The organism is Saccharothrix sp. NRRL B-16314 (assembly GCF_000716595.1).
Taxonomy (GTDB): Bacteria; Actinomycetota; Actinomycetes; order Mycobacteriales; family Pseudonocardiaceae; genus Actinosynnema.
In genome coordinates this window covers 1-57,671 of the sequence record NZ_JNXC01000025.1, presented here as the reverse complement: position 1 = coordinate 57,671, position 57,671 = coordinate 1, and the positions used below count along the sequence as shown (strand labels likewise).

Genomic DNA, 57,671 nt, shown 5'->3' with positions numbered 1-57,671 from the left:
CTTGCGGGCGATGGCCGTTACCTCGACTACGTCCCGCCCGTGTTCAACCGACCGTTCGCGGGCTGACGAACACCCGTCGACCACGTCGACGAACATCGGATCGCGTGGTGGTGCCGCGTTCTCGAGGTCCATCGCGGTGATCCCGTCGGGGAGCCGGGTCGGCAGGTCGTGGGTGCCGTACCTTCGGTGGTGGGTGTCGGGGCACGGCTGCGGCGGACCTGCCGCAATGGGAGGTGTTGGCATGATCGCTGCCGTCGCGGGTGTGTGCGTTTTCCTGTTCCTGGCGGTCGCCGTTCTCGTCCGCCTGCGTGGCCGGTGGGCGGTTCCCGGGACGATCGGCCGGGCGCTGCGATGGACCGGGGTCGCGGCGACGGTCGGGGTCGGCGTCGCGTTGCTTCCGGGGTTGTCCGCCGAGGGAGGGAGCGCCGCGGCGTACCTGCTCGGGGTGCCGCTGGTCGCCGCGGCGGCAGTGGTGGTCTCGGACCTCGCCGGCCGTGCCGTCGCGTTCGTCACGACGGTCGTGGCACTGGTGATGGGGGCGTGGGGGCTGGTGCTCGGCCTCGGGCTCGGTTTCTACTTCGTGGTGCCCGCCCTGGTGTTCGGGATCGCGGCGCTGACCTCGGTGCGACCGCGCGGCCTGACAACGCCGAGCGCCTGATCCCCGGGTTCTCGCCGGTCGTGCCCGGGTGGGGGCCGACCAAGTGGGTCCCAGCCGCTGACTGCGCCACGGAGGTTGGTCCGGTCGGCGGCGACCGCGGGGTTCGCGGTCGCCGCCGAGGGGATCAGGTGCGGGTCCACCTCTGGTTGGTGCCGCCGTGGCAGTCCCAGATGATGACCTTCGTCCCGTTGGCGGTGGCGCCGCCGTTGACGTCCAGGCACTTGCCCGACGCCACCGCCGTCACGCTGCCGTCGGAGTTGAGGCGGAACTGCTGGTTGGTCTGGCCGTTGCAGTCCCACAACGTCACGGCGGTGCCGTTGGCGGTGCCCAGGTTGTAGACGTCCAGGCACTTCGTGCCGTCGTAGGCGCGCAGCTCACCGGCCGCGGTCGTGGTGAAGCGCTGGTTGGTCTGGCTGTTGCAGTCCCAGATCTGGGCCAGGGCGCCGTTGGTCGGCGTGCTGCCGGGGATGTCCAGGCAACGGCCGGAGCTCTGGCTCACCAACGAGAACGACGTGGGCGCGGGGCCCCCGCCGCCGCTGACGACGTACACCGTCGTGCCGTGCGCCGGGACGCTGGCCGAGATGGTGCCGGACGTGGTGGTCGTGCCGTTGGTCCACGCGTCGCGCAGCGTGAACGAGCTGCCCGACAGGCCGATCGCGCTCGCCGTGGTCGAGACGGTGGTCGTGCCGCCGCCCTGGTTGAACAGGGCGACCGCGACGTTGCCGTTGGACAGGCGCTTGGCCAGGACGCGTCGGGTGCCGTCGTTGGAGATCTGCACGGCCTGCACCCCGAGCGGGTCCTGGTTGATGGCGATGAGGTTGGCGTTCTTCAGGATCGCCTGCGTGGCGGCGTCCATGTTGCGCAGGTCGTTGCCCGCGATGAGGGGCGAGGCCATGACGGCCCACAGGGCGAAGTGGCTGCGCATCTCGGTGTCGTTCATGCCGCCGCGGCCGACTTCCATCATGTCCGGGTCGTTGAACCCGCCGGGCTTGGCGTAGGACGCCAGGGGCACGGTGACGTTGACGATGTTCTGGACGCCCATCGGGTAGCCGTTGGTCTGCCCGGTGTCCCACTTGTTGGTGATGTCCTCGGTGGTGCGCCACATGTTCGCCACGTCGCCCCAGTTGCGCCGGGGCCCGGTCTTGTCGTGGATGCTGTTGGAGTTGATGCTGTAGACGATCGGGCGGTTGGTGGCGCGCAGCGCGTCGCGCATCTTGGCGAACGTGCGCACCTGGTCGTCGATCGTGCCGCTGGGCGAGCACCAGTCGTACTTGAGGAAGTCCACGCCCCACGCGGCGAACTGGCGGGCGTCCTGCTCCTCGTGGCCCAGCGCCCCGGTCGAACCGGGGTAGGAGTTGAAGTACTGGGCGCACGTCTCGGCCAGCGGCGCCTGGTAGATGCCGAACTTCAACCCCCGGGCGTGGATGTAGTCGCCGAGCGCCTTCATGCCGCTGGGGAACCGGCCCGGGTCGCCTTGGAGGTTGCCCGCCGAGTCCCGGTTCGGGTTCATCCAGCAGTCGTCCACCACGACGTACTCGTAGCCCGCGTCACGCATGCCGGAGTTGACCATCGCATCGGTCATCTGCCTGATCAACGTCTCGTTGATGTTGCAGCCGAACGTGTTCCACGAGTTCCACCCCATCGGTGGTGTCCGTGCCACACCGTTCTCCAACGCCTGCGCGGACGACGTGTGCAGTATCGCCGTCAACGCGGACAGCAGCAGCACGCCTGCCGCTAACAGCGTTGCGGCCCTGCGAGGACGGGGAAGTCGTGTTGCGGTCACCCTGATCTCACTCCTCGGTGCGTACGACGTTCCGGCTGCCATCCGTGCTGCCGCACGGCCGGGCACAGCGCTACCCGTTGCTCCGGAATTCCGGGTTCGACACATCCGCCGGCGGGCTTGACGTGGCGGCTTCCGTCAGCGGCGCAGGCTTCGATGGAGACAGTGTGGCATCCATTGTTCACGCTCACAAGACAGTCTCTGCGGAGGAGGTGTACGGCAATGCGGGTGAATCGCCGTTCGGGATGGAGGCGTCTTGAGGACCGCGACATCGCTGTCAGGTGAGCTTTGGTTAGCGCTAACATTTAGCACGACGCTGGTGCCGGTCGGCCGTGGAACGCCCGTCGGCCGGCAACGGTCGGTGCGTCCGCCGCCGGGATGTCACCGGGGGAGTCGGCCGTGCGGTTGTCGAGCAGGTGGAATCTCCGCCAGAGGCTCCGACCGTAAAGATCACTGCGCGGATCAAAAGTGATTCCTTGGGCTTCTGTTTGCGCAGAACTTCGCCCGGGCGTCGGCCGAAGTGCTCATGGAAGGCGGCGTGCCCGCCGCCGCCGTGCGGTTGCTCAGTGGAGGATGACCTGGTGGACGACGCGGCGCTCGCGGACGTAGTCGAGCGGCTGACCGTGCCGCTGCGGATGGGTGACGGCCTCGACGAAACCGCGCTCGCTGAGTTGAGCACACTGTTGACCGGGCTGGCCGACTCATGGCGGGGGAGGGCGGACGTGCCGAAGCGGGCGGCTGCTCTGCTCACGGAGCTGTACCCCGCTCTGGTCGGTACCGCCGGCCTCTACTCCGACGACGAGGCACACCGGACCGAGGGGGCGGCTGAGCACCTCCTCGACCTGACCTTGACCTGCCTCGGCTCAGACGCGGACTGACGACCGCACACCCTGCGGCTGGACCGCCGGTGAACGACGATGTTCTTGCCGAAATGCCATTTAGGTCCCGCTGTCCTCAAGCTGGTTGCGGCCCCCACGGCGTTGCCGACACGTTCGTCTCGCTCGACCCGCTTGCGCGACACGCGGATGCCTCGACGCTGCAGGACCTGGTGCACCCGCGGGCTGCCGTAGGTGCCGCCGGAGGCGGTGTGGATGTCGGTGATCTCGCCGGTGATCGCCCGGTCGTCGCGCTCACGGCGGGACGGGTCGGCCTGCCGGAGTAGGTGGACGAGGCGACACCGAGGACCTGGAGGACGAACTCGACCCTGAAGCGGTCGCGAAGCTGCTCGACGAGCTTCACGACCGTCGCCGGGTCGGGTCGGGTTCCGCCGCGAAAAACGCGGACGCGGTCTTGAGGATCTCGTTGGCCCGCTTGAGTTCCGCGTTCTCCCTGCGAAGGCGGCGCAGCTCCTCCGACTCGGTCGCAGTGGGCCTGTCACCACATTTCCCGCGGCCGGCCTCGTCCTGCCGGATCCAGTTCCGCAACGCCTCGCGATGCACGCCCAGCTGCTCGGCCAGACGCCGGATCACCGGCTTGGGGTCCGACTCCCGGTACAAGCGGACAGCGCGAGCCCGCAACTCGTCGGGGTACTTCTTCGGTGGTGCCACGGACGACTCCTTCAGGCCCTACCGGACCATGTCTGGAAAGTCCCCGGGCTACAGGGGGAAGCTCAAGTAGACTTCCTCACCGGAGGGGTGCTTCTCGAACGCGTGAATTCCGACCTCGGCGATCAGAATTCGCCCCGGGTCATGAGAGCGCCTTCCCATTCGTGACACGAGTCAGCCACCACGCCCGCACGAAAGCCTCGGGCTGGACCTGCCAAGGCCATCAGTGAAGTAGGTCCGGCCGGACTCTGGCTATCTCCTGGGTCAGCTGCCGGACCGTGGCGGTGTTCGGCAGTCTCAGTTCCGCTTCCGGATCGGAGGCCGGCGAGGGCTTCACCAGCGCGCTGTGGCGAGTCGCGAAACGGCCGTCCGCAGGGGTGAACACCAGGGCCGGCAGCACGGGCTTCGAGTTCGGGTCGCCCTTGACCGGCGGGCGCGGTTCCCGTCCGCGCACGGCACGCAACTCCTCCCACGCGATCAGGTCGGATCTGCGACCGGCTCGCCACCACAGTCCACGTTGATCGACGACGAAGCGATGCATGCGGGGGACCGAGCCGATCATGACCATTAGGCCGCCCAGCGCGAGCGCGCCGAAGAGGAACGACGCGGCGGCCGGAGGAATGTCCTTCGCTCTCGACGAAGCTGACGCATGCCCGACGTCCGGGAAGACGGCGATCAACCCGAAGACGACGAACATGGCCAGCCCGCCGATGAACACCCACCGGCCGGGCCGGTATTCGATGACGGGCCTCGCAGGATCGGGGGACCATGTCTGATCGTGCACGAACGGCAGCGTAGTCGAGGCCTGCTCCAGCAGCGAGGATTTCGCGACCAAGCCGGAGCCGGGGTGCGGGCGGATCGACAGCGGCCCGAACTGGTCGGAGGCGAAACACCGCTGCGGGAACCGGGTCAGGATTTCGTCGATGCGGTCGAGTCTGGCGTCGAAGTCGGGATCGTTCGAGGTCTTCCAGGTCGGGGTGCGCAGAAAACTGATCCCGTGACGGTGCAGGAGTTTTCGCAGTCGTTCCCGGCCGACGCGGAACCGCCGGTGTGGGTTGCGGTTCAGGTGCAGGTCGCCACGCCGTCGCCGAACGCGTGCCGGGTGATCGCGGGCCTGCCAGTTCGGCCCGGCTACTCCACGGGAGGTCTCCTCCCGATCGGCCAAGACCAACATCCGACGCGCGGTGGGCAATCCTAGTGTTCCGTTTCCGGTGGGCCGCACTCAGAGTTCCAGGCGCTCCGCGGTGTCGGTGAGCAGGGGGAGGAGCCAGCGCCAGGTGTCCGGGTCGGTGGTGGAAAGCGGGTCGGGGGAGAAGAAGTACAGGCGATTCTCGACGAGTTCGATGTGGACCGGGTGTTCGGCGAACCGGGCCAGGAGGTCGGGGGAGAAGAGACTGCGGTCCAGCAGGGCCTGGATTTCCTGGGCCCTGCCCAGTGGCCCGGAGACGCTGAAGGCTTCGGTGCCGGGGCCGCGAAGGTCGGGGTTACCGGAGGGGACTTTGCCGGACTTCAACCCGGTGCCCATGCGTTTCGCCCGCGATCTCAGCAACAGGTGGGGGAGGTCGAGGTCGGCGTCGAGAGGTGTGGTTGCGTAGGCCAAGCGGAACGGTTCGCCATCGCGGTAGCCGGCGGTGTAGCCGTACTGGCCGATTTCCATCGGACGTGGGCCTTCGATGCTGACGACGTCGACGGCGCAGCGGTTGGTGCCGATGTCGAAGACCCCGGAGGGATGCTCCGGGTCCTTGACCTTCATCCGGTAACCCATGCCGTTCCGGACGGCGAACTGCATGATCCGATAGCGGTTGATCCGTTCCTGCCGGCCGCTCTTGCGGCTCAGGACGACGACCGGGACGACCAGCCCGAGACCGATCGCCAGCGGCAACAGCCCGAGGAGCCGGATGCCGACGCCGCCGTCCGGGTAGGTGTCGGCGAGGTACATGCTGAGCGGGAAGCTCAAGAAGCCGGAGAAGACGGCGGCGATCAGGGCTGACAAGAACGAGCAGCAAGCCAGATCGAGGGCCGGGCGGTCGCCGTTCGCTCTCGCGTACGCCAACGCCGCGGCCGGGTCGACCGGGGCGGCGAGCGGGGAGTAGTCCAGGTCGTCGAGCACGGTTCACGCTATCCCGTCGAGTGGGAGGAGCGTTCCCGTTCGAATGACTTCGGGTGCGTCGCCGACCGACATCGTCGCGCGGCCTGCCGTTCCAGGGTCAGGTCAGGGTGACCGCTCCCGACTGGGGCGGGCACCGGCACCATCCGGCGTCGTCGCCGGGTGGTGGGGGAAAAAGCCACACCACCACGACGTACTTGCAGTGTGTTCCGACCCGCGTGTTCGGGACGGCACCGCTGCCCTGGTCTCCTGTCCCGCCGTGGTGGACCGGCCGCAATCCCCTAAGCCGGACGACTCACCGCCGCCGCGATCGCTGTTCAGCCCTCTGGGACCAATCAGCAGATCTGCCGCCTACGCATTGAGCCGGAAGTATTCGTTTGCCTACATGATCGTCCTCCGCGCCTGGGACGCAGGCGACCTGGCGATGGACCTTAACGAACAGACCGACAACTCCCACCCGGTCCGCGATCGATTTGGTCGGCTCACCACTTCGTTCGACGTCGTCCTTGCCGACGCCGGCATCCAGGGCGCGAAGATCCAGCCACGCTGTCGGAAAGCGAACTGCTACGCCGAACGGCTCGTCGGCCCTGATGTGCGGCACCCGCCTCGGCGAGGTGGCAACTGGGCGAATGCCTGCCGGAGCGTCGGCCGATACGCTGGAAGAGCACCGCCACCGTTCACCCGACAAGGGGGATTTCATTGGCGCGCCTACGTTTTCTCGCTCACGCCACCGGTGTCGTAGCTTTGACGGCCGTCTTGTCCGCCGCCGTGCTCACCGGTACCGCCAGTGCGTGCAGTTGTCAGCCCTATGACACCGAACCACAGCGCTACGCACGGGCCGATCACGTGTTCAGCGGCTCCGTGTCCGCGTCCACCATCCTGGAGCGCGGCACGCCCAACTACGTCTGGGACGACCTGCGCGCGTACACCGTGCAGGTCGGCCAGGAGTACAAGGGCGACGTGCCGGCGACCGTGACCGTGACGACCAACTACGCCGGGTCGATGTGCGGGCTCTCGCTCTACGTCGGCGAGTCGTACCTGGTGTTCGCGTTCGGCGACTCCACAGACGGCGAGGTGTCGTCCCACTACTGCTCCGGTACCCGCTCGGCGAACGCCGGCCCACCCGTGACGACCACGGCGATGGCCGTCTCAGCCGCAGCACCCACCTGCGCCGCCGTTGCCTGACCCCGGAACCGGATGCGGGTGGCCGCCACCACCCACATCCGAACATCGTGTTGCAGCGCATCGGTGACAGCCGTTCACAGCTGACGGTGACCTCGGATCCGTAGTCGAGCGCGGAGCACCGCGTGCCGGGTCTTGGTGCCCAGCTGTCGCTCCCGTCGGGCTCGCACGCCGCCTTGCCGGGCGGCGTGGCGGCTGCGGTTCGACCGCAACGCGTGGATGACCTGACCGGGCCGCCCCCGGGCCATGAGCGCCCAGGGGCGGCCGGCGGGCGTCAGTGGGACACGGCCGTGGCGACCGGGGTCCAGCGGACGCCCTTCCAGGTGCCGTCGGCGGTGGTGCTGCGACCGACCACGACGCCGTGGTTGTTGATCGCGACCGGCGTGCTGTAGGCGCCGCCCAACGAGTCGAGGTAGGTGACCTGCCCGTCGCGCCAGATGAACACGCGGGTCGACGAGTGGTCCGGCGACGAGGTGTGCCCGAGGACGTCGCCGCGCTCGTTGATCGCGGTCGCCACGGAGTTGCCGGGGACGCCGAGGTCGACCTGCTTGCCGCCGGCCGGCCACAGCACCGCGCGGGACATGCCGTTGTCCAGCACCCAGCCGACCGCGTCACCGCGCTCGTTGAGGGACTGCTCGCCGTGGGCGAGCCGGCCGCTCTCCGACAGGACGGTCAGCTCCTCGCCGTCCCAGCGCAGCGACACCATGCCCCGGTTGGCGACGACCACACCGGCCTCGTTGATCGCCTCTGGGTCGTACGTGCCGTAGCCCGGACCGGGTGCCAGCTTCGTGCACACGCCGTCGGTGCAGCGGAGCGCGGCGAACTCCTGGAAGGAGGCGTAGGCGTAGCTCGTCGCGACGACGCCGGCGTTGTTGATCGCGTACGTCGACACGTGATCACCGGCCACCGGCAGCTCCACGTGCCGCTCCCCGTCCCACACGGTGGCGTGCTGCTCGCCCCGGGCCGACGTGGCGTACGACATCGGCACGGTGCCGTCGTCGTTGATCACGTGCGCCAGCGCCCACGCGGCTCCAGGCGGCGAGATGGCCTGCCGCTGACCCGCGAACCAGACCCACGGCTTCTGCGTGTTCGGCACGCCGTCGGAGGTCAGCCCGAGCACCTGGCCGCCCTGGTTGATCGCGCCGGCCAGACCGGGGCCGAGGTCGGTCGCACCGCCGCGCGGGGACCACAGGACCGCGCGCGTCGGCGCGTCGCCCTGCGCGCTGCCGACGATCTGGCCGAGGTCGTTGACACCGGTGGGGTAGTAGCCGGGGTTGCCGGGCAGGCCCGCGACGCCCGGCAGTTCGGCGATGACGTGCGTGGCCGACGCGACTGCCGCGGGAGTGGTGGCCAGTGGCAAGGCTGTCGCGAGCGCCAACACGGCCAGCGACGTGCGTAAGTCGGGCATGATCGCTCCGTTGCGAGTATGTCCTGAGGTCATTCTGGATCGATCAACGATAACTTCCGCGCGCCCGCGACGGTGACGGCCGGACAGCGCAACGGTCCGCGAAACCTTTGCGCCGTACGGAGCTTCGTGGATCGCCGAGTCCTGCCGCGCCGCTTGGACGGGCGACAGCGCGGGGACCGTCGGATCGATGCCGGTCGGGCGTGCTGGTTTGTGCGGCCGACTCCTGCTGCGCGTGACTACCTGGCCGATCCGGATTCACGTCGCCCGAGGGCCGCGGCCGGTGTCGGATCTGGCCGCGGTGCACGCCCGGCGGCGCTGGGGCCCGTCAAACCGGAGGCCATCGACCGGGCGGCGCCCATGGTCGGGATGCCGGGCGGGAGGATGGCGGTGATCCACTCGGCGTGCGTGGAGGGGCGTGGCGGGGCGGACACCCTCATGAGGCGGTCCTTGACGTCGGAACGGGGGTTTGGACGTCGAGGTGACGGTGGTTCCCTCGCCGCGATGACAGGGAACTCCGATAATACGCCCGGTTGGAGCAGTCCTGGCCGCCTTGCTCGTCGAAATCGTTGCGCGGCGGACGTGACAGCTCTGTCGTCCCTATCGTTTGGGTTGTCCGGCCTCATGGGGTTCGGATGCCCAGGAGGGGTGGGTGTGACTTTCAGTCGTCTGCCTCTGATTAACCGGTCCTGACGAAATCGTCGGACGTGTCGGTATGCAGATGATGCGGGTGGCGAGCCGAGGAGGGCTCGTGGATGTCGTCGCGGCGTTCCCATCGGATGCGGAGGCGTTCGGGCTCGGCCCGCCTTCGGGCCGCCCGCCCGTGAGAGGTGTCGACGACGGCGCGGTCCCAGTCCACTGCCCGCCTCGTGCAGCGCCTCGTGCAGCCGTGACCACACGCCGGCCTCGTTCCAGTCGCGCAATCGTGTCCAGCAGGTCATCCCGGAGCCGAAGCCCAGCTCCTGAGGCAGGAACTCCCACTGGCTCCCTGTGTGCAGCACGAACAGGATCCCGCACAACACCTGCCGATCGGGCACCCGCTTCCGGCCGGGTTTGCGGGGCTGCACGGCACCACCGGCGACAACGGCCCGATCCGCTCCCACAGATCATCCGAGACGATCCACGGTGGGGGCTCACCACTCCTCACACCCCAACATGATCCACATCGGACATGTCCGACTCCAGCAGGATTCCCCGGTGCTCGGGGAGAGCCGTCTCTATCGCCGGGGAAATGCGGGTCCCTAGTGTCGCCAATGCGCTCGGCACGCAGCACGCGGGCGACCTATTCCGGACGAACGGGGTGGTATCTGTGGCTGAAACGCACGTGGGGTTGCTCGCGATCGGGGCGGGACCGGCAAACCTGGCGCTGGCCGTCGCCATCGAGGAATCCGGGAGCGCGGAGCTGGCCGAGCACACGTTGCTGCTGGAACAGAGTCCGGAAGTCAAGTGGCAGCGCGATCTGCTGATGCCGTGGGCGCGCAGCCAGGTCTCCTTCCTCAAGGACCTGGTGACCCTGCGCAACCCGCGCAGCAAGTTCTCATTCCTCAACTTCCTGCACGACCAGAACCGGCTCGACGAGTTCATCAACCTGGGCACGTTCCACCCGTTCCGCTGGGAGGTCTCGGACTACCTGCAGTGGGTCGCGACGTCGCTGGAGCAGGTCCGCATCCGGTACGACTCCAGGGTCGCGAGCATCGAGCCCGTGCGCAGGTCGGGCGGGGCGATCGAGGGTTGGACGGCCACCCTCACCGACGGTGACGTGATCCACTGTCGTGACCTGGTCGTCGGTGGCGGCCGGGATCCGTACCTGCCGAAGGTCTTCGCCGACCTGCCGCCGGACCGGATCGTCCACAGTGCACACTACCAGCGGCGGATTCGGCAACTGCCCGCGGACGCGCCGCTGCGGGCCGTCGTGGTGGGCGGGGCGCAGAGCGCGGCCGAGATGTTCATGGCGCTGCACGACAACCTGCCCAACAGCACCCGGACCATGGTCGTCCGGTCGGTGGGCCCGCAGAACTACCAGACCAGCAAGTTCGTCAACGAGCTGTTCTACCCGTCGTTCGTGGACCGCTTCTACGACAGCCCGCCGGAGGTCCGGCGGCAACTGCTGGACGAGATGCGCCTGACCAACTACGCCGGGGCGGCCCCGCCGTTCCTGGACAACATGTACAGCATGCTCTACCAGCAGCGCGGCATCGGCGGGCAGCGGTCGCAGGTGCGGACCCTCACCGAGGTGGTGGGTGCCAGGGTCGCCGACGACGAGGTCGTGCTCGACCTGCGCGACCGCACCAGCGGCAAGGTGGAACCGCTGCACTGCGACCTGGTGCTGCTCGGCACCGGGTTCGACCAGCGGATGCCCGCAATGGTTCGCGACCTCGTCGACCAGGTGGGGCTGTCCGAGATCTCGGTCAGCCGCTGCTACCGGGTCGACCTCGGGGATTCCGCCTGGGGCGCGGTGTACCTGCAAGGCGTCAACGAGGCCACGCACGGCATCGCCGACTCGCTGATCAGCGTGCTGGCCCACCGCTCTCGCGACATCGTGGCCGATCTGCTCGCCCGCCGCGGCGTTCGCGAGTCGGAAGCCGTCTGATGGACCGCCTGGTGGTGATCTCACCGGCCCCGACAGCCAACGGCGACCTGCACTTGGGCCACCTCGCGGGCCCGTTCCTGGCCGCGGACGTGTGCACCCGGTACGCCCGTGCGACCGGCAGGGAAGCCCTGTACGGCACCGGAATGCACTTCACCCAGAACTACGTCGTCACCGCGGCCAAGCGGATGGGCGTGGCTGCGGAGGACCTGCGGGAGCGCTCCGCCGTGCAGGTACGGCAGACCTTGGCCGAGATGGGCATCGAAGTCGACGGTTTCGGCTGCATCGGCGACCGGTTCACCGAGCTGGTCAACGGATTCCACTGCCGCCTGCACGAGCTGGGCCTGCTGGAGCTGCGGACCGTGCGGTTCCCGTACCTGCCGAGCACCGGCGAGTACCTGATGGACGCCTACGTCGCGGGTGGCTGTCCGTCCTGCCTGGCCGAGGGGTGCGCCGGGATCTGCGAGAGCTGCGGACTGCCGATCGCCCCGGGCGACCTGCTCGACCCGCGGTCGACGCTGCACCCGGACGAGCCGTTGGAGTATCGCGACGCGGACATCCTCGTCTTCCCGGTCGAGCGGCACCGCGCGGAACTGGAGGCGTACTTCGCCCGCACCCCCATGCGCCCGCGCATGGCTCGACTCATCGAGACCGCGATGGCCCGGCCACTGCCGGACTTCCCGATCACGCAGCCGACGTCGTGGGGCATCCCGGCGCCCTTCCCGGAGGTGGCCGGGCAGGTGATCAGCCCGCACATGGAGGGCATGCCGTGGAGCATGTTCACCACCGCCCTGGCCGCCGAGCAGCGCGCGATGCCGATCACGGCCGACGAGCTGTGGCACGAGGACTCCGGCACCACCGTGGTGTACTTCCTCGGCTTGGACGCGACCTACCCGTTCGCGGTGGTGGGCACGGCGATGCTCGCCGCGGTCGGCGGCTACGTGCTACCCGCGCAGTTCGTCACCAACGAGTTCTACGAGCTCGCCAACGAGAAGTTCTCCACCAGTCGCGGGCACGTCGTGTCCGGCCGCGAGCTCGCCGCCGAGGTCCCGCGCGACCTCATCCGCTTCCACCTCTGCGCGACCAGCCCCGAGTACCAGCGCACCGACTTCACCCGTGATGCCCTGTTCCGGGTGTGCGAGTCGCGGCTGACCGGGCCGTGGAACCGGGTGGCGGCGGCGGTGGACGAGTGGGTCGGCCGCGGTCCGCTCCCGGTCTCCGAGGACGCCCGGCAAATGGCGCTGCGGATGGTCGGGCTGTTCGCCGACGGGTACGAGCTGCCGGGGTTCAGCCTGACCGCAGTGGCATCGACCCTCGCCGGACAGCTGTCCAGACTGGACCGGCTGGCCGCCGAGGTGACCCCGGCGACCGCGGGCGACCTCTGCCACCAAGTGGACGTGTTCCTGCGGTGCGCTGCGCCGATCCTCGTCGATCTCGCCGCGGGAGCGCTGTCGGACACGACGCTGCCCGGACACGTGGACGCCGATGCGGTCACGCCCGAACGCCTGCCCCGACTGGCCGGGACAGCGCCGGTCGGGACAGTGGGCTGATGGCCTCGATCGCCGTCGTCGGCGCGGGCGTCACCGGCCTGGTGACCGCGATCGGCTGCGCGCGTGCCGGTCATCGCGTGACCGTGCTCGACCGCGGTCGCATCCCGAACCCCGCGTCGACGTCCTACGACCAGCACCGGGCACTGCGGGTGCTGCACCCGGGCGATCCCGACGCCAGTCGGCGGTCGGCCGAGTCCCGCCGCCGCTGGCTGGAGCTGGAGTCGCTGCTGCGGACCAGGATCTTCCGGCCGGTCGGCGTCGTCACCGCGTGCACACCGGACGAGCTCGACCTGACCCTGGACACCGCTGCCGCGGTGGGGCTGCCCGTGGCCGCCGTCCCGTCGCGTGACCTGCCGCCTGTGGTGTTCCCGGCCGGGACGAGCGGGGCGCTCGACCCGCTCGCGGGCGCGCTGCTGGCCGATCGGTTCCTGCGCGCGGCCTCCGCGTGGCTGGCCGAACACCCCATGGTCGAGCTGCGGCCGGGATGTCCTGTCGCGGGCGTGGACGACAACCGGGTGGTGCTGGCCGACGGCACCGCGCACGCCGTGGACGTCGTGATGGTCGCGGCGGGACCGTGGAGCACCGACCTGGTGGGCCCGCCCGTCGTGCTGCACCGCCAGACCATGATCTACCTGCGCCCTCCGGAGCGCCTGGCGCGCTGGTGGGCGTCGGCACCCGGGGTGGGCCGGATCGGCGCCGACCGTCGGGCCTGGCTGCTGCCACCGGGGGACGGCACGCTGCTCAAGATCAGCTCGGACGTGGTGTGCCGGGAGGTCGCGACGACCGGGGACCCGGACACCGCACCGTGGGTCGACCGGCTGCTCGCCGAGCCGATCCTCGCCGACCTCGCGGAGTACACCGTGGTGGCGGTGCGGGACTGCCACTACGCGTCCGATCCCGTCACCGCGGGCCCGGTGCTCGCCAGGGTCCGCCCGTCGGTCTGGTCCCGCCCCGCCTGCGGCGGCAGCGGGTTCAGCTCCGCACCGCTTGTCGCGGAGGAAGTCCTCGGCGCTGTCATGAAGGTCGATGCGTGAACGACGAGTCGATGGCTGGGAGTCCATGATGGAGATAACTGTTGTGGGTGCGGGTATGGCGGGAGCGTTCCTGGCGCTCTCCCTGGGCAGGCAGGGCCATGCGGTGACGGTGTTCGACCGCAGACCGGACCCGAGGGCGACCGACAGCACGGCCTCGTCGATGAACCTGGGGCTGTCGAGGCGGGGTCTGTCGGCACTGGGCCGCCTGGGGCTGTCGGAAGAGGTGATGCGGTTCGTCGTGCCGATGCGTGGTCGACTGCTGCACAACACCGATGGTGGTCTGCGGTTCTCGGCCTACGGTGACGGCGGCATTCTGGCCATCCAGCGGCAGGACCTGAGTGCGCTGCTGGTCGACGCGGCCTGCCGGGAGCCGACCGTCCGGTTCGTGTTCGACACGCGCTGCACGAGCGTGGACCGCGATCTGCCTTCGGCGTCCTTCATCGACCCGAACGGGCAGTCGCTCGTGGTGAAGTCGGATGTCGTAGTGGGTGCGGACGGCGCGTTCTCGGTGGTGCGCAGGCACATGCACCACGACCGTCGCGCGGAGTTCTCCCAGAGCTACCTGGAGTGGGGCTGGCGGGAACTGCACATCCCGGCGGCCGAGGACGGCACCCACCGGATGGCCGACGACGTGTTCCACCTCTGGCCCCGCGGCGACATCATGATGTTCGCCCACCCGAACCTCGACGGCTCCTTCACCTGCTCCTGCGTCCTGCCGTTCCACGGAGAGCACGGCTTCGACTCGCTGCGGACGGCCGAGGACGTGGAGTCCCTGTTCCGCACCCACTTCCCCGACGTCGTGCCCTTGGTCCCGGACCTGGGCGAGACCTTCCTGCGGCGGCCCACGTTCAACCTCGTCACCATCAGCACCGCCCCGTGGAGCCACGAGGGCAAGGTGGTGCTGATCGGCGACGCCTGCCACGCGGTCTACCCGTTCCTGGCCCAGGGCATGAACTCGGCCTTGGAGGACGCGCTGGAGCTGGCGGACAGCCTGGCCCACCACCCCACCGACACCTCGGCGGCTCTGACGAGGTACAGCGAGCGCCGCAAGCCGAACACCGACGCCCTGGCCACCATGTCCCACCGCAACTTCGCCGAGCTGCGCGACACGGTGCGCTCCCCGGCGGTCCGCCTGGAGCGGGCCTGCGACGCCCTGCTGGGAAGGCTCCTGAACGACCGCTGGGTGTCGCTGCACGCCATGATCACCAACACCACCATCCCGTACGCCCGTGCCCTGCACCGGGCGACCCGGCAACGCCGTGTCCTCCAGGGCCTCGCCGCCACCGCGGCCGTGGCGGCCGTCGCGGGCGTCGTCCGCGCGTTCCGGCGCTGACGTGGTGGCGGCCGGGGATCAGCGTTGTGCGGGCCAGAGGAACTCGGCGACGTCGGTGATCGCCTGGCCGAGGACCGCGGCACCGGGGCGCGGGTGGGCGGTCCCCGCGTCGTGGCGGACAGCTCCGGCACGGGAGAGGTAGGCGTCCAGCAGTGCCCGGCCGCCCGTCGCCCGAACCGGGTCCGCGTCGGCGGCGAAGCGCTGGGCCACTTCCGACAGCACGGCGCGCAGGGCGGACACCGTGGGAGTGGCCGGGTGTGCCAGCAGGGGGCTGGTCGACAGCAGTGAGGGAGTGTGCCAATGCTCGTAGGCGTGGCGGAGTTGGTCGACCAGCCGGGCGCGCCTGCCGAGGTCGCCGAGCGGCGTCCTCCGGCGCGACAGGCGGCTGACCCACTGGGCGATCTCGTCGGGCACGAGGCGCAGCGTGTGGACCTGGACCTGCCGACCGCAGCGGAACACGTCCGCCCGCGTCGTGCCGAGGTAGGTGAAGTGGAGCCGGCGCACCAGCCGCTGGTAGGCGGGCCACTGGGTGGCCACGACCACCAGACCCGCGCGGACGCCGCGCACGAGCACGTCGCGCATGAGCGCGGCCTGGGCCGCGTTGTCGCGGGCGATGGACATGCCGACCAGCAGGCCGCCCTGGTCGGTCACACCCGGCGTGTGGCCCTCCAGCAGCGGCTCGACGAGGTGGTGGTTGCGGGAGGCGATCGGGATGGACGTGATGGCGCCGAGGATTCGACCGTCCTGGTCGGTCGCGATGCGGAAGCCGTCCGGCGTGTCCGCGAGCAGGGGGTTCAGCACGCGCTCGCTGCTGCGGACGTCCATCTCGCCTCGACGCGCCCAGCGGTGCACCAGGCGGCCAATGTCGTCGGCGTCGGAGTCCGCGGACGAGCGGACCACGACCGGCTGCTCCCCACTCGGGAACAGCGTCTCGCGGATCGTCGGGTTGCCGGTGAGCCACAGGGCCTGTTCCGTGCGCCGAGAGCACTGGTCGGGGTCGACGGAGTCGGTGCGGACCGCGCGGTGGTGGGCCATCGCGCGGGCCACTGAACGGCGGTGGCTGAGTGGTCTGCGCCAGCGGTGCACGCTGTCGAACAGCGTTCGGTACGGCTCGCGGAGCCTGAGGCCCTCCGTGTCCGCGCACACGAGGCTGATCTCGGCGAGGTCGGCGAACCCCGCCGGGGTGAGCAGTTCCTCGTCGGCCTGCCCGCAACTGGCCAGCGTGGTCAGCGAGGTGAGGTCGTCGGCGTGCGGTCGCTCGCGGCGCAGTCTGGCGATCACTTCCTCGACGGCGAGATCGGCCAGCGCCCCGGGAGTGTCGAGCTGCACTCCTCGGTGGATGGCGCGGCACAGCCGGTCGGCGAGCAGCGGCACGCCGACCGCCATGCGCACGACAGCAGCGCGCTGGTGCTGCCCGTCGAGCCCGGCCCAGTAGGCCAACGCGTCGACTTCGGTGTCCTCCCAAGGGGGCACCGGCACGACCGCGAGTTCGTTCAGCAGCGCGATCGGCGTCTGCGGTCGTCCGGACAGCGGTCTTCGGGTGGCCACGACGAACCGGACATCGTGGTGGCGCTCCACGGCGGCGCACACGGCGTCCAGCGCGGCCGGTGCATCGGCGTTGTCGACGAGGACGAACTCGCGCGCGTCGAGCACGGCGGTGTCGAGTGCGGCCTCCGAGTCGGCCAGGTCGACCATCACCGCTTCGACGGGCAGTGCGGAGAGCACCCGCGACTTGCCGATGCCCACCGGTCCGACCACGTTGACCACTCGCCGACCGCTGGTGCCGATCGCGGTGAGCAGTGCGGCGACCGCGCGGGCTTGGGAATCCGGCCGGATGTCCGCGACTGCGACCGGGGTCGGTCTCGGGCCGGAGGCGACGCGGTGCGCGCGGCGCCACCGCGCCTGGCCGGTGCCGTCGACGCCGAGCGCGGCAACGATATCGACGAGCAGTTCGACATCGATGCGCTTGCGGCCGAGTTGGAAGCACTCGTAGACCGTCACCCGGCCGGGCCGCCGGTTCTCGACGGGCACGCCCCGTGCTGCCCGGACGGCGGCGATCTCGGCGACCATCCGGGTGAACGACGGATTGCCCGCCCACGCTCTCAGGTCCCGCAGCCGACTGCTCAATTCGTTCAGCGTCGATACGGCATCCGGAGCAGGTGGGAGATCCGATCGGGTCAGCTCGGGGCGGATCAGTAAGTGATCCAACGTGCGGCCTCCTCACGTTCACAATTGGAAGTGACGGTCAAGCGCGCACCGTATCAATCGACAGCGTGCGGACGGCTCCGCCATTTGCTGCCGGCTTCCGCAAGGGTGCCGGTGGCTGCCCACCGCCGCGCCGAAGGGGGACGGCCGAGTCCGAACGATCCCGAACACCTGGCCGATGCGTTCGGGATCGTTCGGGGTAGTGGCGTCGGGTCTGGGCCGACGCGCATCGTACCGGCAGCGGGTTTCCCGGAGTTCCGGAGAGGATGCAATCCGGTTTCTCGACAGGGCATCGTGTGCGACACACCGGAAAACAGGGGCGGCTTCGCCGTGCCAGGAATACAGGAGGACAAGGTGAACGGTTCCACGCTTCAATGGCAGCCCGAGTATAGCGACCGGCGACGTGCGGCGAACCCGCCGCCAGGGCTCGACGCAGGCGAGAAAAGCGGGGAGCCCGCCGTCCTGACCGTGTTGCTCGCCGACACCCAGTCGGCGGTCCGCCACTGGGTCCGGTCCGCGCTCGAATCCGCCGACGGGATCACCGTGGTCGGTGAGACGGCCACCGCGAACACGACCATCGCCGAAGTCGCGCGGCGTGCGCCGGACGTGCTGGTCATAGATCCGCAACTCGGCAGAACCTCACCCGTGGACGTGATAAGCAGCGTGCTCCGGGTCGCGCCGGAAACCGGGATACTCGTGCTGAGCGCGGTCGACGACGACGCGGTGATCACGGCCGCGATCCAGGCCGGTGTGCGCGGATATCTGGTCAGGGACACCGATCAGGCTCAGATCGTTCGCGGCGTGCGGGTCGTCGCGGCAGGCGAGATGATCGTCGGCAAATCGATCGCCCGTCGGTTCGGCTCCCTCGTGCGGCAGAACTCGGAGCAGGAGCCGTACCCGTTCCCCGAGCTGACGGCCAGGGAGCGCGATGTGCTCGACGGCATCGCGGCCGGCAGGTCCAACGCGGTCATCGCCGCTGATCTCGGGCTGTCCCCCAAGACCGTCAGCAACCGCGTTTCCTCGATCTTCGGCAAACTCGGAGTGGCCGACCGTGCGCAGGCGATAGTCCTGGCCCGGGACGTGGGCCTCGGGCGCGGCTGATTCACCGCTGGTCGGGAATCGTTCCCCTACCGCCGGGAAGTGTGCCGCGGATAGCCTCGACCCGAACGTCAGACGGGAAAGCACGCGGATCGGAGTGCGATGTGACTGACGAAGGTCATGCTGTTGTGGATACCGCGGCCGTGGATTTCCGAAGGCTCGAACACGAGAACCTGGTACGGGCCTACGGACTGGACATGAAGCTGCTCTACCCGTGGGACGGGCTGACGGCGCCGTTTCGAGGGGCGTGGTGCGTGTTGCGTCCCGGTGACCAGTCGGCGCAGCACGCCCACCACGAGCACGAAATCTTCATCGGAATGGCCGGAAACGCCGAAGTGGTCGCCGAGGGCAAGGCGCACGAGTTCGCGGCGGGGGACCTGGTGTTCCTGAAGCCGGGGATCGAGCACTACCTCGTCAACAATCACGACAAGGATTTCTCCTACTACGCGATCTGGTGGGACCGCGCGATGTCGGACGAGTTCGTCGCGCACGAGACCGGTCGGGCCGAGTCCCATGACTGACCACAAGACGATCGACTACAACGGGCGGAAGTTCCGCAAGGCCGGCGCCGACGTCGAAGAGATCGCCGTGTACCGGCAGGACGGCGACGTCGTGTGGGCCGAGTTCGCCGGCGGCGAGGTGCGGCGGGGGACCGTCGCGGGCACCCGGATGGAGGACGGCGTCCTCCATCTGGGGTACACGCTGGTGCTCGCCACCGGCGAGGTGGTCTGCGGGCACACCGTGAACACGCCGGAGGTGGCCGCCGACGGCCGCCTCCGGCTGCGTGAGGTGTGGGAGCGCTACGGTCCGCACGCCGCCACCGGCGTGTCCTACCTCGATGAGGTGAACTAGTGGCGCGGCCCCCGTCCGAGGCAGACTGGCAGCGCCTCGACCGTGTGGTGGCAGGCCGCGTGCGCCGCCCGGGCGAACCCGGGTTCCGCGGTGCGACCATGCCGTTCAACAAGCGGTTCGCCGCGACCACCCCTGCCGGAGTCGTGTCCGTGGCGAACGCCGAGGACGTGCGACGCGCCATCGAGTGGGCACGCGATCTGGGTGTCGTCGCCGTTGCACGCAGCGGTGGACACAGCTACGCGGGACACTCCGTCAACACCGGCCTTGTCATCGACCTCAGCGCGATGAACACCGTGTCCGCCAACGGGTCCACCGGGTTGGTGACGACCGCGGGCGGGGCGCGGATGGCGGACGTCTATGCCGCCGTCCAGCCCCACGAGATGGCGTTCGCGTTGGGCAACAGCGCCACGGTCGGCATCGCGGGCCTCGTGCTCGGCGGTGGCTGCGGTGCCACCTCGCGCGTGTTCGGGCTCACCGCGGACGCGCTCGTGTCGACCACGGTCGTGACCGCGGACGGACGGCTGCTGCACTGCGACGCGAACGAGAACGCCGACCTGTTCTGGGCGTGCCGCGGTGGCGGCGGCGGCAACTTCGGGATCAACGTCTCCTTCACCTTCCAGGCCAGGCCGGTGGCCGACTGCTCGACCTACGTGCTGGTGTGGGACCGCGCGGACGCGCCGAAGGTCTTCTCCGCGTTGCAGGAGGTCGTGCGGCGCGGGCCGGACGAGTTCGCGACCAGGATCGGCGTCGCCAAGGCGGGCGGCTCGGAGGCCGTCGTGTCGGCTGTCGGGCAGCACCTCGGATCGGCGAGCGAGCTGCGGGAGATCCTCGACCCGGTCCTGGCCGTCGCCCAGCCGGTCCACACCCGCATCGCGGACCGGACCTTCTGGCAGGCCAAGGACGATCTGCTGCACGAGACCTCCGAGGACGCGTTCGCGGTGCGGACCAACATCGTCACCGAGCCGCTGCCCGACGAGGCGGTCGCCACGATGCTGTCGTTCGTCGACCGCCTGCCCGGCAGCGGCAACCCGGACGGTGGCGGCGCGGCTCTGTTCTCCTGGGGCGGTGCGATCAACCGGGTCGGCCGGACGGACACCGCGTTCGCCCACCGCGACGCGATGTTCCTGCTGTCCATGGACACCTCGTGGGCCGAGACCGACGAGCCCGCCGTGGTCGCGGCCAACCTCCGCTGGCTGTCGGAGCTGGGGGACGCGATGTCGCCGTACGTCTCCGACGGCGCGTTCCAGAACTTCATGGACCCGGACCTCGCGGACTGGCGCACGGCCTACTACGGCGTCAACTACCCGAGACTGAGGCAGATCAAGGACCGGGTGGACCCGGACGGCTTCTTCACCTTCGCGCAGAGCATCTGATCATGATCGGCGACAACGCGGTTTCGATCTGGACGGCGGCCGAAGTGGACGACGGCGCCGTGCCCGCACACCAGCTGCCGCATCTGCGGGAGATCCTTGCCTGGGCCGGAGAATACCTGGTGTCCCCGCACTCGGGACTCGGCCGGAAGGGCCCGGTGTGCCCCTACACCCTGGCATCGCTGCAAAGGGGGCTGTTCCACCTCGCGTCCCCTGCCGACGGCAGCGACGTCACCGACGTCCTCGGCGCGGTCGAGAGCCTGCGCTCGTGGTACGGGAAGATCTCGAGCGGGATCGCGCCCGACGACCAGGAGCTGCTGACGATCCTGCTCGTGCTGCCCCGGCTGGACCACCGCGATCCGACCACACTGGACGACCTGCAGCGGGAGGCGAAGGACAACTTCGTCGCCGATGGTCTGATGATCGGCCAGTTCCACCCGGTCTGCGACCAGCCCGGTCTGTGGAACGCCGATTTCAAGGCACTGCGTGCTCCGGTGCCGCTGCTGGCCATCCGCAGGCTGGTCGTGTTCGACCTGCCGTTCCTGGTGGACAGCACGGCGCACGCCGGCAGCTATCTGCGGCGATTCGCCCCGGACATCCCGCCCCGCGTCCGCGATCTGCTGGCCGAGCGGGTGGTGGGCAGCGGGAATTCCCCGCGGTCGGCCTGAACACGAGATTCCCCGGCCGACGGGAAAGGCTGCCCTGTCTGCCGGGAACGATCCGAAACTAGCCTCAGCGTGCCGGTCGGCGCGAACACGGACAACGGAGGTGGATGTATGACTGGCCAACAGATCGGCGTCCGACCGCGGACGGATGTGACGGCGTGACCGGAGACAAGCCGACGGGCGTTCTCGCGGTGCTGCGGCAGACACCGGCCCCGGTCCGCTACCTGCTCGGCGGCATGCTCATCAACCAGGTGGGCGCATTCATCCAGACCTTCCTGATCCTGTACCTGACCTTCCGGGGCAGCTCGGTCGCCTTCGCCGGGATCAGTCTCGCCGCCTACAGCGTCGGGTCGATCTTCGGTGCCATGCTCGGCGGCGAGCTGGCCCACCGCTTCGGCGGCCGGGCCACGATCGTGGCGGCCATGACGTGCGCGGCACCGCTCGTCGCATCGGTCCCGATGGCCGCGGAAACGCCCGCGGTGCTGCTCGCGGTGGTCGCGCTGTCCGGGCTGTCGATCCAGGCCTACCGGCCCGCCGCCGCCGTGCTGCTCGCCGAGTTCATGCCGGAGCAGCACAAGGTCATGGGCTTCTCGATGATGCGCATCGCGCTGAACATCGGCGCCGCCGTCGCCCCGCTGCTGGCGGCCGTGCTCATCCAGATCGACTGGGACCTGCTGTTCTGGCTGGACGGCGGCACCGCCGCACTCTGGGCACTGCTCGCGTTCATGCGGCTGCCGAAGCCGACCGCGACCGCGCACCGCACCGAACCCGGCGGCACGGCCGTGCCCACCATGACCGCCCGTGCGGTCTACGGGACACTGGTGCGGGACACCAGGTTCTTGTGCTACCTCGTGGCAGGCATGTTCGGCATGATCGTCTACGCCGGGTCGGTCGCCGTGCTGCCGCTGAACATCGTCGCCGCCGACTACCCGGTCAGCTTGTACAGCACGGTGCTGGTGACGTCCTCGGTCGTCCTGATCACCTGCGAACTCAAGATCACCACCTACATCGTCCGGATTCCGAAGTACCTGGCGGGCCTGTTCGGAAACCTGGTCACCGGGCTCGGGTTCGTGTGCTACGGGCTGCTCTCGACCCACTCGTTCTTCGTGATCGCGGGCGCACTCCTGACCGTCTCCGGGCTCATGATCCACGGGCCGAGCACGGCCGCCCACCCGGCCACGTTCCCGGTCGAGCTCCGGAGTCGCTACATCGCGACGAAGGAGACCCTGTCCGGCCTGGCCGCGACGATCGGCCCGGTGCTGGGGCTCTACATCTGGAGCGAGCACGGCGGTTCGGCCTTCTGGACCATGTGTGCGCTGCTGTCCGTCATCGCGGGCACGATGCACATCTACGGCCTCCGGCAGCCTTCGTCCACACCGGATCCCGCGCCCGTGCCGGAGTCCGGGACGACGGTTGACACCGAGTCGGAGTTTCAGCCGGAAACCTTGGGAGAGCGCCGATGAGGGAATCCGATGGTGTGCTGCTGGTCATCGGGAGCGGGCTGCGGCTGTACCGCGAGTACCTGGTCGCGTCCATCCACCGATGCGCCCGGACGGCCGGGCTCGGCATGGTGCTGCTGAACAACCTCAAGCCCACCTGGCAGCACGCGTACTTCGACCGGATCATCCACACGGACGTGTTCGACCCGGACGAGATGCGCGCCGCGGCCCGGGAGGTCGCCCGGGAGCACCGGATCGTCGGCCTGATGTGCTGGGACGAGCCGGTCGTGCTCGCCGCGGGCGAACTCGCCGCCGAGCTGGGCGTCCCCGGCCTCGGCGTGGACGGTGTCCGGGGCTGCCGCGACAAGAGCCGGACCCGGGCCGTGCTGACCGCGGAAGGACTGCCGCAACCGGGTTACGCCCTGACCACCAACCTCGACGAAGCGCGTGCCGCGGCTGCCCGGATCGGCTATCCGCTCGTGCTCAAGCCAAGGGCTATGGGCGCCAGCATCGGGGTGGTGTTCGCGGCCGACGAGTCCGAACTGGATGCCGCGTTCGGTGTCGCCATGGGCGCGGCCACGGTCGACCGGAGTCGCTACGGCGGGGGCGCGATCGTGGAGGGCTACGCCGGCGGCGAGGAGATCAGCATCGATGCGGCCGTGCACAAGGGCGAGTACCTGCCGATGTTCGTGGCCCGCAAGCAGACCGGCGACCAGCCGTACTTCGAGGAGACCGGGCACATCGTCGACGCGGACGACCCGCTGCTGCGTGACGCCGAGCTGATGGACGTCCTGGCGCGGGCGCACCGCGCACTCGGCGTCGAAGACGGCATCACCCACTCCGAGGTCCGACTGACCGAGCGGGGCCCGCTGATCATCGAGGTGAACGGCAGGCTCGGCGGCGACCTGATCCCGTTCCTCGGCCGGACCGCGACCGGCATCGACCCCGGTGAGGTCCTGTTCTCCGTCGCCACCGGGCACCGTCCCACGATCACCCCCACCCGGAACGCGGTCGCGGGCATCCGGTTCGGATACCCCGACCACGACTGCCTCGTCCACGGTGTCAGCGTCCCGGCCGAGGCTCCTGGACTGGTCCTCGCGTCGCCGATGATCGACCCGGGTACCACCCTGAGGCTGCCCCCCGGGGGCTATCTGGCCCGGCACTCGTTCGTGGTGTGCGAGGCCGACGACCGCGAGACCTGCGCGACGCGACTGGACGAGGCCGCCGACATGGTGCGCATCGACGCCGATCCGGTGGACCCGCCGGCACCCGGAACCGCGTTCGAGATGCCTGCGGGCCTGCTCGACGTCGACGAACAAGAGGGAGTCATCGAATGACCATGACAGAGCCGACCCGCACCGACACGCCGATGACGGGCGCGCAGATCCTCGCCAACGCCAAGGCGCTCGCGCCGGTCCTGCGTGCGCGGGCCGCGGAGATCGAAGCGAACCGGAGCCTGCCCGCGGACGTGGTGCAGATGCTGCGCGACGCAGGCGTGTTCCGGATCGGCTTCAGCCGGGCCTGGGGCGGTCCTGAGATGACCTCGATGGAGCAGACCGAGGTGATCGAGGCACTCGCCTACGGCGACGCGTCCGTGGGCTGGTGCGCCAAGCTGGGCTCGGACATCGGGCTGCACGCCAACTTCCTCGACCAGGACGAGGCGCGCAGGATGTTCCCCAGCATCGACATGCACTCCGCGGGCGTGCTCCCGGTCACCGGGCACGCGGAGCGGGTGCCCGGCGGTTACCGGCTCACCGGCCGGTGGTCCTTCGGCAGCGGCTCGACCCATGCCGACTGGGTGGCCTCCGGGGCGATGGTGTTCGAGAACGGCGAGCCCTACGCCAGCCCGGACGGCAGCAACCCGCACGAGTCGAGGCTGTTCATGGTGCCGGGCGAGCAGATCGAGCCCATCGACAACTGGCACACCCTCGGCCTGTGCGGCAGCGGCAGCTCCGACTACACGATCACCGACGTGTTCGTGCCGGAGAACCACACCCTGACCTTCGACAACCCGAAAGTCCCCAACGGGCCACTGGTGCAGCCGGACGTGATCCAGCGCAGCATGTGCGGCGTCCCGCTCGGCACGGCGCGGGCCGCGCTGGACTACGTGCGCGGGCTCGCCATCGAGCGGGTCGACATGCTCAAGGGCTCGCCGTGGCGGATGAGCGGCCTCGCCTGGAAGGACAACGAACACATCCAGATCACGCTGGCCGAGTGCGAGGCCGACTACAGCACCACCCGCGCCGGGGTGTACCGGGCGCTGGAGCGGCAGTGGGAGGTCACCGCGGACGGCATCGGCACCCTGGACGACCTCACCCCCGACGAGCGGGTCGCCCCCGCCCTGACCGGGTGGCAGGCCTTCCAGATGGCCAAGCGGGTCGTGATGCGGCTCTGCGACCTGCTCGGCACCGCCGCGATCCGCTCGGGCGACCCCATGAACCGGTGGCTGCGCGACACGACGACGATGGCCATGCACCCGACCGCGCGGGACCGGGTGACCCAGACGGTCGGCGCGCACCTGGTCGGCGCCAAGCCATCCATGCGGTTCATGCTCGGCATCGTGGACAAGCCCAAGACCGAGTCCAAGCCCAAGACCAAGTCCGGCCCGGACAGCGGACAGGCAGATGACTGAGCGGCCGGTACTGGTCGTCGGGTTCGTGACCCCGGTGCTCGCCGCGCTGGGCGAGACCGAACCCGACGGCTCGGTCATCCTGCTCGAGGAGCCGGATGTCATCCGCAAGCGGTCCCTTCACCGGCGACTGGCCGAGACCGCCCTGGTCCGGGAGCTGATCGAGTGGGAGTACGCCGCGCTGGGCGCGGCCGACACCTTCTACGCGACCCACCGCGACCTGAACCCGGTCGCGGTGGTCCCGCTGATCGAGTACGCCACCCCGTTCGCCGCCCGGCTCGCCGAGCGCTACGGTCTGCCGGGCGCGAGCCTCGGCGCCGCGCAGATCCTGCGGGACAAGGCCCTGCTGCGGAAGGTCAGCGCGGCTGCCGGAGTGCGCAACCCGGAGAGCACCGCGGTGTCCTGCGCCGAGGACGTGCTGACGTTCATGCGCGCCCACCCCGGCCCGGTGGTGCTCAAACCGGTGAACCGGCAGGCCTCGGTGGGGACGCAGATCATCCACGACCCCGCCGAGGCAGGCGGGGCCTGGGCGAGTTGTGCCGAGCAGGACGAGGGCATCTTCGTCCCCGACCGGCCGATGGAACTGCGCATGCTGGTCGAACGGTACGTGTCCGGGCCCGAGTACAGCGTCGAGATGCTTGTCCGCGGCGGACGGCCGTTGTTCGTCAACGTCACGGGCAAGCAGCTCTACCCGGGTCCGCGGCCGGTGGAGCTGGCCCACGTCGTGCCCGCCGACATCCCCGACGATCTCGCCGGGGAGCTGGGGGAGCAGACCCGCCGGGTGGTCGAGGCGGTCGGGTTCGCCGACGGCATCGTGCACTGCGAGTGGATCGTCGCCGACGGCGTGCCACACCTGGTCGAGTGCGCGGGCAGGATTCCGGGGGACGGCATCCTGGAGATCATCCACCGGGCCTACCCGATGGACTTGCTCCGCGCGTACTTCACCGTGATGCGCGGCGAGTCGCCCCCCGAGCCTCCGCGCCGCGCCGCGCGCGGGGCGGCCGTCCGGTTCGTTCCGATGGAGCCCGGTGTGATCGACGCCGTGCTGGGCGTCGAGCAGGCTCGCGAGGTCGAAGGCGTGTTCCTGGTGGACATCCAGGTCGGGGCCGGGCACCGGTTCACCGGGCTGCGCAGCTCGTGGGACCGCTCGGGCCTGGTGATGGCGACCGCGGACAGCCCGACCGAGGCCCTGCGGCGGGCCGAGAAGGCGGCAGACCTCGTGCGCATCGAGGTCCGGCCGGATCCATGAGGGTCACCTGCCGGTGTTCTCCGCCGGCTCGTCATCGCCATGGTGACGCCCCCGAGGTCGTGGCGGTCGTGTCCGGTGTGGACGAGGTGTGCGCGGAGCCCCCACACACGGTCTTCGTGGCCGAGGGGGCTCACCGCCGGCGTTGGAGGATGACGCCGTGCGCGCCGCCTTCTGTAATGTCCACTTGAGACGTGAGGGTCCAGGCCGTCAGCCGGGCACCCAGGCGGGCCGCCATCACTGCGGCGACCGAGGCCAACGCATCGCGCAGCGGCGGCGTGTACCGGGTGTGCGGGTTGGTCGGTCCCGCCACCTGCTCCGCGAACGTCCGTGCCCGGCGGACGGGCCGGACCGGGGTCTGGCGCGGCGCGGGAACGCCGGATACACCGTGGGCATGACGTGGTTCAGGCACCGCTAGGGTTTCCGGCATGGTGAGACTGGGAGTCGTCGCCCTGTTGTTGGCAACTGGTGTCTCGGCCTGTTCGTCGGCAGGTGGTGAGCAGGCCGACGACGGCGAGTACGGCGTGCTCGTCGAGGCGTGTGATCTCGTGGACCCGGTGACGATCGCGGCGCTCGCCGGCGGCCTCGCTGAGACGGCGTCGCGTCTGCGTCAACAGTCGGGCCGAGAGTTGACCGACCGGGTCGACAAGACCACGTGCCACCACCAGTTCGGCGGGTCCGACAGCGTGCCGATTGCGCCGTACGACGAGTTTGCGCCGGACACTCCGGGCACGCCCGCCTACCGCTATGTCCTGGTCACGGCTATGCGCCACCACGCGGGCGACGGTCAGTCGGGCACCGACCTCGCCCGGGACTGGCTCGCGTCGGACCCGCAGGCCCGGGTGCCGGACATCACGGCGCTTGGCCTCGATGACGGCGACATCATGCAGCGCCCCAACGGTGTCGAGAGCTACACCCGGATCCGGGCCGTCGACGCGAACCTGACGCTGTTGATCGAGTACGGCGGGGCCGACATCGGCGCCAAGCCGGCAGGCATGCCGTCCGGCGAGGGCCGCGACGGCGCTCTGCGACTGCTCACCGACGCGGCGGCCCGGCGTCCATGCCCCACCTCGGACTGCTGAGAGAAGGGCTCACCCGAGCCACGTCACGTTGACCGACACCTCGATCGCCGACACCGCACCGCCCGCGTAATCCCCGCCGACCCGGCCGACATCCGGTCACGCCGTGCGGACTGCGCGGTGCACTCAGGCTTGCCGCTACGGCCGAACTCGACGTCGGCCTACACCTGGCCTACACCACTACCGGGCCGCCGCTGTGCACGTACTCCCGTTACCTACCTGTGCACACCAGGACGTACACCAACACCAGGACGAGGACCACCCCTCGCTCGCGCCGGGAAGACGCGCTGGACCTGCCTGCCGGTCTACCAGCGCGGCGGATCACCTTCGCTGACGCGGCCGGTCGTGTTTCGGCACTCACCAAGCCGGGCGGCGTGAGCATCACCAACACTTACGACTCGCTGGGCAACCTGGTGCAGCAGACCGGGTCGGGCGCGTCGGTGGCGACACCGGACCGGGCATTCGGCTACGACCTGACGGGCAGGATGACCTCGGCCAGCGCTGCCAGCGGGATGAACGCCTACGGCTACGACGACCGCGGCAACATCATCGCCGCCACCGGGCCCTCAGGCGGCTCGTCGTTCGGCTATGACGGCCAGAACCGGCTGGTCACGGTCTCGACCTCTGTCGGCACCACGACCTAGGTGCGTTTGACTTCGACCAGCCGGTTCACGCCGTACAGCGTCACGCGCCTGTAGTCACCGATGATCCGACCGCGCCCGTAGGCATCCGGCAGGCCGGTGATGACGCCCGTACGACGGGCGCGCTTGATCTGCTCGGTGGAGGCGTCGAACACGCCGTCGTTGTGCGTCTTGCGGTACTTGGTGAAGACCGTTCGACTGCGGGGTCGAGCTCGTAGCCGTAAGCCGCCATGTTCGTCTCCACCATCCGCAGTCCACCGTTGAGCATGATGGCCCGCTTGAGCGGCGTCTCGGTCTGCAACCCGACGATCAGCTCCTGCGCCCGGTCGAGGTAGCCGGGACGGTGGGAGGTGATGGTGGACGGCGTGTGCACGTCCACGTCAGGATGCCGCGCCTGCGTTTCTCGGCGAACAGACCGGCCATGTCCCTGGATGAACCCCGCACGTCGATGTCGTGCCGCCAGTGATCGCCGCGGAACCCGGTCCACTCGTCGAGGCGCTCCTCCACCGAGGTCATCGCGCCAGCACCACCTTCAGCGCGCCGGTCTCGCCGGCCCGTGCGAACACGTCGTACGCGAGGTCCATCTCGTCCAGCGCGAAGTGGTGGGTGGCGAACCGCTCGGCGTCGAGCCGGCCGTTCGCCAGCATCGTCAGCAGCGTGGGCGTGGTCACCGTGTCCACCAGGCCGGTGGTGATGGTGACGTTGCGAATCCACAGCTGCTCCAGGTGCAGCGTCACGGGCTTGCCGTGCACGCCGACGTTCGCGACCCGCCCGCCGGGGCGGACCAGCCGCGCGCACAGCTCGAAGGTCTCCGGCACACCCACCGCCTCGACCGCTAGGTCAGCGCCCATACCGCCGGTCAGCTCCGCGACCACCCGCTCGACGTCGTCGGCCGCGTTGACGGTGATGTCCGCGCCGAACAGCTTGGCCGCCTCCAGGCGCGACTCGGCCACGTCCACCGCCACGACGTGGCCGGGGCTGTACAGGCGAGCGGTCTCGATCGCGGCCAGACCGATCGGTCCGGCGCCCACGATGACGACCGTCTGCCCCGGCTCGACCTTGCCGTTGAGCACGCCGACCTCGAATGCGGTGGGCAGGATGTCCGACAACATCACCGCGGCGGCGTCGGTGACGCCGTCGGGCAGCAGGTAGGTGGAGGTGTCCGCGAACGGCACCCTCACGTACTCCGCGTGCGTGCCGTCCACCGTGTGGCCGAGGACCCAGCCACCACCGCCCAAGCACTGCCCGTACACACCTGCGCGGCAGTACGAGCAGCGCCCGCACGCACTGATGCACGACAGCAGCACCCGGTCACCCGGCTCGATCCCGGTGACCGCCGCACCGACCCGCTCCACCACGCCCACGCCCTCGTGGCCCAGGATCCGACCGGGCTCCACCTCCGGCACGTCGCCCTTGAGGATGTGCAGGTCCGTGCCGCAGATCGTCGCCGCGGTGATCCGCACGATCGCGTCGGTCGGGTCGACCAGTTCCGGGTCCGGCACGTCCTCCCAGGCCCTCCGGCCGGGACCGCGATAAACGAGAGCCTTCATGGCTTCCTCCTCGAACTCCATCTGCTTCGAGCGTCCTCCCGTAGGTGGAGGGGGAGGCAGAGCCGTCGGTCCAGGGCGGCTGCGGTGAAGGTCCCGGTGCGCACAGGACCGTTCGACGCTGTGGGGCCACCGGGCGGGGGCGCACCGTGGAAGGTGACAGGAAGGTGGTCAGTCATGGCCAGGTCACTCGTTGTCTACGAATCCATGTTCGGCAACACCAGAGCCGTCGCCGAGGCGATCGGGGAGGCGCTGGCCGCCGAGGTCGTGGAGGTCTCCGACGCTCCCGACGTGCTGCCCGACGACGTCGAAGTGCTGGTCGTCGGCGCGCCCACGCACGCGTTCAGCCTCAGCCGGCCCGCCACCCGCAAGTCCGCCGCCGACCAGGCGACCGGCGCGCTGGTGTCCACCGGCCGCGGCGTGCGCGAGTGGCTGGACACCCTGGCGCCCATCGGCCACCACGTCACCGCTCACGCCTTCGACACCAGGGTCAAGGCCGGCTGGCTGCCCGGCTCGGCCGCCAAGGCCATCGCCAAACGCCTGCGCGCCCTGCACTGCACCGTGCCGGGCCGGCCGACATCCTTCCACGTCGGTGGCACGCTCGGCCCACTCGTCGTCGGCGAACCCGCCCGAGCGGCCGAGTGGGCGCGTTCCCTTCCGGCCCGCAGCCGAACCTGACCCGGCGGCGACGGGCTGCGGGGCCGGTGGAACCGTTCAGGGCCGAGGTCACTGGGTAGCGCCCGTCGTGGCCGGCGACCGCCTGGTCGGGGTCGTGATCCGACGCGACCTGCTGCGCACCATCGCCCGCGACTCCTCGTTGTGGGGGAGGGGTTTCTCGACCACAACACTCGGCGAGACCGTCTCGGCGGCCAGGGATCATGGGGTCACGTCGGTCGGGACCTGGGACTCGGCCGGTACCGCCGGTGCGGCACGTGGCCGCAGGGGTCCCGAGGACACGGACTGGACGTGCCGGCTGCCATCGGCCGCCGCCTACTCGTGCTCGCCGTGCCCGCGGGTGTGGCGCGCTCACCGTCGACAGCCGCTGCGCTGGTCGTCCGGGTCCTCTCGGCCACCACTGCCGCTGTTACCGGGTGCGCCCTGTGCCACACGCTACGCGCGTCATCATGGTCCGATGGACGTCAACGAGGTGCTGTTGCCCGGTGTGGGGTTGCGCTACGAGTTCACCAACGCCGACGGCGAGCGGATCGGCGTGATCGCCCGCCGCGAGGGCGGGTTCGAGCTGGTCTCCTACTCGCAGGAGGACCCGGACCAGGGCAGGCCGCTGTTGCGGTTGACCAGGGAGGAAGCCGACGCGGTGGCCGAGATTCTCGGTGCCCCGCGCATCGCCGAGCGGTTCGCCGACCTGTCCAGGGAGGTGCCCGGGCTGATCTCCGGCCGGGTGGACGTGCCTGCCGGCTCACCACACGCCGACCGGCCGCTGGGGTCCACCCGGGCACGCACCCGGACCGGCGCGTCGGTGGTCGCGATCGTGCGCGGTGAGGACGTCCTCGCCTCGCCCCTGCCGTCCGAGGTGCTGCGCCCGGGTGACGTGCTGGTCGTGATCGGCTCGGCCGAGGCTATTGAGGACGTCCGCCGGATCATCGAAGGCTGAACCGCGTGCACACGTCGCTGGCACTGTTGCTGGAACTGGGCTTCATCCTGGTCGCGCTCAGCGCGCTCGGCACGGCCGCCCGCCGGTTCGGCCTGCCCGCGATCCCGCTGTACCTGGTGGCGGGCTTGGCTCTCGGCGAAGGCGGTGTCGCGCCGGTGCCCGCGGCCGAAGAGTTCGTCTCGACGGGCGCCTCGATCGGTGTCGTGCTGCTGCTGCTCACGCTGGGGTTGGAGTTCTCCACCGCCGAGTTGACCCACAGCCTGCGCCGCCACGTGCCATCCGCCGGAGTGGACCTGGTGCTCGGCGCGGGGCCCGGCGCGCTCGCCGGGTGGCTGCTCGGCTTCGACCTCGTGGGGATCGTCGCGCTGGCGGGTGCGACGTGGGTGTCGTCCTCGGGCATCATCGCCCGTCTGCTCGGCGACCTGCGCAGGCTGGGCAACCGCGAGACCCCGTCCGTGCTGGCGGTACTGGTCATGGAGGACTTCGCCATGGCCGTCTACCTGCCCGTGCTGGCCGTGCTCGTGGCGGGAGGGACGTGGTGGCAGGCGACGTTGGGCGTCCTGGTCGCGGTCCTGGCCGTGGTCGGCGCGTTCGTGCTGGCGCACCGCCTCGGCCACCACGTCAACCGGTGGCTGGCCCACCCCGACGCCGAGCAGCTCATGCTGCGGGTACTCGGCACCACCCTGGTGGTCGCGGCACTGGCGGAGTTCGTCAACGTCTCCGCCGCGGTGGGCGCGTTCCTGGTCGGCCTGACGCTCACCGGCGAGGCGGCCGAGCGCACCCGTCGGGTGCTGGGCCCGTTGCGCGACCTGTTCGCGGCGGCGTTCTTCCTCGCCATCGGCCTGGCCGTCAGCCTCGCCGACCTGCTGCCGAGCCTCCCGGCCGCACTGGGCTTGGCCGCGGTCGGCGCCGCGGGCAAGGTCGCCACCGGCTGGTACGCGGCCCGCCGTGACGACGTCGCACGACGGGGCCGGCTGCGCGCGGGCACCGCCCTCATCGCCCGCGGCGAGTTCTCCATCGTCATCGTGGGCCTGGCTGGCGTCGTGCAGCCGGAACTGGGCCCGCTGGTCACCGCTTACGTGCTCGTCCTCGCCACCGCCGGCCCCCTGATCACCCGCTGGTCGGGCACCCCGACCGCGAACCCGCCGCAAGGCAGACCGGTCACGACTCGTTGACAGTGGCTGGACCGCTTCGTGCTTGTCGAGCCCGGCCGGCCCCGCGGCAGTCTCGACGGTCGTGGCTGTCACCAGCTTGCGGAGCACCCACGCCACGTCGAGGGCAAACGGTCTTCGTCCTGAGTGGACGGTGACCAAGTCACCGGACGTGCTCCGCAACCGCGGATGGACGAACCCCGGGACGTCGCCGCGCCTTTCGACGGGCACCACCACCACGACCCGGCACTTCGCGTAGCGCACGCAGCACGACACGACCGGCGCCACGCCTGCCCGGTGGTAGCGGTGGCCGCCCAGTACCAGCACGTCGGCGTCCTAGGCCAGGTCCACGAGCGTCGGGCCGGGCTCACCGTCCACTACGGCCTCACGTATCACCCGCCGCTGCGCGGCGCGCAACGCGTCGTCACCACCGCACACTTCGGGGCACATCCGGCAGACCGACACGGCCGGAACCTTGCCGTCCCGGCGTGCCGCACGGCCCACTCCAGTGCAGCGGTCCCTGCCAGCGAGGCGTCAACGCCGACGACGACCCCCTTCGTCCCGATCACGATGCCGTCTTCTCCACCCGGACGCGTAGGAGCGGGCGATCCGCGCGCCCGCTCCTGTTCGCGTCACCGTCACCGTCACAGCAGCAAAGCGTGGTCGCGGACCACCGGCAGGGTCGCCTACCAGCGGCCGAGGCCCCAGGTGGCGCCGGCTCCAGCGAGGGCGACGGTGATGAGGGCGACGGCGTAGATGATGTGGTAGTCGACGATGGGGTTGGTGGACATGCTCGGCTCGCCGGCCGAGGTGAACTGGGCGAGCGGCCATTCGGCGGCCCACATGAGCGGCATCATGAGGGTTCCGGCGATCGCGGCGGTGATGTCGACGCGCCACTGCTTGGTCTCTCGCATGGGGTTCTCCTCCTCTGGTGCCGGTGGTCAGCCGTCGCGGGTGTCGACGTGGTGCTCGATCCGCACGGCGACGCGCCCCAGCACGGCTCGGTGACGGCGTTCGTGGTGGTCGCAGAACGTCAACTCCCCGTCCTGCGGCACAACGGGCACCCGCGCACGCGCACCGCACCGGTCACACCGGTCTTCGACGAGGTTCAGGCCGGTCGTGATCGTGTCGAGCGCGGTGGTCATGACGGACTTCTCTTCCTTGACCTCCAGCGTTCCCCCGGCGGTGCGGCGGTACAGGGACCTTCGACCCGCGCCGGCCGGGATCCGGGGCAGGCGCCGGCACCTGCCCCGGTGGGACCTCCGACCCTGGGGTTCGCCGTGCCGGAGGTCGAAGCTGCACGCGCACGGGTCGGTGTTCGACACGTCACGTCCACCTGGGGGAGGAACCGCCATGACCAGCCGCATGAACGACCACGGCGCACGTACGGACCAACCGAAGGACTGCGAGCGGGCCTGCGGCACCTGCGCATGTGCTCGATCCGGGTGGAGAGGGCTGAGGTCGGGCGACAGCGACAGGGAATCGGCAAGCTCGGGTTCGTGGCCGCAGCAAGAACGCCCAGCGCAGTCGTATGCCTGGACGAGGTTGTCGGCCGGGGTCTGCCCGAAACGGTCGCCGTCCGCCATGTCAAACGCGGAGAATCTTGGCAAGTTTCTTGAGGCGTGTCACGCCGCGAACCGCGACGGCAAGGCAGATGAGAACTGCGGACATCACCAGCAAATCGCTCTTCGCCCCGCCGGAGACAACCGCCAGAACCGCGCCGCTCAAGACAATAAGGACGGCAAGGCCCTCGCAAAGAACGATCAGCGCAGTCGCCCAGCGATACTTCCCGATCTCCTCCAGAAGGAAGATCAGCCATCCGGCTAGGATTGCCAGTGAGATCACGAACTCGGCGAGCGCGGTCAGCATGTCCGACAGCCACGAAGCGTCAGGCGGACCGGCTCCGGGCAGAAGGCTTGCTCCCGTCAAAGCGAGAGTCGTGGACAACGCAGGTGCAAACACGAGCCATAATTTGCCGCCGAGTGGGTGCTCCAACGTCAAGCTCAGGACGAGGCCTCCGGCAAAGCCTGCCTGGAAGAAGTTGAGAAGCACCTTGACGGCGGCATCGACACTCTTGTCCCCTGCGAGTACGTCCATTGCCGACTGGACGCCCGAGGCGGACATCGCGATGAATATCACGGCGAAGAAAAACCCGTATATCGATTTGGCGCGGCCAGGGTCGGCTCCGCCATATGCGGCGACGAGCCATTTGACAATCCGGTGCCCGAGACACCTCGCCTCCCCGCGCCCGGTGGCTCGGCGACCGCATGGAGATGTGGCCTCCACGTCCTTCGCTGTCGTATAGGAGCAGGTGAAGACCAGGCCTCTCACCCCGACACCCCAAACGCTTCGCTGGTGGGCAACTGATCCTCGCGTGCCGCCGTCACCTGCTTGTGCAGCCACTCGATGGCCGCGCGGCGGCTGGATTGCCAGACTTTCCACCAGGGTCCCTCGGCGAGGGGGACGTCGAACCACTTCTTGAGTTCGTCCGCCGAGACGCTGTGCTTGATCACATCGTGGAGTACTTTGCGCCGGCGGCGCCACAGCAACCTGCCGACGATGTTGCCGAACAGGCCGAGACCGAAGACTGCCACCAGGGTGATCGCGAGCCACTGCGGGAGGAACGAGGGGTCCTCTTCGGGCTTGTCGGCCAGGGTGTGCATGAGCATGCTGGTGAGGCCGGTGGCCAGCACCGCCAGGTATACGGCCGCGACGACGTAGGAACGGCGGATCATGCGACTCAGGGAATCCCGCATGATCTCGGCCCAACCGGGGTTGTTGACGAGCCACAACGACCACTTGCTGAACCGGTCCCACTCGCTGGGCAGTAACTCCCGGTGCAGGCCGTCGCAGCCGTTCCGGTCGGATGCGACGAGGATTTCGTGCCAGGCGTGGCTCAGGTCGTCGTAGCCGAGCTCGAAGTTCGGGCGTCCTTCTTCCCAGTCCTGGAACAGTTTGCGGTCGAACGGCAGCCAGTGGAAGCTCTTGCCGTAGCCCGGGTCTCCCCAGTGACGCACCAGTGCTTCCCTGCTGGGCACCCGGTTGACCACGGTCTCGACGCCCATCCGGTTGAAGTCGTCGACGGTCTGGGTGCAGTTGCTCAGGATGGTTTCCCGCGAGTCCTTCGCCCCGGCCCTGGCGGCGGCCACGACGAAGGGGTGGTGCGCGGCGGTGATGGCGTTGACGACGAGCGGGTCGAACTGGGCGCCGCAGTCGATGACGACGCAGCTCGCGCCCTGGCGGATGCCCCGGTCGAACGCCGCGTCGAGGATCTGCCTGCACACCGCGTTGGAGCGGCGGTCCTTGATCTCGGCCACGAGGTTGAACACGAACAGCTTGTCGCTGGTCCGCGCGGCGGGCAGCAGGAGGATCTTCCCGCAGTCGAACCTCTTCAGGTACTCCGGCGTCACGTCCAGCAACTTGTCGTTGAGGTGACGTTGCTGCGTGCGGGTCGGTTCCTTGGAGAACGCCGACACGTGGTCGGCGAAGGTGCGGACCGACCCGATGTCGACCTTGGCCCGCTGGCACCACTCGCTCGTGCCGCCGTGCTGGGCGATGTCGGCGTCGAGGTACAGGACGGTGTTGCCGGACTCGGCCAGCAGCTCGGCCGTCATCATCGCCAGCGTCGTCTTGCCGACACCTCCGGACGTGCCGACGAACGCCCAACTGGGCATGGGTGGCTGGTACCGGCCGGGGGCCGGCAACGGGATGCTCCAATCCGTGCCCTGGGCGGCCACGTGTAGCGACGGTGTCTGGCTGTCCCTGGTCTCGCGGCGTACCAGGTCGCGGATCTCGGACATCAGCGTGGTGACGCCGGCCCGCCGTTCGCCGTGGTCGAGGCCGCGGTCCAGCGCGGTGAGCACCGCCGTGGTGAAGTGGCCGTGCCCCCGCCGGTCGTTCTCGCGGGCCACCTCGTTCGGGCCGCACGCGGAGATCACGACGCGACCGTGGCCCTCCATGCGCAGGAAATCGTCCGTCGCGTCGACCGCACCGCCTTTCGCACCGATGGAGAAGCCACGGCTGTCACCGGCGAAGGCGCCGCTGAAGCAGGTGTCCAGCATGACGAGCAGTCGACGTGTCTTGATCCGGTTCAACAGGGCCCACACCTGTTGGACCGGGAAGGCGGAGGCCAGCGGCTGGTCGATGTCCGCGTCGTGGGGAAGCAGGAACGTCGACCAGCCGCGGTCGCTGTCCGCGCTTTCACGCAGGTCGGACATGCCGTGCCCGGACCAGTAGATCAACACGGGCTCGTCCGCGTCCCTGACCCGCTCGTTGAGGCCGACCTCGAGCTCCCAGTGGATGTCCCGGCGCGTGGCGGCCTGGTTGGTGAGCGTGGCGACCTCGAAACCCGCGGATTTCAGTCGTTGGGAAACCTCTTCTGCGTCGTTGACGGCGCAGTTGAGCGAGGGAATCCGTTTTGCGGCGTATTGGTCAATACCGACCACGAGGGCGTGCGGCACTGCTCCTCCATGCGGGGCGACAGGGGATCGACGGGACTACCGACGTCCGAGGGTCATTCCCCCGGGGTCCGGGTCGTCGTGGCGTTTTCGGCCCGACCTGGCGAGTACTGCTGCCAGTCGCTCCGCTTCGCCGGCCGAATACCCTTCGATGGACACCGATTCGCCCTCGACCTCGAAGCGGTGCACCTTCCCGCGGTGCCTGCGGAGGAAGGCCACGACCGTTCCTCCGACGGCCGTCCACGCGGCGGGGTTCTCGGCCGTGGCCACGATGATCTCGGCCAGCGTCGAGCGGGCGGTGCCTTGCGGGACGCGGAACCCCCTGCTGACAGGTGCTCACGGAGATCGTCGACGAACGCGCCCGGCAACGCTATGGCCAGTTCCGTGGAACCATCGACCGACACCAGCGTGAACGTGGTGATGTCTTCTTCGTCGATCGCTCGTCCGTCGTCGCGGATGATCAATGATCTCTCCGGCTTCTCTCCAAGTGCCGTGCAGAATCCAGCGGTGATCTTGCGGGCGCTCGGCGACCCTCCGGTTCCCGTCGTCGAGCACCGCGGACGTTGTTCGCCGGTCGCGGCTCGACCTCCGACCGCCCTCGCCGGGCCGGCCGTACACCCACTGTCGCAACATCGGGTTCAGAGTCCGCCCAATCTGCGTTGAATCGCCTGGTCACGTTCGGTAAACAGGAGCGATGACGGGGGAGAGTGAGCAGGGTGCACCGCCGGATGTCGCGGTCGGTGTGCTGGGCAATCTGGAAGTCCGCGTGGATGGCGCGTCGGTGCCGGTCGGGCACGCCCGGCAGAAGGCGGTGCTGGCGGTGCTGTCGATCGAGGTCGACCGGGTGGTGCCGCCGGATCGGCTGATCGACCGGGTCTGGGGCGAGCACGCGCCGGCCCGGGCGCGATCGGTGCTGCGAACCTACCTGTCCAACCTCCGCCGGGCACTGACTTCGACCGGGATCGCGATCACGTGGCGTGACACCGGCTACTCGTTGACCGTCCACCCCGACGCCGTGGACCTGCACCGCTTCCGCCGCCTGCTCGCAGAAGCCCGCGACAGCGACGACCCGCGGCGCGCCCTGGCGCTGGCGGACGACGCGCTGGCCCTGTGGCGCGGCGAGCCGCTGGCAGAACTGGACACCCCGTGGGCGCAGTCGGCGCGTGAGCACCTGCACCGGGAGCGGGCCGCCGCCCAGGCTGACCGGATCGACTGGGCGTTGGACTGCGGCCTGCACGGCGACCTACTGCCCGAGTTGCCCACACGAGCGGCCGAGGAGCCGTTGGACGAGCGTCTGGCCGGGCAGCTGATGCTTGCCCTGTACCGGTCCGGCCGGCAGACCGATGCGCTGAAGCACTACCAGCGCACCCGGCAGCGGCTGGCTGAGGAACTGGGCACCGACCCCTGCCCCGATTTGCAACAATTACACCAGTGCGTCCTCACCGCCGACCCAGCCCTGACCCTCCCTCCCGTCGAGGCACCGCGTCCGGTGGTTGTGCCCCGCCAATTACCCGCTCCGCCTGCGCCGTTCGTCGGCCGCCGTGACGAACTCGATCGACTCGACACCGCACTGAACTCCTCGAGCCAAGCCGCCACGGTGGTCATCTCCGCCCTTGCCGGTGCAGGCGGCATCGGCAAAACATGGCTGGCGCTGCACTGGGCCCACCGCAACGTCGACCGCTTCCCCGACGGGCAACTGTTCGTCGACCTACGCGGCTTCAGTCTTGAAGGTGCCCCGATGGACCCGGTGGTGGCGGTGCGCGGGTTCCTCGAGGCTCTCGGCGTCGATCCCGACCGGATTCCCGTTGACCCGCACGCCCAAGCGGCGCTGTTTCGCAGCCTGGCCGCCGGGCGGCGGATGCTGGTGGTGCTTGACAACGCCGCCACCACCGCGCAGGTCACCGCCCTGCTACCCGGTAGCGCCACCTGCACGGTGGTGGTGACCAGCCGCAATCGACTCCCCGGCCTGATCACAGGGCACGGAGCACGGCATCTGCCGTTGGACGCGCTGCTCGACGATGATGCCCGCGCCTTGCTCGTCGACCGCCTCGGCACCGATCGGATCAACGCCGAACCCGCCGCCGTAGATGACCTGAGCAGCCTGTGCGGCGGGTTCCCGTTGGCGTTGAGCATTGTCGCCGCCCGCGCACACTTCCACCCTCGCACGTCATTGACCACGATGGCTGCCGAACTGCGCGACCAGGGCTTGGACGCGCTGCACGAAGGCGACCCTGCGGCCAGCTTGCCGACGGTGCTCTCCTGGTCCCACGACGCGCTCACCGCCGAGCAGGCACGGGTCTTCGCGTTGCTGGGGATCGCGCCGGGCCCGGACATCAGCCTTCCCGCCGCCGCAGGCCTCACCGGGCTGCCCCCAGGGCAGATCAGAACAGAGTTGAGACGGCTAGAGCAGGCGTCGCTGATCGTCCATGACTCGTACGGACACTACCGAATGCACGACCTAATCCGCCGCTACGCAGCCGACACCGCCCAGCGGCTCGCCGATACTGAGAAGCGGGCGGCGCTGCGCCGGGTCGTCGACCACTACCTGCACACCGCGTTCACCGGCCAACAGTTGCTGGACCCGCACCTTCGCCCCATCCGAATCGACCCTCCGGTGCCGGACTGCCACCCTCTGGTGCTCTCGGACGACGCTGCTGCCCTGGCGTGGTTCGACACCGAACACGCCTGCCTGCTCGCCGCCCAGCAGACGGCCGTAGCGCACGGCCGGTTCGACGCGGTGTGGCAACTGGCGTGGATGCTGAACACCTTCCACTACCGGCGCGCGCACCGCCATGACCAGGTCGCCGCGTGGCAGACTGGTCTGACCGCCGCACGTCGGCTCCCGGACCCTGCCGCCGAGGCCATGGCCACCCGATTCCTCGCCCAGGCGCTGGCCGACATGGGCCGCGACGACGAGGCGCTTGACCTCCTGCACCACGCCCTCGCAATCGCTGAACGCGCCGGCCTCGTCGCCCACCTGCCGAACATCCACAACTCCCTGTCACGGCTGTGGGAGCAACGCGGGGACGACCGACAGGCACTGGAGTATTCCCATCGCGCCCTGGAGTTCGCCCACGTCCTCGACGACCCGGTGATGGAGGCGCACCTGCTCAACAACCTCGGCTGGTCCGCGGCCCGACTCGGCGATTACGGGAAGGCCCGCGAGCACTGCTGGACCGCGCTGACCCTGCACCGACAGCATGGTGAACGCTCGGGCGAGGCGTTCGTGCTCGACAGCCTCGGCTACATCGACCACCACACCGGTCGCCACGAGGACGCGATACACAATTACCGACAAGCCCTCATGATCCGGGTCGGCATCGGCGATGCGTACGAGGAAGCCAACACCTACGACGCACTCGGCCACCCCTATGCGGCCCTCGGACAGCATGGCCAAGCCCGTGCGGTGTGGCAAGAGGCACTGAGGCTCTATCAGGCGCAGCAACGTATAAAGGAAGCCAATCGGGTCCGCCGACAACTCGACGCCCTTGTCAGCCCGACCGACACAAAAGGGGGTCTGCTGCAGGAGTAGGTGACGGTGGTGGTCACGCAGCCTGGACGGCTGGCGTACTCATGATCGCTTCGTATTCGACGGGGGTCAACCAGCCGAGGGCGGCATGGCGTCTGCGGCGGTGGTAGGTGCGTTCGATCCAGGTGACGATCGCGGTCCGGAGTTCGTCTCGGGTGGACCAGGTACGCTGGTCGGGGACATCGTTCTGCAGCAACGCGAAGAAGCTCTCCATGGCGGCGTTGTCGCCCGCGGCGCCGACCCGACCCATCGAGCCGGTCAGGCCGTTACGAGCGAGCGCCCGGACGAATTTTTGGATCGAAATTGCGATCCGCGGTCGGTGTGCACCACGCAGCCGGCGGCCTCGTCGCGGCGGGCGAGGGCGTTGGTGAGCACGGCGAAGGCCAGGCGGGACTTCATCCGGGAGTCGATGGAGCAGCCCACGATCCGGTTGGACCAGACATCCTTGACCGTGCAGAGGTGCAACTTCCCTCAACGGTGCGGTGTTCGGTGATGTCTGCCGGCCACAGCCGGTTCGGCGCGGTAGCGGTGAAGTCGCGCCATGCATGCTGCTCGTTGCGGACGCTGGGTTCGACGCCAGCTCGGCCAGCGGGTGGGGCGATCAGACCATCCAAGCCGGCAGGGAGCGCGGTCGGCGCTGGTGCGGTGCCACACCTGACGACCGGTGTAGCGCGGATTGCCCAGGATCACCATCACTGTACGCAGCGGCCAACCCGCATCGACTCGACGCCGGTCACGTTCCGCGTCCGCGCTCGATGGGCTGGGCACGACCTGCTCGTTGCGGCGGTGGGCGATGCCCGCGGCACTGTGCCCGGCCAGACGTAAGGTGAAGAGCCGCTTCACGATGAGTGAGGTGGCCGGGTTCGGCACAAGCCGCTGCTGCCGCACCCCGCGCCGCGCCAACGCCCGATTCGGGTGCGGGCCGACGTCTACAAGCCGGTAGCGTAGGGCGGCCTGCCGCCGAGGTGACGTCCCTGCTCGACGGTCTGCAAGCGCATGGCAGTGACGACTCGGTGCTGGGACCGCAGCACCTCCGGGAGCGAGCGCTTCGCCAGTAACGCCAGCAGCGCTTCGTGCGCGGGGTTGCCGAAGTCCACAGGCCCCTCCGCCTCCGGCAGGCAGCCACAACTGCACCCCGTACCGCTCAAGCACCGCCCGCAGCTCCCGCACCTGGCTGGTGCTGTCGAGAAAGGCGCGCTCGTACTCGGCGACCACCACGCCGTCGACCTTGTTCGCGTTCGTGGCGATGTAGCGCAACATCGCCGCCGCCCGAGGCCGCGGATGCCATGCCCGCGAGGTGCGTGGGTTCTGGTGTTCATGGGTAGAAGCGCGACCGTAGAACAGGAAGCGCGGACTTCCGACCGGAGCGGCGTCCAGAGCCGGGATGCCCGGTGGGATGGTCGCGGCGATCCACTCGGCGAGGGTGGTCGGGCGTGGCAGGTCGGGCACCGTCATGCTTGGTCCTCGACGTCGGAACGGGGATGGACGCCGGGGTGACGAGATGCCCTCGCCGTCATGACGAAGAACTGCGGAGATGCGCTTGATTGGAGCAGTCCGAGCCGCCTGGATCGTCGGTGAGCCCGCGGCATCCGGTCGCTGATGTCGAGGTCCGCCGCGCCCGGGGTGACACGGCGGTCGGACGCGACCAAGGCGAGGACCTTGCTTCGGAACTCGGGTAGGTACCGCTCCGGCATCGTGGGCTGTCCTCCGGGCTACTGAGACACGTGATCATCCAGTAACCCGAGTCCGTACAACCAGGTGAGGATCAGACTACCGGGGGAAGCTCACGTCCAGCGGCCGACTGGCCGGCAGGCCGGGTCCAAGGTGGTACCGCCCTGGCTCCAGTTCAGCCGGAACGCAGGGTGGCCGACTGTTATTCCTACTCCTATCGAATAGAGGCATGCTCAGTTTTGTCCATTGGCGCTGTTTCGGAATGCCAGAGCGCACAGGAGGGAGGGTTCTATAGAGTGATCAAAAGCTCCGGAGGAGGCATGTCGATCACATGGGGTTACCGTGACGGGCGAGGAAGCGCACTTCGATGAGTTAGCCGCACAAATGCGGCGAATCAGCCTGGGGGAGGAATCCTACGGTGACGGTCTCCGGCCACACGAGCAGGCGAACGAGTTCTACCTGGACCGCCTTCTCGGCGAGTCGGTCGCGCGGGCCAGCCGGAGTCTCGCCCAGCCTCCCGGCGACGTCGACCTGCTGATCAGCCTCTGCGGCTTCTCCCCCACCACGACGATCCTGGCCTTCGAGTTGCTCAAGCCCCGTCGGCTCGTGGTGATCACGTCCGAGGACGCCGAGGAGAGCATCAACGTTTTGGGGGAGCGAATCGTCGGTTCGGGGAAGTTGCAGCACAAGGACTTCCTGCCCAGGCGGTGTGTGCCGACCGATCCGCTCGGGATCTACCGGATCGTCGCGGCCGAGTTGGAGGAACACGCGCGACGGGTGGGCCGTCCTTCCCTCGCCTACATCGACATCACGGGTGGCAGGAAGGTCATGAGCGCGGCGGCGGCGTTGGCCGCATGGCAACTCGACCTGCGCATCTGTTACGTGGAGAGCGACTGGGACCCGATGTTGCGCCGGGCGGTGCCGGGATCGGATCGGTTGCTGCTGCTGGACAACCCGACGTCGCTGTTCGGCGAGCAGGAGATGCGTGCGGCGCAGCACTCGTTCGACGGTGGCGCGTTCGAAGCCGCCCACGCGCGTTTCGAGGACCTCGCGGTCCGCCTCGCCGAACCGGGCAGGGCGCGCTTCATGGCGGCGTTGTCGGAGTTGTACCGCGCGTGGTGTGCACTGGAGTTGTCCGCGTTGCCGACGAGCATCGACCGGGTGCACGCCACACTCAGCCCTATCCGGGGATCATTGTCGGTGGAAACGACATCCTCCCTGGAACGACAACTTTCCTTCCTCAGCAGGCTTGCCAGGCGCGACAGATCGGCGTTGCTGCTGGGGTTCCACATCCTCGATGATCACTACCGCGGTATCGGCCGGCATGATTTCGCCGCATTGCTGTCCTACCGCACGATCGAAGGGTGCCTGGTCGAGCGGTTGAAGGTCCGATTTCCCGGCTTCGACGACTCCGATCCCGAGTACGACCTGATCTCTACGGACCAGCAGCAGTTCAAGCGCTCGTGGACCGACGTCATGAACCTCGTGGACGGGCAGCAGAAGCGACGCTCGCTTCCACCGTTCATCGGGTTGTTCTCGGCCGCGGTCGTTCTGCGCGTCTTGGACGATGACCTGCTCCGCCTCGCGGGTCTGTGGGAGGTCGACGAGCTGCGGTCGTTGCGCGATCTGGCGAGGGTGCGCAACGACTCGGTGCTGGCGCATGGCGATCGCAGCGTGTCGAAGACCGATTCCGAGCAGCTCAACAGCATGGCGCAGTCGGTCGTGCGCGCGTACTGGACTCTGCATCACGCCGACGAGAACCTCGACGAGTTACGTGCCCGTCTCCGCTTCATCAGGGCTGGTCGATGAGCTCGAGGGACCGCAACGGCGGTCGGTCGACGACGGTGCCGCCGGTGTGGCGTGCCGAGTTCCGCAAGCAGTTTTTGTCGGAGCTGGGTCTGCGGGACGCGCTGCTGCGACCGAGTCTTGTCTTCACAGTGTTCCCCGCCGCCTTGGACGCGCGTCTGGGCAAGCAGGGCATCACGCAGGAACTGGTCCTTGCCGAGTTGGCGGAGGGTTTTCAGCTCCACCGCAAGGACGAGGACAAGCACAATCGCCCGACCTACCGGCTGCGCACGGACAGATTGGACATCTGGGTACACACGGAGGAGTTCCGCGGGGACGAGTCGGTGCGCCTGGCCGTGCTGGACAATGCCGTGCGCCTCAGACGCAGGCAACCACGGGTCGGCGAGTGGATCGTGCCGGAGACCGTCACGTTCGGTGAGGTGTATGCGGGCAACCACTGCGATCTTGAAGGGCTCCAGCAGAGCGCGCTGCAGCTGCGTCGCCTCGCCGAGGCCGAATCGGCTTTGACCAAGTTGCGGCTGACCCCCGAGCGGCACTCGGACCTGCGCGACGAGGTCCGACGTCAGTACGGGTCGCTGCGCTCGCTGATGACCTTGGTCGAGCTTCGGGCCAAGTCCAGTGCCAAGGTCACCGCGACCGGCACTGTCGTGGCCGCAGACGAGGTGTTGGACCGGTCTGCTCCCCGTGCCGGCGGGTTGGCTGTGGTCCTGGACCGGTCGGCTGCCCTGCAGTGGGCCGAGGGCGTTCGGCTGAACCTCACTCCGGAGGTGGGCGGACGCGCGGTGCCGGTGAGGGTGGTCCACTTCGGTGATGACGTCCTGTTGCTGGAACGGCCGCGCCGCGGCACGTGGGAGCCGGGCACCCGGGTGGTGGTGACCGAAACCGACGACTTCCGGTTCAGCCGACATCTGGCGGCGCTGCACGAGTTCATGGACGAACGCGTGGTGGGCAACTGGACGACGTTGGCGACGTTGCTGTGCCACCCGGGCAACCTAGGCGCGCCGACCTCGCTGCCGCCGGTCGAGTCACCCCGGTTGCCGCTCAACAGCGAACAGAAGCGGGCTGTGGCGGGCGCCCTGGCCGCACCCCACGCCTTCTTCATCCAGGGACCGCCGGGCACCGGCAAGACGCAGGTCATCACCGAACTCGTGAGCAGGTTGACCAGGCGCGGCGAGCGAGTCCTGCTCACAGCGCCGACCCACGTCGCGCTGGACGAGGTCCTGCGCCGGCTCAACGAAGAACCCGGCGTGCTGCCCATCCGGCTGTCCTGGAACGACGATTTGGTCGCGACCGACCTGCGTCACCTGACCAGGAGCGGCTTCCGCGAGATGGCGTCGTCCGCGCTCGACGCCGTGTCGGACGGCAGGGCGGCGCGGTGGCGAGCGCAGCGGGACCGGGTCGAGGCCCGGCGCAAGGCGTTGCTGCGGTGGCGCAACGCCCACGACGCCTACCGCGCGGCGCGCGGCGACCTCGGGGTCATCGAGTCCGAGTGCACGGCACGGAGCCGGATCCGCGCCCGGGAACGGGTTCGACTGTTCGAGACGCTGGCAGGTCGGCGCAGGCGCGTGGCGCGGCAGGCCGATCTGATCAGCGATGTCGAGCGGGACCTGGACCGGCATCTGTCGTCCCCCCAGCCGACCGGTGTCATCTCCCGACTTCTGACGACGATCGGGCTGGGCACGACCGGGCGACGACGACGTGCCGTAGAGGCGTTGCGGCGGCGGAGCCGCGTGGCGCGTCAGGAGTACCTCGTGCTGGCCACGGAGTTCGATACCGCGCTCGCCGAGCACGACAGCGGCACGGTCGAGGCCGACACGGAGGAGCGGCACGACACCGCGACACTGGGTGCGGCACGAGACCGTCTCGACCAGGCAGGCACCGACCTGAACGATGCTGCAGTGGTCCTGGCCGAGGTCGGCATGGCCGCCACCACCGCCGACCCTGCCGGGGTGCCGTCGCGTCTTACCGAGCTGACGCGTGAGGCAGCGCTGCTCGAAGCCAAGGTCCAGCTCCAGCAGCGGTGGTTCGACCTGCTGGGGACCGGCGGAGCGTGGGCGGGAGAACAGCAGGCCACGGCGGCGCTGGCACAAGGGCTCAGCGGCGCGGTCAACCTCGTGTGCAGCACCACGACCGGCTTCGGCGGCGATCCCTACTTCCGGGACCTGGACTACGACACCCTCGTGGTCGACGAGGCCAGCAAGGTCACCAGCGCCGAGTTCCTGATCCCTGCGCGCAAGGCACGTCGGTGGGTGCTAGTCGGTGACGAGAAGCAGCTGCGGCCCTACGTGGAGCCGGTCGACGAGCACCACCTCCACGCGCTCGCCGCCCTGCACCTGTCCGACCGGGACGAGCGGTTGGACCTCGGACAGGCCGTCGATCGGTTGGCGGAGATCTGGAAAAGGTACGACGACGAGGAACTCCACCAGTTCCGCACACGAAGCGTGCTGGAAGAGGCCGAGCGCATGGTCGTCGACGGATCGTGGCAGGCGGTGCACCGAGAGCCCTACACCAACCAGGTCTCGCGGGCACCCGGCGGCGGCGAGCCCGAGCGTTGGCTGCTGGAGACCATGCACCGCCACCTGGTCAGCAGCGTGTTCGAGCGGTCGGTGACGAGAGTGGACATCGGCTTGCGGCAGCGGTTGGTCGAACAGCGCCGCATGGTGGCCGAGCTGGCCGAGCTGGTACGCCACCCCGTCTACGGCGGTGACTACCGCACCGCGCCCGTCGAAGCACTGGTTCGTGCCAGCGTGACCCCGCTGGTGAGCGGAACCTTCCCCAAACCGTTGACGTTCCTCGACACAGCGGCGCGCCGTCCGACTGAAAGCAGGCCGGGCGGATCCACCAGCTTCGTCAACGAGGTGGAGGCGGAGCTGGTCGCTGATGTCTGCCGCCATTGGGAACGCGAGCTGCGCAACCGCAACGACAGCGGCATCACCGTGAGCGTGTTGACGATGTACGGAGCGCAGGCCCACCTGGTCAGGCGTCTGCTGGGTCATCCCCACTACCCCGCCTTCACCAAGCTCGCCTTCCAGGTCGTGGACTCTGTCGACCGCATCCAGGGACAGCAGAGCGACCTGGTGATCGTCAGCTTCTGCCGGACGAGCGGAGTACCACGATCCGTTCCCCGGCTGAGCGTCACGTGGGGGCGTTGGCTGCAGAACGTCAACCGACTCAACGTGGCCTGCACCAGGGCCCGCCGCGCGCTTGTCCTGGTCGGTCACCAACCGACGCTGAAGAGGTTGGCCGGTGTACCTGCCTCGGAAGCCTTCTACACCAACCTGTTCAAGTTGATCGACCGAGGCCGGGCGACGCTGATCACAGACTTCGTGCACGACAGTCCGCGGAGCCGCAGGTGATTCTGTTCTCAAGGACCGATTCCGCGCCCACAGGCGACAAGCCGATGATGGTCGTCACCACGCTGTTGCCGATGGTGGTGTGGCACGACGTGACCGTCGTGCACGCGGAGGCGACCGAACTCGGCGCCCCGGACCGCCTGCTGATGGAAGCCGCCCAACGCCTCGGCAAAGTGGACACGGAACTCCTGGTGGAGCTCACCGAGGTGCCGAAGACGATCTGGGCGGCCGTAGGCAGACGGCTGAGCGCCATGCGGCTGGTCACCGAGCACCAAGGGACCTTCACACCAACCAGGCAGACGAAGGCCGCCATCGACGAGGGAACCGCGGTGACGAGACGCGAAGACGTTCTCGACCTGCTGTTCCTGCCCCACAGCGACGACCTGGTGGTGATCACCGGGTTGAAGGACTTCGATCGGGTGAAACCGACGCCTCACTCGGTGGCTCCGCTGCCGTACTCCCTGCACGCCCGCAGTCGGCACGAGCTGGTTTCGACCTACATCGCCAAGGGCAAGGTGGCCAACCTGCCGACGACCGTCATCTCCACCGTGGAGCAACCGGGAACGCCGGACCCACCCGGCTTGACCGGTGTTCTGCACCGCGTCGGCGAATCCCACGTACCGGTATGCCCGGCATACACCTGCACGGCGACAGTCACCTTCGACGGCGATCGCACACCGATCCTGGTCGAATTCGCCCCTGCGGAGAACGACAGCCGCGCGAGGGAACGAGGGCGCGAGCGCCGCCGAGCGCCTGCGCTGTTGCGACTGGACGACGCGGAGGGCCTGGTCCGTGCCTGGTCAAGCCTTGCTTCGCAGCTCGGGGACGCGCGTCACCGGTCCGCAGTGTGGGAGGCCGCCACCGGGAACGCGGGGTCCACCGCACTGCGGGCCGACGGTCCGGCCCGCTGGCAGTTGCCGATCACCGGTGACCAGGCGGTGGATCTGGCCGAGGACGGTCTGCTGTTGGAGCCGATCGGCTTGCGCATCGAGACCGACGACACGGCGGTGGTCGTCGCGGTGCGTTATGTGCCAGCCGATGACAGGGCCGTGCGCCTGTTCGCTGTCGATGAGACCGTGAAGGCGCTGTTGCGCAATCCCGCGACCATTCGCGACCGCGCGATGAGAATGAGCCCGGAGCAGGTCCGGGAGGTCGGCGCACGGGCGTGGGAGTTGGGTCACCACTGGATCGTGCACACCCTTCGGGAACGCGAGGACTTCGACTATGACTAGCCAAGCCGAGGCGAAGGCCGACCACCCGGACCGGATCGATGTCGGCGCCCTGCGCGTCGGCCTCGGGTACTTCCTGTCTCGAGACGCGTCGCCGCAGCCATTCGTCGAGCCCGACGCCCCCACCGGGCAGTGGCGAACGTGCAGCACCTACCTCGATTCGCCGACGACGCTGAAGACAGCAGTCCTGGAGCTCATCCGCGGCGCGCGGAACAAGGTCTTCGTCACCAGTTTCATCCTCGGTGACGAGGACCTGATCGACGAGCTCACCCGAGCCGCGGACCGACTGCGCGGCGGCGTCTACGTCATCAGCCAACTCGACGAGCGCAGCCTCGAGCGAGGCTTGGTGGAGTTGGACGACCTGGACGACCCGGGTCGGAAGGTGGAGGTGGAGAAGAAGAGGTTCCTATCGCTGACGCACCGGGGTGTGGCGTTGCGAGGGCACCGGAGTTGCCACGCCAAGTTCGTCGTGGTGGACGACCAGGTGGCCTGGGTCGGCACCGCCAACCTGGAGACCCGGGCGTTCACCAAGGTGGGGGAAGTGGGCGTGGTGACCTCAGACCGCACCACGGTCAGCAGCCTGGCACGATTGTTCACCACCCTGTGGTTCGCCGGGTGTAGCTGGGAACTGCCCTCCGGCGCGACCACCTACAGCGTCCGGGACTGGCGGGCGGTCCCGGCTCCGTGCACTGCGCCCGCACCGCTGGCGGTTGCCCCGCTCAGCGGCGCGGTGTGGACTTCCGACGACCAGCAGTCCGTGCTCGACCACATCAGGGACGTGATGGCAAGAGCCAGGCGGCGCCTGCTGCTGGCATCGTTCAACCTCAAGGGTATGACCGGGCGACCGGACCTCCTGCTGGAACCGCTGGCCGAAGTCATGGCCAGAAACGACCTCGACGTGCGGTTGTTCGTTCGAGCGTTGAACCAAAGAGAAGAACACCGCCGAGACGCCCAGTCCTTCCATGAACTGGGTGTCGAAGTGCTCGCCGACACCCTCAACCACGCCAAGGCCGCAGTCGCGGACGACGAGCACGGGCTGGTGTTCTCCGCCAACTTCGACGCCCAGTACGGTTTGGAAGCGAACAAGGGAATCGAGGTCGGCGCACGACTGGACGGCACCACGGCGCTGCCGGGGTTGATCCGCTACCTCGATCACGTGATCGCCTGCGCCCCCTTGACCTTCGTTCCGAACCCCGACCAGCGGCAACTCGACGAGCGCCTGCGGATGACGTGGACATCACGGTGGCCACTGCCCGGTGAAACAACTGTCGACACGGACCAGGTGACCTGGGAGCAATTCCGCTCGTCCACATCGGCTGCGCCGGTGTTGTGGACCCAAGCCGGTGACGAGCCGGTGGAGCTGCTCGCCGGGGAAGCGCGCTGGCGCCTCATACCAGGCGGGAGTCGGGGCTATCGACTACGCCGAGTACGTCCAGACAGCTCAGAGGCACGGACCTCCCAACTTGTGAACCTCTGGTCACAACCGCCGGGCCGACACTCGAGACCCCTCATGAAAAAGGTCGATCGCGGCTTCTGCCCTGCCGTGTTCATCCGCCGCCAAGAACCTGACGCGTAACAGCTCCGGACGGCATCGTGGCAGGTCACGTCCTCTCGACGCAGTTCCCGGGAACCACAGCGTCAGACCAGAGAGGGAGGGCGGCGTCTATCGCTTCCGGTGCAACGGGTTGCGGCCGTTGTTGTACGCGAACGGCCGGTGTCGCTGGTGGACATTGCTGGCTGGGCCCCGCGATCGTCACAAGTCCACGAGGTCGTCGGGGGACCTGCCTCGCCTGGTTCGCGGTGGTCGGGTACTCCAATAGGCAAGGCCTTTTTCGCGGAGTACGCCGACGACCCGGGAGCCTAAGTGATCAGTTCAGAATGAGTTTGCGCAGGTAGATGATCGAGCAGGCCAGGCTGGGCATCGCTTCATGGACGTCGGCTCGGGGCTCGGTGCGGACGCGGAGTCGTCGGAAGCCCCTGATCCAGGCGAAGGTGCGTTCGACGGGCCAGCGGACCTTGCCCGGGCCGGAGCCTCAGTGCCCCGCCGGCGCTGACCACCGCTGGCGCTGAGGCAGGCGATCTGGCGCAAACCCGACCCGGCCTGGTACGTCTGCGGCATCCTCGGCGTGCTCTACACCGACCACGGCTCGGACTTCACGTCCCAGCACCCGTGGACCACCAGGCCGGTTTCCTCCGCCCGGTGACGTCTGGGAACCGGACCGTGCGACCCCGAGCGGGACTCAGCCGGAGGTGTTGCAGCGCGCCTGACCGAACACGAGGTAGCCGCGTTGCACACCGGAGCTGTCGACGGTGCCGTCGCAGTTGATGGCGCGGAAGCCGTTGAACTCGGTGTGTTCCGGGTCGGCGTACCACTGGTAGAGGCATGCGTAGCCGCTCTTGCACACCGGGATGGCCTGGGCTGAGGCCGGCATGAGGGCGACGGCGCCGAGTGCCGCGACGACGGTGACCAGCAGACGACGGATCACGGTGAACTCCTTGCTCCGGGCTCAGGCCCGGAACGCGCTGCGCAGGACTCCGCCCAGGATGGCAGCAGGACGGGAATCGCAGCACCACCGATCGGCAGAACGCTTCGACCCCCGCGCTCGCGGGGAAGACCCCTCGCCGTCGTCGATCCACGGCGGGGACAACGGACCACCCCCGCGTTCGCGGGGAAGACCAGGCAGCGCCCCCCCGGCAGCTGGGACGACCTCGGGACCACCCCCGCGTTCGCGGGGAAGACACTTCCTGGCCGGCGACTTCACAAGGCGAGAGGTGCCTTTTCATTCGGTTCGTTTCAGTTCCGGATACCGGAGAGTTGGCGATGACCGTCATGGTGATAGTCAGTTCGTTAACGCCGTCGACGATGACGTTGACCACCAGCGCATCCCCTGCGAGGTCTTCTTCGGCTCCGACGGCGAGCCGGTGCGGTTCGCGGACTTTGTGCCGACGGCCCGCGCACGCCTCTGGTCGGTCACCCAGGCCGCTGCGGGGAATCCGTCGTGGGCGTGGTGGGACGACGGCCGGTGAGCGGCGTGGCGGTGCTGGTCGGTGCGTCCGGGGCGGGAGTGGACCGGTGTCCCGGCGCCAGGGCCGCGAACGCCTCGTCGACCAGGGAGCGGAGGTCGTCGGCGCCCTCGTCCTCGACCCACGCGGTCAGGGCGGTGGTGAGGGCTGCGGTGGCGGCTGCCGCGATCACCCGCAGCCGCAGGTCGACCGGTCGCCGTTCGCGGTCGGCGAGCACGGCGGCGAGCAGGTCGCCGGTGGCGGCGGTGTTGCGCCACTGCCGCGCTCGCAGGGCGGGGGTGGTGACGATCAACCGCGTGCGGGTGTAGATGGCGTCGCGGTCGGTGTCGAGCACCGCGTCCAGCCCGGCGCGCAAGGCGGCGCGCAACACCTCCAGCGGAGGTTCGCCGGTGGGGTGGTCGCGGACCAGGTCGGCGATGATCGGGTCGTAGTCGTCGTCCTCGACCACGGCTTCCTTGGTCGGGAAGTAGCGGAAGAAGGTCATGTGCGACACGCCCGCCGCGGCGGCGATCTCCTCGACGGTCGTGGCGTCGTAGCCCTTGTCGAGGAACAGCCGCAGTGCGTGCTCCTGGATCGCGCGGCGGGTGCGCGCCTTGCGCTGCTCGCGCAACCCACCTCGCCCTGCCTGGTTGGTCACCTGCCAAGCATGACCGCCAGTGCCCGGCGCAGCGCGTCCGGCTCCGGCTTGCCGCGCCAGGCGAGGTGGCCGTCCGGACGCACCAGCAGCGCGTCGCCGTCGCGGTGCACGTGTCGGACGTCGCCGAGCGCGTCGCGGACGACCGCGGCGCAGGTGTCATCCCCCGGCGAGGCGAGGGTCCAGCCGAACCGGTCGGTCGCCGCGAACTCCGGCACCCGGTCGCCGACCCGGGGACTCCGGCCGAACGGCGATCGGGCGTAGCTCGTCTTCAGCTGCGACGCCCGTTCCCACATCGCCTTCTCCACCGGCGGAAGGGTCATCAGGGGGAACAGCACGCGGTCGCGCACCAGCCGGGCCACCGGGGACTCGCCCAGCACGAGCCCGGTGAGACCGCTGGTGGCGCCGAGCACCTCCTCCGCGACGGGGCGGCGCTCGGCCTGGTAGCCGTCCAGCAGCCGGTCGCCCGCGCGGCCCGCGACCACGAGTGCCAGTCGCCACGCGAGGTTCTCGGCGTCGCCCAAGCCGGTGTTCATCCCCTGTCCGCCGAACGGGCTGTGGATGTGGGCGGCGTCGCCGGCCAACAGCACCCGGCCGCAGCGGTAGGTCTCGGCCAGGCGTCGGTGGATGCGGAACACCGATGCCCACACCCACTCGTCCGCCGCCCGGACGCGCACACCGGCGTGCCGCAGTGCCGCGCCGGTCAGGAACTCCGGGACGTCCTGCACCGAAGTGCCCGGGGCGGGAGCCATGAACCGCCACACACCGCCGGGCAGCGGGAAGGCGGAGAACATCTCCCCGCCACGTACCCAGACGCCCACCGCGTCCCGGGGCAACGGCAACTCCGTCCGCACGTCGCCCAGCGCGAAGCCCTCGACGAGGGGAACACCGGGGAAGCCGACACCGGCGGCCTTGCGGACCGCGCTGTGCGCGCCGTCGCAGCCGATCACCCAGTGGGCCGTCACCGGCCCGGTCGAGGTGGAGAGCGCCACGCCGCGCCCGTCCTGGGTGAGGCCGGTGACCGCGGTGCCCCACTCCACCCGGACGCCGAGGTCGACCAGGCGAGCCCGCAGCCCGGCTTCCACCTCGGCCTGTGACACCAGAAGACCGGGGCGTCGCACCAGCGCCGTGGGCTGCCCCACCCGCAGCTCGCCTGAGCGGCGGCCTGCGACGTGGACCAGCACCCGGCGGATGCCGACCGAGCGCGCCGGCAGGTCACCCAGCGCGCCGAGCCGCTCCAGCACCTCGCTGCCGCGCGGCTGCAACCCCAAGGCGCGAGAGGTCGTCGCCGGCCCCGGTGCCGCGTCGACCACCCGCACCCCGACGCCGTGGAGACGCAGCGCGCATGCCGCTGCCAGACCGGTGGGACCCGCACCGACGACCACTACGACCATGAGCCGTAGTGTTACTCAATAACAAAAGTTAGTCAATAACAGTTCGTTGGTGGACGTCCGGGATGCCGTCGTGGTCCTCGTCCCGGGTCTCCTCCTCGTGGATGCGCCGGTAGACGCTGTTGCGCACCCGCAGGATCACGGTGGCGACGAGCGCGGACAGCAGCGAGCCGACCAGGATGCCGATCTTGGCGTCGTCGTAGGGCCTGCTGCCCGCGCCGAAAGCCAGTTCGCCCACCAGCAGCGACACGGTGAACCCGATGCCGCCCAGCACCGCCAGACCCACCACGTCCACCCACGCCAGGTCGTCGTCGAGCTCGGCCCTGGTGAACCGGGCCACCAGCCACGTGGCGGCGGTGATGCCCACCAGCTTGCCCAGCAGCAGCCCGACCACGACCCCGATCGTGACCGTGTCCGACAGCGACGAGGTCAGGCCGTCGAGTCCGCCGATCGCCACGCCGGAGGCGAAGAAGGCGAACACCGGCACCGCCACCCCGGTCGACAGCGGGCGCCAGCGGTGCTCGAAGTGCTCGGCCAGCCCCGGACCCTCCCCGGCGCTGCGGCGGATGACCGGCACGGCGAAGCCCAGCAGCACCCCGGCCACGGTCGCGTGCACCCCGGAGGCGTGCATGAAACCCCAAGTGGCCACCGCCGGCGGGATCAGCAGCCACCATGAGCGCACCCGCCGCTGCACCAGCACGGTGAACAGCGCCAGCGGCACGAACGTCAGCAGCAGAGGCGTCACGGCCAGGTCGTCGGTGTAGAACACCGCGATGATCACGATCGCGATCAGGTCGTCCACCACGGCGAGCGTGAGCAGGAACGTCCGCAGCGCCGCCGGCAGGCAGCGGCCGATCACGGCGAGCACCGCCAGGGCGAAGGCGATGTCCGTGGCCGTCGGGATCGCCCACCCCGACGCCGCGCCCGGCGTGCCCATGTTGACCAGCGCGTAGAACACGGCCGGCACCGCGACCCCGCCGAACGCGGCGGCAACCGGCACCGCCGCCCGTCGGGGATCTCGCAGGTCACCGGCCACGAACTCGCGTTTGAGCTCCAGGCCCGCGACGAAGAAGAAGATCGCCAGCAGCCCGTCGGAGGCCCAGTGCCCGACGCTCAGCTCCAAGTGCAGCGACGCGATGCCGAACTCGAAGCCGCGCAGCGCCTCGTAGGCGGGCGCCCACGGCGAATTGGCCCACACCAGTCCCAGCAGCGCGGCGACCAGCATGATCACCCCGCCGACGGTCTCCAACCGCAGGATGTCGGCGATCCGCTTCGCTTCGGGCCAGGTGCCCCGGTCGAACAACTTCACAGCACTGCGCGGCACGGGCGGCTCCCGGGATCGGCGGAACACGACGCCGACCAGGCTTCCCGGCACACCATGCCCGCACGCGGGCAACACCCCGACCGTACCTGGTGACCGGCGCCTCCGCGCGTACGCGACGATCACATCGCCGTGAACGACCGCCGACCCCCGGTCAACGGGAAGGGCGGTCCCCGTCCGCGGTGGCGGTGCTGCCGAGCCAGTCCCACCAGTGCGCGCTCCACCGGCTGCCGGCCCGCGTGACCACCCAGCCCGGCACGGCCTGCGGTTGGGCGCACCAGAGCCGCCCGGGAATCAGGGCGAACCCGACCAGGACCAGCAGGGAGAGGAAGCCGCCGTCACAGCCCGCGTTGCCCGGGGAGTCCGGTGGGCAGGTTGTCCGGCGGTTCCACGCTCAGCGCCTTGGCCACCGGCACGTCGGTGGAGGAGTGCAGCACGATCGACAGCGCGATGGTGATCGCGACCAGGTCGAACACGTGCTCGCCCTCGGGTATGCCCGCCTGCACGGCGAGCAGCACGTAGACCACCGAGGCAAAGCCCTTCGGCCCGAACCACGCCGCGACCGTCCGCTCCCGGTGCGGCAGCGGGGTGCGCAGCAGAGACAGCAGCATGGCGGCGGGCCGGACCAGCAGGATCGCGATGACCGCGACGGCCCAGTCCCCGACGGACAGGTGGGAGATGCGCTCCGGCGTGATCAGTGCGCCGAAGACCAGCAGGGCGGCGAACTTGGTGATTTCCGAGAGCAGGTCGCCGAAGTGCTCGAAGTTCTCGGCGGTGACCCGGTCGAGCGTGGCCAGGGTGGACCCGGCGGCGAACGCGGCGAGGTAGGGGTTGGCGTGGGTGAGGTGGCACGTGGCGTAGACGATCACGCCGATGGCCAACGGGCCCAGGGCCTGCAACCGGGGCTCGGCGGTGAGGACCCGCAGTCGCCAGGCCAGCGTGATCGCGCCCGCCACGGCCACGCCGACGACCAGCCCCAGGACCAGTTCCAGCGCGATGGTGCCCAGGTGCGGCTCGTCCCGGGTGGCGGTGGCCAGGAACACCAGCACGAAGGGCAGCGCCAGCCCGTCGTTGAGGCCGGACTCGACGTTGAGCAGGCGGCGCAGTCGCAGCGGCACGTCCGTGCGGCCGACGATCGCCGAGGCGAACACCGGGTCGGTGGGGGAGAGGATCGCGCCGACCAGCAGCGCGGTCGTCCAGTCCAGGCCGGCCAGGAAGTGCGCGGGCACCGCGATGCCGATCATGGTCAGCGGCATGGCCAGTCCCAGCGCACGCCCGGACAGCCGCCAACCCTCCCGCAACGCGGGCAGACCGGCGCGCTGCCCGTCGGTGAACAGCACGGTGAACAGCGCCAAGTCGGCCAAGCCGGTGACGAAGACACCGTCCGAGGGGATGTCGACCAAGCCGAATCCGCCCTGCCCGATCACAGCGCCCGCGACCAAGAACAACAGGGCAGTGGACAGCACCGTCCGGGCGGCCACGCCCGAGAGCGACACGCTGATCAGCAGTACGAGCCCGAAGGCGAGCACGAGCGCCATGAACCGGTTCCCGTCGTCGGCGAACGACCCGCCGCAGCACGACGGGCGTGCCGACCAGACTTCCCGGCGCTCCGCAGATCAAGATGCCCCATCACCGCACCCGCGCGCAAATCAGACTGCCGAGGCAACACCCGTGCCGTCCGCGTCGATGCGGTGGGCAACGCCGTCACTCGATCCTGTGACGGCGCGGTGTGCCGGGAGGACTGGTCGGCGGTCCGGAGCAACGTCGTCCTTCCCGGAGTCGCCATGAGACGCCTGTCGTTGGTCCGCACCGTTCTGGCAGTGCACGCCGCGTGCGCGGCGGTCGACCTCGTTTCGCGTTGGTCCGGTCCAGTCGGGTGCTCGCGCTCGTCGAGACCGTCTGGGCCGAGGACACGAGCTGCCCATGCCACCACACAGCGGTGCCGGCGGCTACGGGCTCGGCGTGCCGGCGCGCCGGACCCATCAGTCCGATGCTCGGCTGCCGTTCCCGGCAATGGTCAGCGGGACGGCAGGGCGGTCCACGGTGCGATGTGGATCAGGAAGATGTGGATCAGGAACCGGTGGCCGGGCGGCATGCAGGACAGGAACCGGACTGCCCTGACTTCACGCCCACCGCTGGGCCGGCCCGGCGGGGTGCGGGCTTTCCAGCCCGTACCCCACCGAACAGCACCATCCGCGACGCTACTCGGCAGGCTGATCCAGGTCCGCCAGAGCCGCGGCGAGTGTGAAGTACTTGCTGGTCCCCAGGTCCCACCCGGTCTTGATCCTGAAGGCCCCGGCCAACTTCTCCGCGTCACCTTCGCTGACCCCGGCCAACGCCGCGACCGGCGCGTCGAGGACCTCGGCCACGGTCAGCCCCTCATACGCCTTGTGCAACTGCTTGGCCAAGTCCACGGGAACAGCCACTGGCGACTCGCAACGAGCTAGTGGCGCGTCTCGGAGGGTTGACCCGGTAATCGATCGGTCGGTCTGATCGGCGAGGCTGGTCCCGCATGTCGAGTGCGGGAGGTGGTTGTGGCTCG

48 protein-coding genes and 6 pseudogenes (1 of these 54 running past the window's edge) are annotated in these 57,671 nt (G+C 69.4%); 28 read left to right on the top strand and 26 right to left on the bottom strand.

The window, feature by feature from the left end; genetic code table 11:
- Both OQ02_RS29245 and OQ02_RS29240 read left to right on the top strand, forming a co-directional pair.
- A protein-coding gene (locus OQ02_RS29245) for an alpha/beta hydrolase family protein (RefSeq protein WP_051772926.1) crosses the window boundary here: on the top strand, nucleotides 1-66 show its end. Its footprint begins 1,293 nt before the window's first position; 66 of the gene's 1,359 nt are visible here — the last part of the coding sequence; its start codon lies off the left edge, out of view; the stop codon is at nucleotides 64-66.
- A gap of 175 nt (nucleotides 67-241) precedes the next feature.
- Nucleotides 242-658, top strand: a complete 417-nt coding sequence (locus OQ02_RS29240; RefSeq protein WP_033441843.1) for a hypothetical protein — start codon at nucleotides 242-244, stop codon at nucleotides 656-658.
- Between the two features lie 124 nt (nucleotides 659-782).
- Here the strand turns inward: OQ02_RS29240 and OQ02_RS29235 are convergent, their stop codons facing one another.
- Nucleotides 783-2,441: a glycoside hydrolase family 27 protein gene (locus OQ02_RS29235; RefSeq protein ID WP_033441842.1), complete on the bottom strand. Its 1,659-nt coding sequence runs from the start codon at nucleotides 2,439-2,441 to the stop codon at nucleotides 783-785.
- Nucleotides 2,442-3,004: 563 nt separating this feature from the next.
- Between OQ02_RS29235 and OQ02_RS44225 the strand changes: the two genes are divergently transcribed.
- Nucleotides 3,005-3,316, top strand: coding sequence for a hypothetical protein (locus tag OQ02_RS44225; RefSeq protein ID WP_033441841.1), 312 nt, complete (start codon nucleotides 3,005-3,007; stop codon nucleotides 3,314-3,316).
- On the opposite strand, the gene OQ02_RS47265 is transcribed toward OQ02_RS44225, so the two are convergent.
- The 4 genes from OQ02_RS47265 to OQ02_RS29215 form a co-directional block, all read right to left on the bottom strand.
- The gene (locus tag OQ02_RS47265; RefSeq protein WP_442973688.1) at nucleotides 3,226-3,531 is read right to left on the bottom strand and encodes an IS3 family transposase; all 306 of its coding nucleotides are present in this window, start codon (nucleotides 3,529-3,531) and stop codon (nucleotides 3,226-3,228) included. The two genes, OQ02_RS44225 and OQ02_RS47265, sit on opposite strands and share 91 nt — an antisense overlap.
- A gap of 142 nt (nucleotides 3,532-3,673) precedes the next feature.
- A complete protein-coding gene (locus OQ02_RS29225; protein WP_033441840.1) occupies nucleotides 3,674-3,985 on the bottom strand; it encodes a transposase in 312 nt (103 codons plus the stop codon).
- A gap of 220 nt (nucleotides 3,986-4,205) precedes the next feature.
- Nucleotides 4,206-5,156: a hypothetical protein gene (locus OQ02_RS46185; protein ID WP_231500287.1), complete on the bottom strand. Its 951-nt coding sequence runs from the start codon at nucleotides 5,154-5,156 to the stop codon at nucleotides 4,206-4,208.
- A 48-nt stretch (nucleotides 5,157-5,204) separates the two neighbouring features.
- Entirely contained in the window at nucleotides 5,205-6,092 is an 888-nt protein-coding gene (locus tag OQ02_RS29215) for a hypothetical protein (protein WP_033441839.1), read from the bottom strand.
- A gap of 741 nt (nucleotides 6,093-6,833) precedes the next feature.
- Here OQ02_RS29215 and OQ02_RS42850 point away from each other — a divergent pair.
- Nucleotides 6,834-7,274: a hypothetical protein gene (locus tag OQ02_RS42850; RefSeq protein ID WP_197043547.1), complete on the top strand. Its 441-nt coding sequence runs from the start codon at nucleotides 6,834-6,836 to the stop codon at nucleotides 7,272-7,274.
- Between the two features lie 271 nt (nucleotides 7,275-7,545).
- Here OQ02_RS42850 and OQ02_RS29205 read toward each other — a convergent pair whose 3' ends face one another.
- Complete coding sequence (locus OQ02_RS29205) at nucleotides 7,546-8,679, bottom strand: hypothetical protein (RefSeq protein WP_033441837.1); 1,134 nt, start codon at nucleotides 8,677-8,679, stop codon at nucleotides 7,546-7,548.
- 811 nt (nucleotides 8,680-9,490) lie between these two features.
- Nucleotides 9,491-9,796: pseudogene (locus OQ02_RS46180) on the bottom strand (transposase); the annotation flags it as partial.
- A gap of 189 nt (nucleotides 9,797-9,985) precedes the next feature.
- On the opposite strand from OQ02_RS46180, the gene OQ02_RS29195 reads away from it, so the two are divergent.
- The 4 genes from OQ02_RS29195 to OQ02_RS29180 are packed head-to-tail and all read left to right on the top strand — an operon-like array spanning nucleotide 9,986 to nucleotide 15,180.
- Complete coding sequence (locus tag OQ02_RS29195; RefSeq protein WP_033441835.1) at nucleotides 9,986-11,266, top strand: SidA/IucD/PvdA family monooxygenase; 1,281 nt, start codon at nucleotides 9,986-9,988, stop codon at nucleotides 11,264-11,266.
- A complete protein-coding gene (locus tag OQ02_RS29190; RefSeq protein WP_033441834.1) occupies nucleotides 11,266-12,813 on the top strand; it encodes a class I tRNA ligase family protein in 1,548 nt (515 codons plus the stop codon). The genes OQ02_RS29195 and OQ02_RS29190 overlap by 1 nt, the downstream gene beginning before the upstream one ends.
- Nucleotides 12,813-13,847, top strand: coding sequence for an NAD(P)/FAD-dependent oxidoreductase (locus OQ02_RS29185; RefSeq protein ID WP_033441833.1), 1,035 nt, complete (start codon nucleotides 12,813-12,815; stop codon nucleotides 13,845-13,847). Before OQ02_RS29190 ends, OQ02_RS29185 begins: the two co-directional genes overlap by 1 nt.
- Entirely contained in the window at nucleotides 13,840-15,180 is a 1,341-nt protein-coding gene (locus tag OQ02_RS29180) for an FAD-dependent oxidoreductase (protein WP_051772925.1), read from the top strand. The genes OQ02_RS29185 and OQ02_RS29180 overlap by 8 nt, the downstream gene beginning before the upstream one ends.
- 18 nt (nucleotides 15,181-15,198) lie before the next feature.
- Here the strand turns inward: OQ02_RS29180 and OQ02_RS41410 are convergent, their stop codons facing one another.
- On the bottom strand, nucleotides 15,199-17,307 hold the full coding sequence (locus OQ02_RS41410) for a hypothetical protein (protein WP_156077371.1): 2,109 nt from the start codon (nucleotides 17,305-17,307) through the stop codon (nucleotides 15,199-15,201).
- A 192-nt stretch (nucleotides 17,308-17,499) separates the two neighbouring features.
- On the opposite strand from OQ02_RS41410, the gene OQ02_RS29170 reads away from it, so the two are divergent.
- The 9 genes from OQ02_RS29170 to OQ02_RS29130 all read left to right on the top strand — a co-directional run bounded on the left by OQ02_RS29170 (nucleotide 17,500) and on the right by OQ02_RS29130 (nucleotide 26,687).
- A complete protein-coding gene (locus OQ02_RS29170; protein WP_231500285.1) occupies nucleotides 17,500-18,486 on the top strand; it encodes a LuxR C-terminal-related transcriptional regulator in 987 nt (328 codons plus the stop codon).
- A gap of 101 nt (nucleotides 18,487-18,587) precedes the next feature.
- Complete coding sequence (locus OQ02_RS29165; protein ID WP_231500284.1) at nucleotides 18,588-19,004, top strand: cupin domain-containing protein; 417 nt, start codon at nucleotides 18,588-18,590, stop codon at nucleotides 19,002-19,004.
- Nucleotides 18,997-19,335, top strand: coding sequence for a hypothetical protein (locus OQ02_RS29160; protein WP_033441830.1), 339 nt, complete (start codon nucleotides 18,997-18,999; stop codon nucleotides 19,333-19,335). The genes OQ02_RS29165 and OQ02_RS29160 overlap by 8 nt, the downstream gene beginning before the upstream one ends.
- A gap of 98 nt (nucleotides 19,336-19,433) precedes the next feature.
- Nucleotides 19,434-20,708: an FAD-binding oxidoreductase gene (locus OQ02_RS29155; RefSeq protein ID WP_231500283.1), complete on the top strand. Its 1,275-nt coding sequence runs from the start codon at nucleotides 19,434-19,436 to the stop codon at nucleotides 20,706-20,708.
- Nucleotides 20,709-20,710: 2 nt separating this feature from the next.
- Nucleotides 20,711-21,373 carry a DUF6875 domain-containing protein gene (locus OQ02_RS29150; protein WP_033441828.1) on the top strand — a complete coding sequence of 221 codons (663 nt, stop codon included), beginning with the start codon at nucleotides 20,711-20,713 and terminating at the stop codon, nucleotides 21,371-21,373.
- A gap of 155 nt (nucleotides 21,374-21,528) precedes the next feature.
- Nucleotides 21,529-22,833: an MFS transporter gene (locus OQ02_RS29145; RefSeq protein WP_231500282.1), complete on the top strand. Its 1,305-nt coding sequence runs from the start codon at nucleotides 21,529-21,531 to the stop codon at nucleotides 22,831-22,833.
- The gene (locus tag OQ02_RS29140; RefSeq protein ID WP_033441827.1) at nucleotides 22,830-24,146 is read left to right on the top strand and encodes an ATP-grasp domain-containing protein; all 1,317 of its coding nucleotides are present in this window, start codon (nucleotides 22,830-22,832) and stop codon (nucleotides 24,144-24,146) included. The genes OQ02_RS29145 and OQ02_RS29140 overlap by 4 nt, the downstream gene beginning before the upstream one ends.
- Complete coding sequence (locus OQ02_RS29135) at nucleotides 24,143-25,441, top strand: acyl-CoA dehydrogenase family protein (protein WP_051772922.1); 1,299 nt, start codon at nucleotides 24,143-24,145, stop codon at nucleotides 25,439-25,441. Before OQ02_RS29140 ends, OQ02_RS29135 begins: the two co-directional genes overlap by 4 nt.
- Nucleotides 25,434-26,687 (top strand): ATP-grasp domain-containing protein, encoded by a 1,254-nt coding sequence (locus tag OQ02_RS29130; protein WP_033441826.1) that lies wholly within the window; start codon nucleotides 25,434-25,436, stop codon nucleotides 26,685-26,687. Before OQ02_RS29135 ends, OQ02_RS29130 begins: the two co-directional genes overlap by 8 nt.
- Before the next feature lie 130 nt (nucleotides 26,688-26,817).
- Here the strand turns inward: OQ02_RS29130 and OQ02_RS44210 are convergent, their stop codons facing one another.
- The gene (locus OQ02_RS44210; RefSeq protein ID WP_156077370.1) at nucleotides 26,818-26,997 is read right to left on the bottom strand and encodes a hypothetical protein; all 180 of its coding nucleotides are present in this window, start codon (nucleotides 26,995-26,997) and stop codon (nucleotides 26,818-26,820) included.
- Nucleotides 26,998-27,115: 118 nt separating this feature from the next.
- On the opposite strand from OQ02_RS44210, the gene OQ02_RS29125 reads away from it, so the two are divergent.
- Nucleotides 27,116-27,766, top strand: a complete 651-nt coding sequence (locus tag OQ02_RS29125) for a hypothetical protein (protein WP_156077369.1) — start codon at nucleotides 27,116-27,118, stop codon at nucleotides 27,764-27,766.
- 371 nt (nucleotides 27,767-28,137) lie between these two features.
- A complete protein-coding gene (locus OQ02_RS47260) occupies nucleotides 28,138-28,407 on the top strand; it encodes a hypothetical protein (RefSeq protein WP_033441824.1) in 270 nt (89 codons plus the stop codon).
- Here the strand turns inward: OQ02_RS47260 and OQ02_RS45100 are convergent.
- Nucleotides 28,404-28,777 (bottom strand): annotated as a pseudogene (locus OQ02_RS45100) (pyruvate formate lyase family protein). The gene OQ02_RS47260 and the pseudogene OQ02_RS45100 overlap by 4 nt on opposite strands.
- 139 nt (nucleotides 28,778-28,916) lie before the next feature.
- Nucleotides 28,917-29,954 (bottom strand): zinc-dependent alcohol dehydrogenase family protein, encoded by a 1,038-nt coding sequence (locus tag OQ02_RS29115; RefSeq protein ID WP_033441875.1) that lies wholly within the window; start codon nucleotides 29,952-29,954, stop codon nucleotides 28,917-28,919.
- A gap of 174 nt (nucleotides 29,955-30,128) precedes the next feature.
- Here OQ02_RS29115 and OQ02_RS29110 point away from each other — a divergent pair, with 174 nt between their 5' ends.
- From OQ02_RS29110 to OQ02_RS29100, 3 genes are all read left to right on the top strand, one after another.
- Nucleotides 30,129-30,629 (top strand): flavodoxin family protein, encoded by a 501-nt coding sequence (locus tag OQ02_RS29110; protein WP_033441823.1) that lies wholly within the window; start codon nucleotides 30,129-30,131, stop codon nucleotides 30,627-30,629.
- 454 nt (nucleotides 30,630-31,083) lie between these two features.
- On the top strand, nucleotides 31,084-31,563 hold the full coding sequence (locus OQ02_RS29105) for a cation:proton antiporter regulatory subunit (RefSeq protein ID WP_033441822.1): 480 nt from the start codon (nucleotides 31,084-31,086) through the stop codon (nucleotides 31,561-31,563).
- A gap of 5 nt (nucleotides 31,564-31,568) precedes the next feature.
- Nucleotides 31,569-32,738: a cation:proton antiporter gene (locus OQ02_RS29100; protein ID WP_051772921.1), complete on the top strand. Its 1,170-nt coding sequence runs from the start codon at nucleotides 31,569-31,571 to the stop codon at nucleotides 32,736-32,738.
- A 312-nt stretch (nucleotides 32,739-33,050) separates the two neighbouring features.
- On the opposite strand, the gene OQ02_RS46800 is transcribed toward OQ02_RS29100, so the two are convergent.
- The 6 genes and pseudogenes from OQ02_RS46800 to OQ02_RS47255 form a co-directional block, all read right to left on the bottom strand.
- Nucleotides 33,051-33,179: a hypothetical protein gene (locus OQ02_RS46800; protein WP_269321652.1), complete on the bottom strand. Its 129-nt coding sequence runs from the start codon at nucleotides 33,177-33,179 to the stop codon at nucleotides 33,051-33,053.
- A gap of 221 nt (nucleotides 33,180-33,400) precedes the next feature.
- Nucleotides 33,401-33,592 (bottom strand): annotated as a pseudogene (locus OQ02_RS29095) (hypothetical protein); the annotation flags it as partial.
- Nucleotides 33,593-33,655: 63 nt separating this feature from the next.
- Nucleotides 33,656-33,859: a DUF7455 domain-containing protein gene (locus OQ02_RS29090; RefSeq protein WP_051772937.1), complete on the bottom strand. Its 204-nt coding sequence runs from the start codon at nucleotides 33,857-33,859 to the stop codon at nucleotides 33,656-33,658.
- Between the two features lie 442 nt (nucleotides 33,860-34,301).
- Nucleotides 34,302-35,045, bottom strand: coding sequence for a hypothetical protein (locus OQ02_RS29085; protein WP_156077368.1), 744 nt, complete (start codon nucleotides 35,043-35,045; stop codon nucleotides 34,302-34,304).
- Nucleotides 35,042-37,174 (bottom strand): caspase family protein, encoded by a 2,133-nt coding sequence (locus tag OQ02_RS29080; RefSeq protein ID WP_033441820.1) that lies wholly within the window; start codon nucleotides 37,172-37,174, stop codon nucleotides 35,042-35,044. Before OQ02_RS29080 ends, OQ02_RS29085 begins: the two co-directional genes overlap by 4 nt.
- 36 nt (nucleotides 37,175-37,210) lie before the next feature.
- Nucleotides 37,211-37,456 carry a hypothetical protein gene (locus OQ02_RS47255; protein WP_442973687.1) on the bottom strand — a complete coding sequence of 82 codons (246 nt, stop codon included), beginning with the start codon at nucleotides 37,454-37,456 and terminating at the stop codon, nucleotides 37,211-37,213.
- Nucleotides 37,457-37,503: 47 nt separating this feature from the next.
- On the opposite strand from OQ02_RS47255, the gene OQ02_RS46795 reads away from it, so the two are divergent.
- Complete coding sequence (locus OQ02_RS46795; protein WP_269321651.1) at nucleotides 37,504-37,638, top strand: hypothetical protein; 135 nt, start codon at nucleotides 37,504-37,506, stop codon at nucleotides 37,636-37,638.
- A 227-nt stretch (nucleotides 37,639-37,865) separates the two neighbouring features.
- Complete coding sequence (locus OQ02_RS29075; protein WP_051772920.1) at nucleotides 37,866-40,703, top strand: AfsR/SARP family transcriptional regulator; 2,838 nt, start codon at nucleotides 37,866-37,868, stop codon at nucleotides 40,701-40,703.
- Nucleotides 40,704-40,716: 13 nt separating this feature from the next.
- On the opposite strand, the pseudogene OQ02_RS46170 reads toward OQ02_RS29075, so the two are convergent.
- Both OQ02_RS46170 and OQ02_RS46165 read right to left on the bottom strand, forming a co-directional pair.
- Nucleotides 40,717-41,239, bottom strand: a pseudogene (locus OQ02_RS46170) (IS3 family transposase); the annotation flags it as partial.
- Nucleotides 41,240-41,348: 109 nt separating this feature from the next.
- A pseudogene (locus tag OQ02_RS46165) lies at nucleotides 41,349-41,960 on the bottom strand (recombinase family protein); the annotation flags it as partial.
- Nucleotides 41,961-42,713: 753 nt separating this feature from the next.
- On the opposite strand from OQ02_RS46165, the gene OQ02_RS29060 reads away from it, so the two are divergent.
- Genes OQ02_RS29060 through OQ02_RS29045 form a run of 4 tightly spaced genes read left to right on the top strand, consistent with a single transcriptional unit; the run spans nucleotide 42,714 to nucleotide 50,335 of the window.
- Nucleotides 42,714-44,180: a TIGR02710 family CRISPR-associated CARF protein gene (locus OQ02_RS29060; RefSeq protein WP_033441819.1), complete on the top strand. Its 1,467-nt coding sequence runs from the start codon at nucleotides 42,714-42,716 to the stop codon at nucleotides 44,178-44,180.
- Nucleotides 44,177-47,533 (top strand): DEAD/DEAH box helicase, encoded by a 3,357-nt coding sequence (locus OQ02_RS29055; RefSeq protein ID WP_033441818.1) that lies wholly within the window; start codon nucleotides 44,177-44,179, stop codon nucleotides 47,531-47,533. Before OQ02_RS29060 ends, OQ02_RS29055 begins: the two co-directional genes overlap by 4 nt.
- A 47-nt stretch (nucleotides 47,534-47,580) precedes the next feature.
- The gene (locus OQ02_RS29050) at nucleotides 47,581-48,762 is read left to right on the top strand and encodes a hypothetical protein (RefSeq protein ID WP_197043543.1); all 1,182 of its coding nucleotides are present in this window, start codon (nucleotides 47,581-47,583) and stop codon (nucleotides 48,760-48,762) included.
- Nucleotides 48,755-50,335: a phospholipase D-like domain-containing protein gene (locus OQ02_RS29045; RefSeq protein ID WP_033441816.1), complete on the top strand. Its 1,581-nt coding sequence runs from the start codon at nucleotides 48,755-48,757 to the stop codon at nucleotides 50,333-50,335. The genes OQ02_RS29050 and OQ02_RS29045 overlap by 8 nt, the downstream gene beginning before the upstream one ends.
- A 292-nt stretch (nucleotides 50,336-50,627) precedes the next feature.
- Here the strand turns inward: OQ02_RS29045 and OQ02_RS44195 are convergent.
- The 7 genes and pseudogenes from OQ02_RS44195 to OQ02_RS29015 form a co-directional block, all read right to left on the bottom strand.
- Nucleotides 50,628-50,765, bottom strand: a pseudogene (locus tag OQ02_RS44195) (IS5/IS1182 family transposase); the annotation flags it as partial.
- Between the two features lie 234 nt (nucleotides 50,766-50,999).
- Nucleotides 51,000-51,245: a hypothetical protein gene (locus tag OQ02_RS29040; protein ID WP_033441815.1), complete on the bottom strand. Its 246-nt coding sequence runs from the start codon at nucleotides 51,243-51,245 to the stop codon at nucleotides 51,000-51,002.
- A 485-nt stretch (nucleotides 51,246-51,730) separates the two neighbouring features.
- Nucleotides 51,731-52,420 (bottom strand): acyl-CoA-like ligand-binding transcription factor, encoded by a 690-nt coding sequence (locus tag OQ02_RS29035; protein ID WP_156077366.1) that lies wholly within the window; start codon nucleotides 52,418-52,420, stop codon nucleotides 51,731-51,733.
- Entirely contained in the window at nucleotides 52,417-53,811 is a 1,395-nt protein-coding gene (locus OQ02_RS29030; protein WP_033441814.1) for an FAD-dependent monooxygenase, read from the bottom strand. Before OQ02_RS29030 ends, OQ02_RS29035 begins: the two co-directional genes overlap by 4 nt.
- A gap of 28 nt (nucleotides 53,812-53,839) precedes the next feature.
- Nucleotides 53,840-55,132 (bottom strand): Na+/H+ antiporter NhaA, encoded by a 1,293-nt coding sequence (gene nhaA / locus OQ02_RS29025; RefSeq protein WP_033441869.1) that lies wholly within the window; start codon nucleotides 55,130-55,132, stop codon nucleotides 53,840-53,842.
- Nucleotides 55,133-55,467: 335 nt separating this feature from the next.
- Nucleotides 55,468-56,667 (bottom strand): cation:proton antiporter, encoded by a 1,200-nt coding sequence (locus OQ02_RS29020; protein WP_033441813.1) that lies wholly within the window; start codon nucleotides 56,665-56,667, stop codon nucleotides 55,468-55,470.
- 663 nt (nucleotides 56,668-57,330) lie between these two features.
- Nucleotides 57,331-57,555, bottom strand: coding sequence for a hypothetical protein (locus OQ02_RS29015; RefSeq protein WP_033441812.1), 225 nt, complete (start codon nucleotides 57,553-57,555; stop codon nucleotides 57,331-57,333).
- Between the last annotated feature and the right edge of the window lie 116 nt (nucleotides 57,556-57,671).

Bases quoted from the DNA above. Each gene is read 5' to 3' on its own strand.
- OQ02_RS29155 (WP_231500283.1), top strand. From the start codon at position 19,434: ATGCCGTTCAACAAGCGGTTCGCCGCGACCACCCCTGCCGGAGTCGTG.
- OQ02_RS29055 (WP_033441818.1), top strand. From the start codon at position 44,177: ATGAGCTCGAGGGACCGCAACGGCGGTCGGTCGACGACGGTGCCGCCG.
- OQ02_RS29205 (WP_033441837.1), bottom strand. From the start codon at position 8,679: ATGCCCGACTTACGCACGTCGCTGGCCGTGTTGGCGCTCGCGACAGCC.
- OQ02_RS29050 (WP_197043543.1), top strand. From the start codon at position 47,581: ATGGTCGTCACCACGCTGTTGCCGATGGTGGTGTGGCACGACGTGACC.
- OQ02_RS29190 (WP_033441834.1), top strand. From the start codon at position 11,266: ATGGACCGCCTGGTGGTGATCTCACCGGCCCCGACAGCCAACGGCGAC.
- OQ02_RS29030 (WP_033441814.1), bottom strand. From the start codon at position 53,811: ATGGTCGTAGTGGTCGTCGGTGCGGGTCCCACCGGTCTGGCAGCGGCA.
- OQ02_RS29240 (WP_033441843.1), top strand. From the start codon at position 242: ATGATCGCTGCCGTCGCGGGTGTGTGCGTTTTCCTGTTCCTGGCGGTC.
- OQ02_RS29090 (WP_051772937.1), bottom strand. From the start codon at position 33,859: ATGACCACCGCGCTCGACACGATCACGACCGGCCTGAACCTCGTCGAA.
- OQ02_RS29045 (WP_033441816.1), top strand. From the start codon at position 48,755: ATGACTAGCCAAGCCGAGGCGAAGGCCGACCACCCGGACCGGATCGAT.
- OQ02_RS29020 (WP_033441813.1), bottom strand. From the start codon at position 56,667: ATGGCGCTCGTGCTCGCCTTCGGGCTCGTACTGCTGATCAGCGTGTCG.
- OQ02_RS46185 (WP_231500287.1), bottom strand. From the start codon at position 5,156: ATGTTGGTCTTGGCCGATCGGGAGGAGACCTCCCGTGGAGTAGCCGGG.
- OQ02_RS29130 (WP_033441826.1), top strand. From the start codon at position 25,434: ATGACTGAGCGGCCGGTACTGGTCGTCGGGTTCGTGACCCCGGTGCTC.
- OQ02_RS29075 (WP_051772920.1), top strand. From the start codon at position 37,866: ATGACGGGGGAGAGTGAGCAGGGTGCACCGCCGGATGTCGCGGTCGGT.
- OQ02_RS29180 (WP_051772925.1), top strand. From the start codon at position 13,840: ATGCGTGAACGACGAGTCGATGGCTGGGAGTCCATGATGGAGATAACT.
- OQ02_RS29105 (WP_033441822.1), top strand. From the start codon at position 31,084: ATGGACGTCAACGAGGTGCTGTTGCCCGGTGTGGGGTTGCGCTACGAG.
- OQ02_RS29115 (WP_033441875.1), bottom strand. From the start codon at position 29,954: ATGAAGGCTCTCGTTTATCGCGGTCCCGGCCGGAGGGCCTGGGAGGAC.
- OQ02_RS29140 (WP_033441827.1), top strand. From the start codon at position 22,830: ATGAGGGAATCCGATGGTGTGCTGCTGGTCATCGGGAGCGGGCTGCGG.
- OQ02_RS29185 (WP_033441833.1), top strand. From the start codon at position 12,813: ATGGCCTCGATCGCCGTCGTCGGCGCGGGCGTCACCGGCCTGGTGACC.
- OQ02_RS29110 (WP_033441823.1), top strand. From the start codon at position 30,129: ATGGCCAGGTCACTCGTTGTCTACGAATCCATGTTCGGCAACACCAGA.
- OQ02_RS29135 (WP_051772922.1), top strand. From the start codon at position 24,143: ATGACCATGACAGAGCCGACCCGCACCGACACGCCGATGACGGGCGCG.
- OQ02_RS29150 (WP_033441828.1), top strand. From the start codon at position 20,711: ATGATCGGCGACAACGCGGTTTCGATCTGGACGGCGGCCGAAGTGGAC.
- OQ02_RS29160 (WP_033441830.1), top strand. From the start codon at position 18,997: ATGACTGACCACAAGACGATCGACTACAACGGGCGGAAGTTCCGCAAG.